Source organism: Frigidibacter albus (assembly GCF_009908165.1).
In the GTDB taxonomy this organism is placed as follows: domain Bacteria; phylum Pseudomonadota; class Alphaproteobacteria; order Rhodobacterales; family Rhodobacteraceae; genus Frigidibacter; species Frigidibacter albus.
In genome coordinates this window covers 1-56,572 of the sequence record NZ_JAAAUC010000002.1, presented here as the reverse complement: position 1 = coordinate 56,572, position 56,572 = coordinate 1, and the positions used below count along the sequence as shown (strand labels likewise).

Here is a 56,572-nt window from a genome sequence, read left to right as displayed (position 1 = left end):
ACGTCACCGGCGCGCAGGCCCTTTTCGAAGGCCGCGGCAGTCTCGTCGATCTCGCGCACCACAAGGCCAGAGGCATCGGCGGGCAGGCCGAGCTCCGAGGCCAACTCGCTGTCGAGCGGGCTGAGCGTCATGCCCAGCATCTCTTCTTGTGCAGGCGCTTGCGGGGTGTCGGCGGCGGCGGGGGTCGCCGTCGCCTCGGCCTCTTCGCGCCGGCCAAGCGTGACCAGCAGCGTTTCGGTGCGGCCCTCGCGCAGCACGATCACGCGCACGGCCTTGCCGACATCGGCATCGGCGACGCGGCGCACCAGATCGCGGGTGTCGGACACGTTGCCACCGTCAAAGCTGGTGATCACGTCGCCGGCCAGCATCCCGGCATCCATCGCCGGACCCTCTGGCACATCGGTAACCAGCGCGCCGGCGGCGGTCTCGATGCCGATGGCCTCGGCGACATCCGGGGTCACGTCCTGGATCTTGACGCCGAGCCAGCCGCGGCGGGTCTCGCCGAACTCCTGCAGCTGGGTCACGACCTTGCCAACGACATTCGAGGCCATCGAGAAGCCGATGCCGATCGATCCGCCATTGGGCGACAGGATCGCGGTGTTCACGCCGATGACCTGCCCTTCCATGTTGAAGAGCGGCCCGCCAGAGTTGCCGCGGTTGATGGCGGCGTCGGTCTGGATGAAGTCGTCATAGGTGCCGGCCAGCTCGCGGTTGCGGGCGGAGACGATCCCGGCGGACACCGAGAAACCCTGCCCCAGCGGGTTGCCCATCGCCATCACCCAGTCGCCGACGCGCATCACGTCGCTGTCGCCGAAGCTGACGAAGGGCAGCGGCGCATCGCTGGTGACCTTCAGCAGCGCGATATCGGTCTTGGGGTCGGTGCCGACCACTTCGGCGGGCAGGGTCTTGCCCGAGAAGAACTCGATCTCGATCTCGTCCGCGCCGTCGATGACGTGGTTGTTGGTGACGATGAACCCGTCCTCCGAGATCACGAATCCCGAGCCGAGCGCATCGGACCGGCGGGGCGTGGAGGGGCCCTGCCCTTCAGGATCCATGAACTCGCGGAAGAAATCCTCGAAGGGCGAGCCTTCGGGCAGCATCGGCCCGCGCGGCATCGCCGGGGCGGCCACGGTGGTCGAGGTGGTGATGTTGACCACGGCCGGGCTGACCTGCTGGGCGAGGTCGGCAAAGCTTTCCGGCGCCGCGCGGGCGGCGGACGGCACGGCCTGGCCGATGACCAGAGCGAGGCCGATGGCCGCGACCCACAGCATGTGCAGCGCGCTGCGTCCCCGCGGCGCGCGCCCGTCTTGCCGCAGCGTCTGGGACATGTCCCGAGTTGACATATTCTACTCCCCTTATCCTCATCGCCGGGTTCCCTGACGGGAACGGCTTACCCTGTTGTCGGGTTGCGCAGGCCGCATTGCAAGCCACAGCAGGTCGCGCCCCGTCACATGCGGGTGAGCGCCCTGAAACAGCCGCCCGGTTTCGTGGCCTCGATGGCCGCAGGTCAGGCCCCGAGGCTGCGCGCCAGCCAGATCAGCACCACCCCCACCGCCAGCGCCCCGAGGCCCAGCATCCGCCGCCGGTCAGCCGTCTGCGCGCGCAGCCAGTCCAGCGCCGCTTCGATACGCGAAGGGGCCAGTGCAAGCACCAGCCCCTCCACCGCAAGCACCAACCCGACCGCGAGGATCAGGAGGGCCATGATCTCAGTTCGCCGGAGCTGCCGGGGCCGCCTCTGCCGGGGCCTCTTCCGCCGGAGCGGCTTCGGCCGGGGCCGGGTCGGCAGGGGCCTCGACGTCTGCCGGAGCCTCTGCCGCAGGAGCCTCTGCTGCCGGGGCGATGGCCGGGCTCGCGGCAAGGGTGCCGGCGCCGGACTCGTTCAGGAAGGTGAAGAACTCGCTGTCGGGCGAGAGCACCAGCGTCGAGTTTCCGGGCTGCAACGCGGTGGTATAGGCGCTGAGCGAGCGGTAGAACTCGAAGAACTCCTCGTCGGCACCGAAGGCCTCGGCATAGATCGCGTTGCGCAGCGCATCGGCTTCACCGCGGATGATCTCGGCCTGGCGGCGCGCGTCGGAGACGGTTTCCACCACGGTCCGGTCGGCCTGCGCGCGAACCCGCTGCGCCGCCTCGTTACCGCGGGCGATCTCGTCGGCCGCCTCGCGTTCGCGTTCGGCCCGCATCCGGGCGAAGGTGGCCTCAAGGTTCTGCTCCGGCAGGTCGGTCCGGATCAGCCGCACGTCGATGATCTCGACCCCAAGGCCGGCGGCCTCGGTGCGGGCGCTGTCGCGAATCCGCGTGGTCAGTGCCGCCCGGTCCACCGACAGGATCGAGTCGGAGGTGACAGAACCCAGAACCTCGCGCAGACGCGAGCGCAGGATCAGGTCGATCCGGGCCTCGGCCGAGGCGGTACCGCCGACGCCGACGGCCTGGCGGAACTGCACCACATCGGTGATGCGGTAGCGCGCGAAGGCGTCGACCACGAGGCGGCGGTCATCCAGCGGCGTGACCTCGATCGGGTCGATGTCGCGCGACAGGATGCGGTCGTCGTAGCGCACGACTTCCTGGATCAGCGGGATCTTGAACGCCAGACCCGGCTCTTCCTTGACCGACTTGATCTGGCCGAACTGCAGGACCAGCGCCTTTTCGCGCTCGTCCACGATGAAGATCGAGGACAGGAGCCCGACCACGGCAACAACGGCAACGCCGAGAAGAATGGCTGTGCGGTTCATCAGTTGGTGCCTCCGGTCGTCGTGGCCTGGCCGCCGGTGGTGGCGGTGGCTGCTGCGGGCGCGCCGCGTCCCAGCTCGTTCAGCGGCAGGAACGGCACAACGCCTTGCGTGCCGACCGCGGCCGGGTCGATCACGATCTTGTCCACGCCGCCAAGCACGTCTTCCATGGTCTCGAGGTAAAGGCGCTTGCGCGTCACCTCGGGGGCCTTGGAATACTCGGTCAGAACCGCGCTGAAGCGGCTCGCCTCACCCTCGGCCTCGTTGACCACCTGCGCGCGGTAGCCCTCGGATTCCTCGACGATCTGCGCCGCGTCACCGCGGGCCTGGCCGAGCACGCGGTTGGCATAGCCGTCCGCCTCGTTCTGCAGGCGGGTGCGCTGCTGTTCGGCGGCCTGCACTTCGCGGAAGGCGTCGATGACTTCGGCCGGCGGGTCGGCGCGGTCGAAGTTCAGACGCACGACGTTGAGCCCGCTGCCATAGCTGTCAAGCGTGGTCTGGATCATCTCCTGCAGCCGTGCCGCGATCAGCCCGCGGTCGCGGTTCAGGATCGGGGCCAGCGGGCTTTGGGCGATGATCTCGCGCATCGCGGATTCCGACACCGCGCGCACCGTGGCTTCGGGGTCGCGCAGGTTGAAGAGGTAGCGCTCGGGGTCCGAGATGTTCCACACGACCTGGAAGTCGATGTCGACGATGTTCTCGTCACCCGTCAGCATCAGGCCGGCCTCGGCGATGCCGCTGCGCGACATGCCGATATCGACGGTCCGTTCCGGCGTGACCGGGATCACCGTGGCGGTGATCACCGGCCAAGGCGCGAAGTTCAGGCCGGGCTCCCCCAGGGACGAGAATTCACCGAGGAACAGCTCGACGGATTTTTCTTCGGGGCGCACCGTGTAGAACGACGCAAAGGCCCAGAGGCCGACCACGGCAAGCGCCGCGATGCCAAGGGTGCCGCGCGAAAAGGCCGGGCCCTTGGGGCCGCCGCTGCCGCCCGGTGGCTGCGGGCCACGCGGGCCGCGCCCGCCCATGAGCACCCGAAGCTGCTCCTGGCCCTTTTTCATGATCTCTTCGATTTCGGGGATCTGCGAGCCGCCTTCGCCCGGGCGTTTCTGCCCACGCTTGTCGTCGTCATTCCCGCCGCTGCCTCCGCCGCCCCCCCAGGGACCTCCATTCGCCATAAGCCCGTCTTCCCTTCAATTTCCGTTTACCGGTTGTCTTGCTAACTGGTCATCGCGCGGCCGAAATCAAGCTGTGCGCACCGGCTTTCGCATCGTGACCAGTTCTTCCGCCATCGTCGGATGCACCGCGCAGGTGCGGTCGAAATCCTCCTTGGTGGCGCCCATCTTCATCGCGATGCCGACCATCTGGATCATCTCGCCCGCCTCGGGTGCGACGATATGGCAGCCCAGAACGCGGCGCGTGTCCTTGCAGACCACGAGTTTCATCAGCACCCGGTCGGCCCGCCCGGCAAAGGCCGAGCGCATCGGCTTGAAGCTGGACACATAGACCTCGATCGGCCCCTTGGCCCGCGCCGCGTCTTCGGTCAGGCCCACGGTTGCCAGTTCCGGCGTGGTGAACACCGCCGAGGCGACGAGATCGTGATCGGGCTGGCGCGGGTCGGCGCCAAAGACGGTATCGGCAAAGGCATGGCCCTCGCGGATCGCCACCGGGGTCAGCTGGATACGGTCGGTCACATCGCCCACCGCATAGATCGAGGGCACGGCGGTCTGGCTCCAGCCATCGACCGGCACCTTGCCACCCTTGCCAAGCGCGACGCCTGCCGCCTCCAGCCCCAGGCTTTCGGTGTTGGGCACGCGGCCGGTGGCATAGATCACCTTGCCGAACACATCGCTGCGCCCATCCATGCAGGTCACGCGGAAGCCGCCCGCCTCGGGCTCGATGCCGGAGACCACGACCCCGCAATGCAGGTCGATGCCCTGGGCCTTCATGTCCTCGGCCACCAGATCGACGGCTTCCTCGTCGAACTCCTTCAGGATACGGGCGCTGCGCTGGAACTGCGTTACCTTCACGCCAAGCCCGGCAAGGATGCAGGCGAACTCGCAGGCGATATAGCCGCCGCCGACGATCAGCACGGAGGCAGGCAGCGCATCGAGCTTGAAGATGTCATTCGAGGTCAGCACATGCTCCGAGCCGGGGAAGTGCGGCACGAAGGGCCGGCCACCAACGGCCACAAGGATGTGCTTGGCCCGCACGGTCTTGCCGCCCGCCAGATGCACGGTATGGGCATCCACCACCGTCGCGCGGCAGTCATGCACCTCGACCCCGGCACTCGACAGCCCGCCGCGATAGGCCTTCTCCAGCCGGTCCAGCTCGCTATCCAGCCTGGCGCGGAACGCGCTCCAGTCGAGGCCGCCCACCGTCACCTGCCAGCCATAGGCCTGCGCATCGGCCATCGCCGTGGGGAAGCTGGAGGCGAAGACCATCAGCTTTTTCGGCACGCAGCCGCGGATCACGCAGGTGCCGCCCATGCGGTATTCCTCGGCAAGCCCGACTCGGGCGCCATGCTGGCCCGCCGCGATCCGCGCCGCGCGCACACCGCCCGAGCCGCCGCCGATGACGAAGAGGTCGTAGTCGAAATCCATAAGATCAGTCCCCGAGGTCGGCAAAGATGTTCTCGGCATCGACAAAGTCGATCCGGTCATGCTCGACCGTGCCGCGGTTGATGTCGCGCAATTCCACGCGCCCGTCACCCTGCCCGATGATCACCACATCGCAGATGTCGATGAAGAGGCCATTCTCGACCACGCCCGGGATCTGGTTGATGACCAGCGCGAGCTGCCGCGCATTGCCGATGCGGTTCAGGTGCAGGTCGACGATATAGTTGCCCTCGTCGGTGATGAAGGGCTGCTGCCCGTTCAACCGCAGCGAGGTGGACCGGCCAAGCACGTCGAGGCTGACCAGCGTCTCCTCGATCAGCGCTTTGGTGGTCTGCCAGCCGAAGGGCACCACCTCCACCGGCAGTGGGAAGGCCCCCAGCTGCGAGACTTCCTTGGCGGCATCGGCAATCACGATCATCTGGTCCGACGCCGTCGCCACGATCTTTTCCTGCAGCAACGCGCCGCCGCCGCCCTTGATCAGGTTCAGGTTGGCGTCGAATTCGTCGGTGCCGTCGATGGTCACGTCCAGCCATTTCGCCTCGTCGAGCCCGATGACGGTGATCCCCACCGACCGCGCCAGATCGGCGGTGCGGCTTGACGTGGGAACGCCGGTGATCCGCAACCCCTCCTCGCGCACCAGCTCGCCGAGGCAGCGCACCATCCAGGCGGCGGTGGACCCGGTGCCGAGCCCGACGCGCATACCGTCTTCCACGAAGTCCACGGCGCGCTTGGCGGCGGCGAACTTGGCCTTGTCGATCGGGGAAAGCTCTGCGGGCATCGGTCACTCCGGATCCAGTGTCGCCGTGGGTTATAGGCAAACTGACGCGCGCGTGCGAGGGGCAATTCGCCCCGGGACAGGCGCCTTCCGCCGCAGCGGGGCGCGGCAAGGTCGCTTTTCGGATGGCGCTTGGCGCGCGCAGGGGCCACCTTGAAGGGCGCGCAACAGGAAGCCCCCTCCCCCATGTTCCTTTCGGTCTTCGATATCTTCAAGCTGGGCGTCGGCCCGTCGTCTTCGCACACCATGGGCCCGATGGTGGCCGGGGCGCGGTTCCTCGAGATGATGCGCGCCTCGCCCTTCCGGTTTCACGGGCTGCGCGCCAGCCTGCACGGCTCGCTCGCCTTCACCGGCAAGGGCCATGCCACCGACCGCGCCACCATCCTCGGCCTCGCCGGGTTCGAGCCCGCGAGCTACGACCATGCCAAGGCCGAGGCCGCGCTGGAGGACATCGCCGCGCGCCATGTGATCGAGGCGCCGGGCCTGCCGCCCCTGGCCTTCCACCCCGAGCGCGACCTGATCTTCGACTACGGCGCCCCCTTGCCCGGCCATGCCAATGGCATGGTCCTGATGGCGACCGACGCGCAAGGCGACGTGATCCTGCGCGAGACCTTCTTCTCCATCGGCGGCGGCTTCGTCCTGACCGAGGCGGAACAGGCCGGCATCACCGATGCCGCCCTCACGGCCCCCGCCCCGGTGCCCTACCCGTTCCGCAGCGCCGCCGAGATGCTGGCGATGGCGGCCGCCTCGGGCCGCAGCATCGCGCAGATGAAGCGCGCGAACGAGGAGGTGTTCCGCAAACCGGCCGAGATCGACGCCGGCATCGCCCGGATCTGGGAGGTGATGACCGCCTGCATCGACCGCGGCCTTGCCACGGGCGGCATCCTGCCCGGCGGGCTGAACGTGCGGCGGCGGGCGAAGTCGATCCACGAGGCGCTGCTGGCCGAGCGCGGGCTGAACCTGACCGCCCCCCACGCGATCAACGACTGGATGAGCGCCTATGCCATGGCGGTGAACGAGGAAAACGCCGCCGGCGGCCAGGTGGTGACCGCCCCCACCAATGGCGCCTCGGGCGTGGTGCCCTCCGTGATGCGCTACTGGCTCGATCATGTGCCGGGCGCCAGCCGCGCCCGGATCGGGGAGTTCCTGCTGACCGCCGCCGCCGTGGGCGGCCTCGTCAAGACCAATGCCTCGATCTCTGGCGCGGAATGCGGCTGCCAGGCCGAGGTCGGCAGCGCCGCCGCGATGGCCGCGGCCGGGCTGGCGGCGGTTCTGGGCGGCACCCCGGAACAGGTGGAAAACGCCGCCGAAATCGCGCTGGAGCATCACCTCGGCATGACCTGCGACCCGATCCGCGGGCTGGTGCAGGTGCCCTGCATCGAGCGCAACGGGCTTGGCGCGATCAAGGCCGTCTCCGCCGCCTCCCTCAGCTTGCGCGGAGACGGCCAGCATCTGGTGCCGCTCGATGCCTGCATCGAGACGATGCGCCAGACCGGGCGCGACATGCATGAGAAATACAAGGAAACCTCGCTCGGCGGCCTCGCGGTGAACGTGCCGAACTGCTGACCCCCTCGGCCTTTGCCTTTTCCAAATATCCCCGCCGGAGGCACCCCGAGCCGCCGCCCTGCGGCGGCGAGCCAAAAGACCTGGCCCGCAGGGCCTCCGCTTGCTTCGCCCCGGGCATGTCGCTTTCAGGATGGACGCCCCAACCCGCCCCCGCTAGCCAAGGCCCCATGACCCACTCTCCCGACCGCATCCTGCCCGGCGTGGCGCTGATGATCGCGTTTTGCGTGATCGCGCCGCTGATCGACGTTTCCTCCAAGGCCGCCGCACAGGCGGTGCCGGTCGGTGTCGTCACGCTTGGCCGCTTCGTGGTGCAGGCGGCGCTGATGCTGCCGGTGGTGCTGGTGATGGGCCTCTCCTGGCGGATGACGCCGGTGGCGCTGCGGCTGCTGCTGGCGCGGGCGGTGGTCTCGATCCTCGCCACCTTCTGCTTCGTCGCCGCGGTACAGGTCATGCCCATCGCCGACGCGCTGGCCGTGGCCTTCGTCGAGCCGTTCATCATCCTCCTGATCGGCAAGCTGGTGCTGCACGAACAGGTCGGCCCGCGGCGGCTTGGCGCGGCGGCGGTGGGCTTTGGCGGCGCGCTGCTGGTGATCCAGCCCTCCTTCGCCATGTTCGGCGCGGTGGCGCTGTTCCCGCTTGGCACGGCCCTCTTCTTCGCGCTCTACATGCTGATCACCCGCCGGCTCAGCCGCGAGATGCATGCGGTGACCATGCAGCTGCACACCGCCATCGCGGCGGCGCTGATCTGCCTGCCGCTGCTGGCTCTGGGTCATCTCTCGGGCGTTCCGGCGCTGACCTTCGCCCTGCCGCCCTCGCTGCCGTTCTGGGGCTGGTGCTTCGGCGTTGGCCTTGCCGCCACGATCAGCCATATGGCGATCACCTATGCGCTGCAATTCGCGCCCTCCTCGACACTGGCGCCGCTGCATTACCTGGAAATCGTGACGGCCACGCTGTTCGGCTACCTGTTCTTCAAGGACTTCCCCGGCGGGATGACCTGGACGGGCATCGCCATCATCGTCGCCTCGGGGCTCTACGTCATCCACCGCGAGCGGGTGACGGCGCGGATCACCCGGCCAGGGAAATCGCCGGCAGCAACGCCCCAAGCGCGGGTCTGAGCCAGGCCCGCGGCAGCAGCACCAGCATCGGCCCGTCGATCTGCAGGTCCACCGGCCCGGTCGCCTCGTTCGAGGTGCCGATCCGGCCCGCAGGCGCGAAGTCCAGCCCGTCGATCGGCCAGCGCAGCCCGGAGGAGCGGCCCGTGGCCGGCCCCATCGGGAACAGCGACAGCCGCACCCCCGGCTCCAGCGGCAGCGTCAGGCGCGGCGGGCACAGGAAGATCACATCCTCGGGCCCGAGGATCAGGCAGCGCTGATGCGGATGGCTCGCCAGCGCCGTCATCACCGACAGCGTGTGGTCCAGCCGCAGCCCGGCAAAGCCGAGGCCAAGCAGGAACGGCGCCTCGACCAGCCGCAGGCATTTTTCGAAATCGGTGGAGTCCTGCTCGGGCACCTTATGCTGCCGGTCCAGCGGGATCGCGGCGCGTGCGGCGGCGCTGACCGAATCGAAATCACCGATCACCGCGCCCGGCATCCGCCCCGCCGCCAGCGCCCCGTCAGCCCCGCCATCGGCGGCCACCAGCAGCGGCGCAAGGGCCAGCGCCAGATCCAGATCCGCATGGGCGAAATCCCCGCCGCCAAGCAGGGTGACGCCGGTCTTTGATTGGACAAGGGCTTCCGTCATGCGGATACTGATCCCAATTAAGGCAGCGGAAGGCAACCTCGGCCGGATTCATTCCTTGGTTTTTCCTCATTCCGCCCATGGTAACGATCCGTTTGCCATGGATGGTCCATCCACGGAGTCCTGAAAGAGGCGAGAAATCATGGTCGGTGCGAGTAAAATCCTGACAGTGTCCTACGGCACGTTCTCGTGCACTCTGGAAGGATTTGACGATCCCTTCTCGACCATGAAGGCCATTGCCGAGTATTTCCGCGAGCTTGCCGCCGAGGACCGCTACTTTGGCGCCGAACCGCCCACCCCCGATGCCGAGATGCTGCACCGCATCGCCGAGCGCGAGATCCAGCGCCGGGTCGAGGCGAAGATCGGGGCGAATGGCGTGGTGCTGCGGCAAGAGGACAGCGCCGCCCCCGAGGCCCCGCCGCGGGTGACGATGGGCCAGCCGGTGGCGCCCTCGCCGGTGGTTGCCGAGGCAGCCCCGGTTGAGACCTCCGTGCTGCATGTTGCCGCGCAGGCTCCCGCCGCGCAGCCGCCCGCTGTTCAGCCGCCCGCTGTTCAGCCGCCCGCTGTTCAGCCGCCCGCTGTTCAGCCGCCCGCTGTTCAGCCGCCCGCTGTTCAGCCGATTGCCGAAGAGATCGAGGACGACGCCCCCACCCTGCGCCCCGCCGCCGAAGCCGGCAGCGCCGAGGCCGAAAGCGTTGCCGCCAAACTGATGCGCATCCGCGCCGCCGTCGCCGGCAGCCGCGCCGCGGAGCCTGCGATGGAAGCTGTGGAGGCTGTTGGACCGGAGACCGGGGCAGAGGCGCCGACGGCCGAGGTCGAAGCCGTCACAGGTGCCATGGCCGCAGCGTTCGATGCGCAAGCCGATGCCGAAGAAGCTGGGGTTTGGACGCCGGAGGACGTGGCAGAGGTCGCGTTCGAGGCGCCGGCCGCAGGTGAGGCCGAGGTTGCGGCCGAAGCGGATGACCCGTCGATGGTCGATGACCAGGCCGCGCTGCTGGACTCGCTGACCGCCGCCCTGGCGGAAGACGTGCCGGTCGCAGAGGCGGATGAGGGTGTCGCAGAAGAATTGGCCTTCGAGGACCTGGCCTTCGAAGAGGTGGTCTTCGCGGATCTGACCGGCGAGGCGCCGGCTGATGAAGTGCCGGCCAGCCAGGAGATCGTTGCCGAAGAGCCGGTTGCCGACGCGTGGCCCGGCGCGGAGTTCGTGGCTGCCCAGACCGCCGAAGCCGAGGATGCCGAGATCGTCGCACTGAGCGATCTGGTCCGCGACCTCGAGACGGAGGCGGCGGCGCCGGTGATGGCGGAAGCCGCCGAGAGCACCGATCTTGGCTTTGTCGCCGCAGGTGTCTGGCCGGATGCGACGATTGAGGATGACGCGGCGCACACTGACGCAGAGCAAGACGGCGCAGAGCAAGACGGCGCAGAGCAGGACGGCGCGCTGGACCTGGCGGACTGGGACGAGGGCGAGGACATCTCTGCCCCCGAGCACGCTGACCCGCATGGGCTGACGGACATGGCGCCCGACGCGCTGCCCGATGCCATCGCCGACATGCTCGCCGCCGAGACGCGGCTTGACGCCGAAGACGAGGGCACGGGTGCCGCCGAGGCCGACGCGCTTGTGGCAGACGCTGCAGGCGAGACCCGTGACGACGCTGGCTTCCTTGAGACGCAAGCCGAGGCGCAGCCCGAGCCGGAGGCCCGGCCGGAGCCGCAGCCCAACCCCCAAGCCGAGCCGCGCAGCGAGAACGCGCTGCAGCGCGCCCGGGCGCGGGTGATCAAGGTGCGGCGCATCGAGGTGGCCGAGGCGCAGGTTGCCCCGCAACCGGCGCCCGCCGCCGATCCGGTGCTGAGCGGGATCGAGGCGGCCCTGGGCGATACCGGGCTGTCGGCCGAGGATGAGGCGGACCTGCTGGCCGAACTGGCCGCCGTCGAGCGTGAGGCTCCTGGGGCCCGCGCTGCGAGTACCGCGCCGGCCGTTCAGATGCAGGATGCGGCGCCCGCGGCACCGCGGGTGTCCGAGATCGAGGATGCCGAGATCGTCGAGACCGAAACGGATGCCGGCGTTGCCGCCGACTCGGAAGTCGATTCGGGCGCCGACCGTCCGGTTCTGGGCCGCGGCCCGGCCGACGAGGCTGCGGTGTCGCGGCTGATCGAGACCGCCAACACCCGGCTGGAAGGCACCGAGACCCGTCGCCGCTTCTCGGCCATCGCCCATCTGAAGGCCGCCGTGGCCGCCACCGTCGCCGACCGCGCGCTGCAGACGCAGGCCGCGGGCACCGCCCTGGTGCAGGACAGCGAAGAAGCCATCGACCGCTACCGCGACGACCTGACCAAGGCCGTGCGCCCGCGCCGGCCCGGCGAGGCCAGCGCGCAAACTGCGCGCCCCGGCGCCGACCGTGCGCAGGCGCCGCTGGTGCTGGTGTCGGAACAGCGGGTGGACCGCCCGGCCGCGGCGCAGCCGCAAGAGGTGGGCGCCATCCGCCCGCGCCGGGTGACGACCAGCACGCTGCGGCTGACCGAGATGCTTGGGGCCGAGGACGAGGGGGAAGACGACGTGCCGGCCCCGACCCCCGAGGAAGCCCGCAGCTTTGCCGATTTCGCGGATCGCCTGGGGGCCAATGGCCTCGCCGACCTGCTGGAGGCTGCCGCCGCCTATACCGCCGCGGTCGAAGGGCGTCCGCATTTCTCGCGCCCGCAGATCATCAAGAAGGTGGCGCGGCTGGCCGATGAGGCCGATTACAGCCGCGAGGCGAGCCTGCGGTCCTTCGGGATGCTGCTGCGCGAGGGCAAGATCCAGAAGGTGAAGCGCGGGCAGTTCGCCATCTCGGACAACTCGCGCTTCATGTCGGAGGCGCGCCGCGCGGCACGCTGAAGTCACTCCGATAACGAAAAACGCCGAAGCGCCCCGGGGCTGCTTCGGCGTTTTGCTGTCTGGTCAGTCGTCCGAGGCGTCGCCGGAGCCGTCCGATGCCGAGTCCTGCGACGGGCGCCGTGCGGGCGGAATGGCAGCCGCCTCCGGATCTGGCTGCCCCACACCGCGGAACACCGCGCGGAAGGGCAGGATCCAGATGATCCCCAGCAGCACATAGACCACGAATTCCGCCGCGATCGGCAGGCGGCCGAAGCGCGCATCGAACCAGTTCACCAGCGTGACGGCGGCGATGATGTAAAGCGGCATCCCGACCAGCAGGATCAGCAGCGACAGCCGCCGGCGGGCGCGGTAGGACAGCGCCATTGGCTCAATCCTCGAAGGGATCGGTGACGAGGATGGTATCGTCACGCTCGGGGCTGGTGGACAGCATGGCGACGGGGCAATGGATCAGCTCCTCGATCCGCCGCACATACTTGATCGCCGCCGCCGGCAGTTCGGCCCAGGACCGCGCGCCTTGGGTGCTTTCGTGCCAGCCGTCCATTTCCTCGTAGATCGGCACGACGCGGGCCTGCAGCGCCGCGGCGGTGGGCAGGTAGTCGTATTTCACGCCGTCGATCTCATATCCCACGCAGATCTTCAGTGTGTCGAACCCGTCGAGCACGTCGAGCTTGGTCAGCGCGATGCCGTTGACGCCGGAGATGGCGCAGGTCTGGCGCACCAGCACCGCATCGAACCAGCCGCAGCGGCGCTTGCGCCCGGTGACGGTGCCGAATTCATGGCCGCGCTCTCCCAGCCGCTGGCCATCGGCATCGGTCAGTTCGGTCGGGAACGGGCCCTCGCCGACGCGGGTGGTGTAGGCCTTGACGATCCCCAGCACGAAGCCGATGGCCGAGGGGCCAAGCCCGGTGCCGGTGGCCGCCATGCCCGACATGGTGGTGGACGATGTGACGTAGGGATAGGTGCCGAAGTCGATATCCAGCAGGCTGCCCTGCGCGCCCTCGAACAGGATGCGCTTGCCGGCGCGGCGCATCTCACCCAGCACCTTCCACACCGGCTGTGCATATTGCAGCAGCTTCGGCGCGATCTCGGCCAGCTTGGCCTCCAGCGCGGCGCGGTCGATGGGGGTGGCGCCAAGGCCGGCGCGCAGCGGGTCATGGTGCGCCAGCAGCCGGTCGATGCGGGCGGTCAGCGTGTCGGGATCGGCCAGATCGGCGACGCGGATCACCCGGCGGCCGACCTTGTCCTCATAGGCCGGGCCGATGCCGCGGCCGGTGGTGCCGATCTTGGCCTTGCCGGCGGCATCCTCGCGCAGCTTGTCGAGATCCTGGTGCAGCGGCAGGATCAGCGGAGCGTTTTCCGCGATCATCAGGTTCTCGGGGCTGATCGCCACGCCCTGCGCCGCCAGCTTGTCGATCTCGGCGAACAGCGCCCAGGGGTCCAGCACCACGCCGTTGCCGATCACCGCCAGCTTGCCGGGGCGCACGATGCCCGAGGGCAGCAGCGACAGCTTGAACACCGTCTCGCCGATCACCAGCGTATGGCCGGCATTGTGCCCGCCCTGGAAGCGCGCGATCACGTCGGCCCGTTCCGACAGCCAATCGACGATCTTGCCTTTGCCTTCGTCACCCCACTGGGCCCCGACCACGACGACGTTTGCCATTGCGCATTGCTCCTCAGGCGTCAAACCCGGGCCGGTATAGCCGCGCGCGCCGCCGGGCGAAACCGCCTTTTTCGAAGGGGCGCGTCGTTAAGGCGATTGTTGTGGGGCACTGCCTGTTTCCGGCGCGATCAGGGGACTTGCCAGTGGCAGGTCCCCCGCGTCGGTTGCCCGGAGGCGCAAGCCGGAGGGCAAGGGGGTGACGCTTGGTCTGCCGGTTCCAAATTCTGATGCGACCGCCCCGGTGGGCACGCATGTGTCTGCCCCCCATTACGTTTCGTGGGGGGGCGGGCACAGCGGAATTTCGTCGACGGCCGAAATTCTGGTCAGAGACCTTGGCTGGCCGAGGCGCCGAGAGTTACAGCCCCTTCGACCGATACGACTTCGCCACGCGGTCGATGGCGACCACATAGGCGGCCATGCGCAGGTCGGTCACTTCGGGGCGGGTGTGCCAGACCTCGCGCATCGACTGATAGGCGATGCGCATCGTGTCATCGAGGCCCGAGCGCACCAGCTCCAGCTCATCCGCGCCGCGCAGGTACTTGTCCTTGAAGCCCGGCGACAGCGTCCAGCCAAGCCCCTTGTCCGAGGACAGCCGCTCCAGCTCATCCACCAGCAGCTTGTGGCGCGCCTCTTCCTGGCGGCGTTCCATGCGGCCGAAATGGATGTGGCTGAGGTTCTTGACCCATTCGAAATAGGACACCGTGACGCCACCGGCGTTGGCATACATGTCGGGGATCAGCACCGTGCCCTTGTCGCGCAGCACCGCGTCGGCGCCCGCCGTCACCGGGCCGTTCGCGGCCTCGACGATCAGCGGCGCCTTGATGCGCGCGGCGTTGGACAGGTTGATGACCGCCTCCATTGCCGCAGGGATCAGGATGTCGCAGTCGGTTTCCAGCATTGATGCGCCATCGGCGGTGAAGGTCGCGCCGGGGAAATCCTTGACGCCGCCGTTGAGGCGGATCCAGTCGCGCACCGCCTCGACCTCCAGCCCGGTGGCCGAGAAGATCGCGCCATCCCGCTCGATGATGCCGGTGATGATGGCGCCGTCTTCTTCCGACAGGAACTTGGCGGTGTGATAGCCCACGTTCCCCAGGCCCTGCACGATAACACGCTTGCCCTCGATCCCGCCGAAGAGGCCGGCCTTGGCCACATCTTCGGGATGGCGGAAGAACTCGCGCAGACCATATTGCAGGCCGCGCCCCGTCGCCTCGACCCGGCCGGCGATGCCGCCCTGATGCAGCGGCTTGCCGGTGACGCAGGCCATGGCGTTGATGTCGGTGGTGTTCATGCGCTGATACTGGTCGACGATCCAGGCCATCTCGCGCTCGGAGGTGCCCATGTCGGGGGCGGGGACGTTCTGGCTGGGGTTGATCAGGTCTCGCTTGATCAGCTCATAGGCGAAGCGGCGGGTGATGCGCTCCAGCTCATGCTCTTCCCATTCGCGCGGATCGATGCAAAGCCCGCCCTTCGATCCACCGAACGGCGCCTCGACCAGCGCGCATTTGTAGGTCATCAGCGCCGCCAGCGCCTCGACCTCGTCCTGGTTGACGCTCATCGCATAGCGGATGCCGCCCTTGACCGGCTCTTGGTGTTCGGAATGGACCGAGCGATAGCCGGTGAAGGTGTGGATGTCGCCACGCAGCCGCACCCCGAAGCGCACCGTATAGGTCGAGTTGCAGACCCGGATCTTCTCTTCCAGCCCCGGGGACAGGTCCATGACCGCCACCGCGCGGTTGAACATCAGATCGACGGATTCGCGGAAAGTCGGTTCTCCGGTAACGAACATTGCAGAATTCTCCCTTATACGCGGCCAGACGTGACAGCCTGCCGCAGCAGCCTAGGCGGGTTTGCCGGCAGAAGCACTACGCGAATCACCCGGCATGGCGAGGGTCCGCCCGGCCCGAAGGAAGCATGCCCGCCCCGCCAGTGCCGCATTCGCCCGGTCTCCGGCGGGCACACCCGTCCCATCGTAGCCCGGACGGCGACAATCCGGCATCCGGCCAAACTCCGTCCCGCAATGCCTTACGATCCCCCACTTTCCTCCGCGCGGACGCCGCAATTTTGCCCCAGGACATGGCATAGATGAACAATCGGGCCAGCCCCTCTTGGAACGCGGAGAAGCCGCGATGGGGGCTGGATGAGGGACGTGACATGACCAGTTTCGCAGGACCACGATTTCGTTCGGCCACAGCCCGCCCCGCAATGCGGGCGGTTGCCGCTGCCAACACCCGAACCCGGCGCTTCCGCCGTGACGAGGACGGATCGATCCTGGTGTTCGGTCTGCTGCTGTTTACCGCGATCCTGCTGCTGGTCGGCGTCTCGCTCGACATGATGCGCTTCGAGACAGAGCGCACCCGGGCCCAGTACACGCTGGACCGTGCCGTCCTGGCCGCCGCGGACATCAGCCAGACCGCCGATGCGCAGGTGGTGGTGGACGACTATTTCAAGAAGGCGGGCGTCGAGCATTTCGACCCGGTCGCAACTGCGACCAAGGGCACCTACAATGAATGGAAGAAGGTCGTCGGCACGCTGAACGTGTCCACCAACACCTGGTTCATGAACATGGTCGGGGTCAAGCAGCTCAAGGCCCCTGCCGCCGCCACGGCCGAGGAAAAAATCGGCAATGTCGAGATCTCGATGGTGCTCGACGTGTCGGGCTCGATGAACGACGAGGTTTACGACTCGCGGGGCCGCGGCGTCGGCACCAAGCTGGAGCTGCTGCGGCCCGCCGCGCAGGAATTCGTCACCACGATGTTCAAGAACGTCTCGGGCGCCGGCACCAAGGAGGGAAAGCTCTCGATCTCGCTGGTGCCCTATGCCGAACAGGTGAACCTCGGCAGCTCGTTCTCGGGCTATTTCAACCTGTCGAGCGAGCATTCGCGCGCCGCCTGTGTCGATTTCACCGGGTCCGATTTCAACTCGCTGGCGATCACGCCGACGCAGGCGCTGCCCCGCACCGCCTATGCCTATGTACGCTCCAACAGCTCGACCTTCCGGGAATGCACGGGCTACGACACGACCGCGATCGCATCGGTTCTGCCCTTCTCGACCGCGGAAGCCTCGATCAAGTCCGCGATCGGCGCATTGACCGCCGAGGGCGACACCGCGATCGACATCGGCGCGAAATGGGGGATGGCCCTGCTCGACCCGGCGGCGAAACCCGCGCTGGATGCGATGATCACGGCCAAAGCCGCCGATGCCTCGATCACCGGGCGGCCCTTCTCCTATACCTATCCAGACACGCTGAAGATCCTGGTCCTGATGACCGATGGCGAGAACACCAACACCTATCGCCTGATGGCCCCGTACCGTGCCGGCATCTCGCCGGTCTACAAGGACAGCAACAACAAGTATTACTATTATCGCCCTGACCGCGACAGCAGTGCCTATGACTTCTATTCCTACGACCGGACCCAGAGCATCCAGACCGGCACCGTGCGCCAGTGCGACTGGCGCGGGCGGAACTGCAAGGACGTTGCAGTCTATGAAACCACCTCGTGGTTCCGCGCCAGCGACATCAACGGTGAGGCTGCGATCACCTGGCCTCAGGTCTGGGAGGCGTTCACCGTCAACACCTTCTCCTCGCAGATGTATGCCAAGGCGATGGGCGTCGGATCCAGCGTCTTCTACAACGCCGCCGTGGATCACGCCAACAACGACACCAAGGATGATCGCCTGGACAGCATCTGCACGGCGGCAAAGAACAAGGACGTGCTGGTCTTCGCCATTGCCTACGATGCGTCGGATCGCGGCCAGAAGGCGCTGAAGGACTGCGTGTCGGCCAGCTCCTACTATTACGACGCGCAGGGCACGACCATCGCCGACGCCTTCGCCGGCATCGCCAACTCGATCAACATGCTGAGGCTGACGCAATGATCCGCGCCGCGCTCCGGGGCCTGCGGGGGCGGCTTGCCCACTTTCGGCAAGACACCTCGGGCACCTCGACCATCGAGTTCGTGATCGTGTTCCCGGTCTTCGCCTTCCTGCTGTGCTCGGCGACGGAATCCGGGATCCTGATGCTGCGGCAGGTGATGCTGGACCGCGCGGTGGATCTTGCGGTGCGCGACTTGCGCCTGCAGGAGTTTCCGGCGGTGACCCATACCCAGATCAAGACCCGGATCTGCAGCGAAGCGACGGTGATCCCCGACTGCACCAACGCGGTGCTGGTCGAGATGCGCCATGTGAACAAGGGTGCCACGCTGCCAAGCACGGCCGCGCCCTGCGTGGACCGTGCCGCCACGGTGCAATCGGCCACCACCTTCACCCAAGGCAAGGACAACCAGATGATGCTGATCCGGGCTTGCGCGGTGTTCGATCCGATCTTCCCCGGTGCCGGGCTTGGCCTCGATCTGGCCAAGGACGCCACCGGCGCCTATGCGCTGATCTCGACCAGCGCCTTCGTCGTCGAGCCAAGCTAGGAGGGGATGATGACCAGACGCCTTCCCCCGCTGCTGCGCCGCCTTCGCATCGCCGCCAGCCGCTTTTCCCGCGACAACCGCGGCTCGATCACCGTCGAGGCGATGCTGGTGCTGCCGCTGTGGATCTGGGGCTATACCATGTCCTACATGTTCTTCGACGCGTTCCGCGAACAGACCGTCAACCTGCGCGCGGCCTATACGATTTCCGACATGATCTCGCGCGAGGCGGATGCGATCGGGCCGAACTACATAGACGATCTGCATGACATGTTCGACTATCTGACCCGCACCAACCATCCGACCTGGATCCGCGTCAGCTCGGTCTATTACGACACCAGCGCCAAGGTCTACAAACGCCACTGGTCCTATTCCACCTCGACCGACCACAAGGCGCATACCGACACCACCATCAAGGCCGAGAAGGACCGGCTGCCCAACATGGTGATCGGCGAGACGGTGGTGCTGGTGGAAACCGGGATGATGTACGAGCCGGTGTTGAATGTCGGTCTTGCGGACATGTGGTACACCAACTTCATCCCGACCCGGCCGCGGTTTGCCTCCAAGGTGGATTACAGCAGCACGAAGTGACGCCGGCCCCGGCAGCGGCCCCGCGCAGCCCTGCACAGACCCTGCGCGGGGGCGGCGGCTAGGCAGGGAGGCGCCCGATCCCATATTCAGGGCCAGTATCCAAGCCTGCTACCCCGCAGCGCCGGAAAGGAGCCCGCCCATGTCGATCCGCCCCGCCTCGATCCGTCCCGTCACCGAAGCCCGCCTTGCCCAGCCGACGATGGAGGGCGCCGGCGTCAAGCTGCACCGCGCCTTCGGCTTTCACGATCCGTCCGAGCTGGACCCGTTCCTGCTGTTCGACGATTTCCGCAATGAACGCCCCGAGGATTTCCAGAACGGTTTCCCCTGGCACCCGCACCGCGGTATCGAGACCATCACCTATGTGCTGTCCGGCACCGTCGAGCATGGCGACAGCCTCGGCAATCGCGGGTTGCTGGGCGCGGGCGATGTGCAATGGATGACCGCGGGATCGGGGATCATGCATCAGGAGATGCCGAAGGGGAACGCCTCGGGCCAGATGCACGGCTTCCAGCTTTGGGCGAACCTGCCCGGGCACCTGAAGATGACCCAGCCGCGCTATCAGGACGTGAAGGGCGCCGACATCCCCGAGATCATCGACGATGACGGCACCATCGTTCGGGTGATCATCGGCGAGTTCTGGGGCCGCCGCGGCCCGGTCGAAGGCATCGCCGCCGATCCGCAATATCTCGACATCACCGTGCCCGCCGGGCTGCGCAAGACCTTCAAGGTGGATACCCGCCGCCGCGCCTTTGCCTATGTGTTCGACGGCACCGGCCGCTTGGCCGATGCCAGCCGGCCGCAAGGCGTGCTGCTGGAGAAAGAGGTGCAGGGCGCCGAGGTGAATATCCGCGACCTGTCGGGCGACCGCACCCTGATCCGCTTTGGCGCGGGGGACGAGGTGACGGTGCAGGCCGGGGAGCGCGGGCTGCGCTTCCTGCTGATCTCCGGCGCGCCGATCGAGGAGCCGGTGGCCTGGCACGGCCCGATCGTGATGAACACGGCAGACGAGATCCGCCAGGCGATGGCCGACCTGCGCAACGGCAGCTTCATCCGGCCGGCGCATTGAACGAGGCGGGGCGGCCCACGCCGCCCCTTGTCACGCCTGCACCGCGCGGCGCACCATGTCCTGATAGATCTGCTCCACCCGGTCCCGCGAGAGCCTCCCGCCCTCGCGGTACCAGGTGTTCACCCCGGTCAGCATGGCGATGATCGCCATCGTCGCCAGCTTGGTATCGGGCACGGCAAAGATGCCCGCCGCCTGCCCGTCCTCCAGGATCGCCTCCAGCTGATCCTCATAGGCGCGGCGCAGGGCCTCGATCTGGGCGAAATGCTCGGGTGTCAGGTTGCGCAGTTCCATATAGGACAGGAACACCGCCTCGGCCCGGGTCAGGCTGAAGCGGATGTGGAAGCGCACGAAGGCCTCCAGCGCCGCTTGCGGCCCTGTGCCCTTGGGCTCCGCCGCCCAATGGCTCAGCACGTCATCCATATGCGCCTTGAGCAGGTCGAACAGCAGCGCCTGCTTGTCGGGGGTGTAGAGATAGAGCGCGCCGGCCTGCACCCCCACCTCGGCCGCGATCTGCCGCATCGAGACGGCGGCAAAGCCGTCGCGCGCGAACAGCTGCAGCGCCGCGGCGCGGACCCGGGGGCCGGTGATGTCGGAATGGGAGCCGGTCTTGCGTGCCATCCGACTGTGGTATCTGCACGCGCGTTCAATTCCAAGACCCGGCAATGATGCCATTCTTGACCCGCACCGTCAGAGGGCAGCGCGCGTCCGCCGGGTGGGCGCTGCAACAGAGGTTCTAGGCGCTTTATGGTGCGGCCAACTTCCACCGAATTTCTAGGCGGAACCGTGGAGAAGCGCCCGCCCGAGGGGGCGGACGGGCGCTGCCCGGCGGCGCTGAAGCGCCTTGTTCCGGGCAAAGGCACGATCTCAAAGCACTCCCCCTTGCTGCCCCCGCCGCCCCCGGCCTATGGTCTGCGCGCATTCCCCCGGAGGTATCCGATGACCCGCCTTGCGCTCGCGCTCGCCCTTGGCCTGATCCCCGCCTGTTCGGCCGCGCCCGACCTGGGCGAGCCAAGCGCCACCCTGACCGCGCCGCCCGGCTGGCCCGAGCTGCTGCCGCTGGCCCCGGTGATCGCGCAGGCCGAGGCGGGCGCCGCGCTGCCCGACCCCACCGCGACCGAGCAGGCCCGCGCCGAGGCCCTGCGCGCCCGCGCCGCCGCGATGCAGGCGCAGGGCACGTAACCCCTCGCCGCGTTGCAAGCGCGCCGCGAACCGGCTAACAGACCTCCCGAACGCCCACCCAAAGGAGCCCGCCCCATGTCCGAACCGCTGCGCCTTGGCATCGCCGGTCTGGGGACCGTGGGCATCGGCATCGTCAAGATCGTCCAGCGCCATGCCGAGCTGATCGAGCGTCGCTGCGGCCGCAGGATCGCCATCACCGCCGTCTCTGCGCGCGACCGCAGCAAGACCCGCGATGCCGACCTGTCGAACTATGCCTGGGAGTCGGACCCGGTGGCACTGGCCCGCCGCCCGGATGTGGACATCTTCATCGAGGTGATGGGCGGATCGGAAGGCCCGGCGCAGGAGGCAACGCGCGCCGCGATTGACGCCGGCAAGGATGTCGTCACCGCCAACAAGGCCCTCTTGGCCCATCACGGCCAGGCGCTGGCCGAAGCGGCCGAGGCCCGCGGCCGGGTGATCCGCTTCGAGGCGGCGGTGGCGGGCGGCATCCCGGTGATCAAGGCGCTGACCGAGGGGCTGGCGGGCAATGCCATCACCCGCGTCATGGGCGTGATGAACGGCACCTGCAACTACATCCTGACGCGGATGGACAGCGCCGGCCTGCCCTATGACACGGTGTTCGAGGAGGCGCGCCAGCTTGGCTACCTCGAGGCCGACCCGAACCTCGATGTCGGCGGCATCGACGCCGGCCACAAGCTGAGCCTGCTGGCCGCCATCGCCTTCGGCACGCAAGTGAGCTTTGACGCTGTCGATCTGGAGGGGATCGGCCGCATCTCCATCGACGATATCCGCCGCGCCGGCGACATGGGCTTCAAGATCAAGCTGCTTGGCGTTGCGCAGATGACCGGGCGCGGGCTGGAACAGCGGATGTCGCCCTGCCTCGTGCCCGCCGACAGCCCGCTTGGCCAGTTGCAGGGCGGCACCAACATGGTGGTGCTGGAAGGCGACAGCGTCGGCCAGATCGTGCTGCGCGGTCCCGGCGCCGGCATGGGCCCGACCGCCAGCGCCGTGATGGCCGACGTGATCGAGATCGCCCGCGGCTGCCGCATCTCCACCTTTGGCCAGCCTGCCAGCACCCTTGCGGTGCCGGTCGCGGCCAAGGCCACCGCGCCCGCGCCCTATTACCTGCGGATGGAGCTGCAGGACAAACCCGGCGCGCTGGCCAAGATCGCCACGGTTCTGGGCGAGAACGGCATCTCCATCGACCGGATGCGGCAATACGGCCATGACGCCGGCACCGCCCCGGTGCTGATCGTCACCCACAAGACCACGCGCGACGCGATCGACCACGCCTTCCGCGGCTTTGCGGCCACCGGCGTCGTCACCGGCGTGCCGGTCGCCTTCCGCATCGAGGCGGTCTGAGTCCGGGTTGGGCGGAAAGCGGGCACGTTCGGCACCCCACCGCGCAGGAAGGCCCCGCGGGTGCCGCGGGGGCAGCACGTTAGCGCTGCCAGCCTTGCCCCTGTCACATTCCTCGGGTTAGGTGCGGTCAAAGCCGCATTTACCGCAGGATGATCCGATGACCCCTCCCCTCGATTTCAACGACCGTATGCTCTCGCTCGGCCTTGCCCGGGTCAGCGAGGCGGCGGCGCATGCCTCGGCACTCTGGATCGGCCGCGGCGACGAGAAGGCGGCCGATCAGGCCGCGGTCAACGCGATGCGCGACCAGCTGAACATGCTCGACATCACCGGCGTCGTGGTGATCGGCGAGGGCGAGCGCGACGAGGCCCCGATGCTGTTCATCGGCGAGGAAGTCGGCACCGGCAACGGCCCGGAAGTCGACATCGCGCTCGACCCGCTGGAAGGCACCACCCTCACCGCCAAGGACATGCCCAACGCCCTCACCGTGATCGCCATGGCCCCGCGCGGCACCCTGCTGCACGCGCCTGACGTGTACATGGACAAGCTGGCCATCGGCCCAGGCTATGCCAAGGACGTGGTCAGCCTCGAGATGACCCCGACCGAGCGCGTAGCCGCGCTCGCTGCTGCCAAGGGCTGCAAGATGTCGGACATCGCGCTGTGCGTGCTGGAACGCCCGCGGCATGAGGAGATGATCGCCGAGCTGCGCGAGACCGGCGCCTCGATCCGCCTGATCACCGATGGCGACGTGGCCGGCGTGATCCACTGCGCCGAAGCCGATATCACCGGCATCGACATGTACATGGGCTCGGGCGGGGCCCCCGAAGGGGTGCTGGCCGCCGCCGCGCTGAAATGCATGGGCGGGCAGATGTGGGGCAAGCTGATGTTCCGCAACGATGACGAGCGTGGCCGCGCCGCCAAGGCCGGCATCACCGACCTGAACCGCATCTATGCCCGCGATGAGCTGGTGACCGGCGACGTGATCTTTGCCGCGACCGGCGTCACCGACGGCTCCATCGTGCACGGCATCAAGCGCGAGCCCGGCTACCTGACCACCGAAACCATCCTGATGCGGTCGAAGACCGGATCGGTGCGGCGGATGATCTACCGCAACCCGGTGAAGTGATTTGTGCGGCGGGGTAGCTTTGCTGACGACCCCATAGGACCAACTGCGCTTTTGCCCGGAATCAAGGCGCTTTAGCGCCGCCGGGCAGCGCCCGTCCGCCCCCTCGGGCGGGCGCTCTTCAACGGCAGTGCCTAGAACGCCGGTGGAGGTAGGCCGCACCATAAAGCGCCTAGAACTGCGGTGGCTCGCCCACCCGGCGGACAGGCCCTGCCCTCCGCCTAAGCAACGCAAAGCGCCCCCTCCCCTTCCACTCTGGCCCTCGCGCCCGTTTTGCGCCATCACACCTGCATGACAGACCGCGCCTTTCTCGACGTCGAATGCTCCGCTACCGGCCGCCGCTGGATCGGCCCCTCGGCCGATGCCGACCGGCTGGCCGAGGCGATGGTGCAGGAGACCCGCCTGCCGCTGCCGCTGGCCCGGGTGCTGGTGTCGCGCGGGGTCGCCCCCGCCGATGTGCAGCGCTTCCTCGAACCTCAGCTGCGCGACCTGCTGCCCGACCCGCGCAGCCTGAAGGACATGGAAGCTGCCGCCGCCCGCTTCCTGCGCGCCCTGAAGGGCCGCGAGACGATCGCCGTCTTTGCCGATTACGATGTCGATGGCGGCGCCTCGGCCGCGCTGATCCTGATCTGGCTGCGCGCGATGGGCTGGCAGGCGACGCTGTATATCCCCGACCGCATCGACGAGGGCTATGGCCCCAACGTGCCCGCCATGCAGGAACTGGCGCGGGATCACCGGCTGATCCTCTGCGTCGATTGCGGCACGCTTTCGCATGAGCCCATCGCGGCGGCCGCGGCGGCCGATGTCGTGGTGCTGGACCATCACCTGGGCGCGGAAACGCTGCCCCCCGCGCTGGCGGTGGTGAACCCCAACCGGCAGGACGAAAGCGGCGATCTGGGGCATCTTTGCGCCGCCTCGGTGGTGTTCCTGATGCTGGTCGAGGCGAACCGGCAGCTGCGCGCCGACGGCATCGCCGGGCCCGACCTGCTGGCCCTCCTCGATCTGGTGGCGCTGGCGACAGTCGCCGATGTGGCGCCGCTGACCGGCGTCAACCGCGCGCTGGTGCGGCAGGGCCTGAAGGTGATGGCACGGCGCGAGCGGCCGGGGCTGGTGGCGCTGGCCGATATCGCCCGCATGGATACCGCCCCCGCCGCCTATCACCTCGGTTTCATCCTCGGCCCCCGCGTCAATGCAGGCGGCCGCATCGGCGCAGCCGATCTCGGCGCGCGGCTGCTGGCCACGGCCGACCCGCATGAGGCGGCGGCGCTGGCCGAACGGCTGGATGCGCTCAACACCGAACGCCGAGAGATCGAGCTGCGCGTGCGCGACGCCGCGCTGGCGCAGGCCGAGGCGCGGGGTTTCGATGCGCCGCTGGTCTGGGCGGCGGGCGAGGGCTGGCACCCCGGCGTCGTCGGCATCGTCGCGGCGCGGCTGAAGGAGGCGACGAACCGCCCTGCCGTGGTGATCGGCCTCGCCGGGGACGAGGGCAAGGGCTCGGGCCGCTCCGTCTCGGGTGTGGACCTTGGCGCTGCGATCCACCGCGTCGCCGCCGAGGGGCTGCTGCTGCGCGGCGGCGGGCACAAGATGGCCGCGGGCCTGACCGTGGCGCGCGGCCTGCTGGAGCCGGCGATGGACCGGCTGGCCGAATTGCTGGCCCGGCAGGGCGCCGGCGCGGGCGGCCCCGCCGACCTGCGGCTCGACGGCCTGCTGATGCCGGGCGCCGCCACGCCGGGGCTGGTGGAAGAGATCGACAAGGCCGGCCCCTTCGGCCAGGGCGCCCCTGCCCCGCGCTTTGCCTTTGCCGCAATGGCGATCACCCAGGCCCGCCGCATCGGCGAGACCCACCTGCGCGTGACCTTCGGCGACGAGACCGGCGCCCGGCTGGAGGCGGTGGCCTTCGGCGCCTTCGACGGCCCGCTTGGCCCGCTGCTGGAAGGCCATGCCAGCGCCCGCTTCCACATGGCCGGGCGGCTGGAAATCAACCACTGGCAGGGCCGCAGCAAGGTGCAACTGCGCCTGGAAGACGCCGCAAGAGCCTGAAAAGGCTTGTCTTTCAGGGCGTTGGGGGCTGGAGGCCAGAACTTTCACAAAAAACGCGAAAATCCGCTTGCGAGTCAACGCGCCCTGTCCTAAACACCGCCCACGCCAAGCGATGCGGCAACGCAAGCTTCGCCAAACGCCAGTGTGGCCCGTTCGTCTATCGGTTAGGACACCAGGTTTTCAACCTGGGAAGAGGGGTTCGACTCCCCTACGGGCTGCCACTGCGTCTTCTGAACCCCCTACTCAAGATGCCCTGAGGCGCGGCAATTTCGCCAAGCGTCCGGACGGGGGGGGCCGCCATCGCGATAGCGCCTCTTACCCGACCCCTCACTGCAACACGTTCCGGCTGCAGGTGAGTGGCCATTCCCCCCGCACAGGCCTTGTAGGTGTGTAGATCGGCCTTTCGATTGGTCTATCGGCCGCTTCGTCCGCTGCCTTAACGACGGGGCGGCAGTTTGCAATCATCGGGCAGTCCAGGACCGGGAAGCCCGATCCCGCCGCTCATCGGTTCGGGGTCCGGCCCGTCAATCAATATGTCGGGCGGACATGCCGCCCTCAGGCGCGCCAGATCGGTGATCGTCACCGTCTGGCCCTTGATGCTGACACCGTCCGCCTCGAGCCCCTTCAGAGCGCGCGACAGGTTTTCCGGGGTCATCCCCAGATAGGAGGCGACCAACCGCTTCTCGACCTTCAGGACAAAGCGGTCGACGCTGCCTGCAAGCTGCGACTGCTTCAGCAGGTAGCACGCTATCCTCTCTCGCGAGCTGCGCAGCTTTAGGTTCTTGGCGTGCCGCGCCATCTCGCGGAAGGCCCCCGCCAGTTCGCCGACGATCGATACGGCAAATTCCGGATCGGTGCGGAAGATCGCCCGCAGGTCCGAAGCCGGGACCAGCAGCAGCCGCGACGGTTCCAATGTGCGGGCCGACATGAGATAGGGCAGGTCGCGCACACAGGCCGCAAGAATGAAGGTGCCGACCGGCTGGACCACCGCCATGGTCGTGGTCCGGCCCTGCCAATCGGCGTGCAGCTCGACGCTGCCATCGACCACGACATGCAGAAAATCGGCGGGTGCGCCCTGCCGGATCAGCTCTCGCCCAGTGGCGAAACTCTGAGCGGAGGCTCCCTGCATCAGCGAGGTGAAGTTGGCCTGCCGCATGTTGCGGAAGAGTGGCAGCTGTCGAACTTCCGCAAGATCCTCGGGCTGCATGTCACTTCCTGTCTGGACGAGATGCATTGGAGCGCCGGGCCGATACTTGTCAAGCCGCCGCACCCGCGCAAGGCCATGCGCCGCCGCATCAAAGCAGGGTGCCCCCACTTGGCCGGCGACGGGCGGGCCGGTGACAAAACAGATGCTACTTGATCTATATCAAGACGCTGCGCTCCACGGTCGGGCAGACAGTCCAGCATGTACCGCATCGCCCACACCCTCTCTGGCGTGATTCTGGCCCTCGCCCTGGTCCTGACCGGATCTGGTGCGACCGGCCCGGCGCATGGGGCGACGATGCAGGTCATCTGTGGAAGCGACGGCACCAGCACCATCTGGCTGGACGGTGACGGAACCCCGGTCAATCCTGATGAAAACCACTCCAAGTGCTTGAACTGCTTGCCTTCTGCTGCAGTGATTCCCGAAGCGGCGGTCGTCCTCTCGACCCTGATCGCACAGCGCATTGCGGCCGGCCCTGTCCGTCCAAACGCGGCACTGCCCGGACCCGTCGCCCATCTTCGCCCCGATCCCCGCGGTTCTCCGGCATTGCCACCGGGCGACCCGAGCAACGGGGACCGGCCGACCAACGCCCGGCTCCCTCACCAGAGCGCTGCAAAGATTGATTTTTATCAATCCCATGCACGGACTTCGGTGACAGACCTCCGGGCGACCAGTCAGGACGCCCCAGCATGATCTTCCCACGCCTCCTCCTCCTCCTGTCGCTGATCATCGCCGCTCTGCCTGCCCTGGCAGAACCGGTGCTGCCGCAGTTTCTGGCCCAGATCCCGGCCGGAGACCTGGTCGCGGGGGCCGATGGTTACGGCCCGGTCCGGGCAGACCAGCCGGTGGCCCCGGTCATGAAGGATGGCGAAACCATCGCCTGGGCCTTCGTCACCAGCGATTTCGTCGCAACCACGGGCTATTCCGGCAAGCCGATCCACACCCTCGTCGCCGTCGACCCGGATGCCCGCGTCGCGGGTCTGAAGGTGGTCAAGCATTCCGAGCCCATCGTGCTGATCGGCATTCCCGAGGCCCGCATGTCCGCCACCGTCGCCGGCTATGTCGGCCTCGACCTCGTGGCCGAGGCAGAGGCGGGCGGCACTGCACATGACCTCGACATCATCTCGGGCGCGACCGTCACGGTAATGGTCATCGACGATTCCATCGTGCGCGCCGGCCTGAAGGTCGCAAGATCGCTGGGTCTGGGTGGCCTCGTCCCGAATGCCGCGGCGACAGGACCGGGGTTCGAGCTGGATCCTGACGCCCCTGCCGCGTCGGACTGGACGGAGCTGGAAGGCGACGGCACGCTGCGTCGGCTGTCGCTGGATGTGGGCCAGGTCAACGCCGCGTTTGCCGCCCTTGGCGACGACCGCGCGACCGCCCGCGCCCTGACCGAAGCGCCCGACACCACCTTCATCGAGATGCAGACCGCCCTGGTCTCGCAGCCCGCCATCGCCAGGGCGATCCTTGGCGAGGGCGAGGCCGCGAACCTGGCCCGCTGGCTGCAGCCCGGGGAACATGCCATCCTCATCGTTGGCCGGGGGCTCTACAGCTTCAAGGGGTCGGGCTATGTCCGGGGCGGCATCTTCGACCGGATCGTGCTGATCCAGGACGATGTCTCGGTCCGCTTCCGCGACAAGATGCACAAGCGCCTTGGATCTGTCGCGGCGGAGGGTGCGCCGGATTTCCTCGAGACCGACCTTTTCAAGATCCCGGCAGACCTGGGGTTCGATCCTACCAAGCCCTTCCGCCTGCAACTTCTGTTGCACCGCGAGGTCGGGCCGATCGAGAAGGTGTTCACGACCTTCGACCTTGGCTTCCAGCTGCCCCAGAAATATCTGCGCGCGCTCGCCCCGCCGCCCGTTGCCAATGCCGCGGCAGATGTCGCGGACCAGGGGGAAGCCGCCGCACACCGCGCGCTGTGGCAGCGGATCTGGGCCGACAAGCAACTGGAGATCGCCGTGACCGGGGCGATGCTGGCTGTGCTGACGCTGGTGTTCTTCTTCCAGAGCTTCGCCACCCGCAATGCCCGCGCCTTCTTCTGGTTCCGCATGGGGTTCCTGACCGTCACGCTGGTATTCCTTGGCTGGTATGCCAACGCACAGCTTTCCGTCGTCAACCTGATGGCCCTGTTCGGCGCGCTGGTTAGCGGGTTCAGCTGGCAGGCGTTCCTTCTGGACCCTCTGACCTTCATCTTGTGGTTCTCGGTTGCTGCCGCATTGCTGTTCTGGGGCCGCGGCGCCTATTGCGGCTGGCTGTGCCCCTTCGGCGCGCTGCAGGAAATCACCAACCGGATCGCCCGGGCGCTCCATGTGCCGCAATGGACTCTGCCCTGGGGCCTGCATGAACGCCTTTGGCCGATCAAGTACATGATCTTCCTGGGTCTCTTCGGCGCCAGTCTGATGAGCATCGAACAGGCCGAACGCTATGCCGAGGTCGAACCCTTCAAGACCGCGATCGTTCTTAAATTCGCCCGTGCCTGGCCCTTCGTGGCCTATGCGCTGGCGCTGCTGGCGGCGGGCCTCTTCGTCGAGCGCTTCTATTGCCGCTACCTTTGCCCGCTGGGTGCAGCGCTGGCGATCCCGGCGCGGATGCGGATGTTCGACTGGCTCAAGCGCTACAAGGAATGTGGCAACCCCTGCCAGTCCTGCGCCAACCAATGCCCCGTTCAGGCGATCCACCCGACGGGCGAGATCAACCCGAACGAATGCGTCAACTGCCTGCATTGCCAGGTGCTCTACCAGTCCCCGACGATCTGTCCGGTCGTGATCAAGAAGCTGAAACGGCGCGAAGCCGTGACCGCCTCGCCTGCGCGCGACGTTTCCGGGCACCCGAACCATCCCCAACCCCAACCTGCTGAATAGAAGGAGTTCCGACCATGACACAGGAACACAAGCCCGGGCTTTCCCGCCGTGCGCTGCTGGGCGCAACCGCTGGGGGCGCTGCCCTCGCCGGGGCCCTCGGCGGTGGACGCCTGGCCCTGACCGGCGGGGCTTTCGGCGGCGCGATGCTCGCCTCCACCGGCCTTGCCAATGCCGCTGGCGAAGGCGCCACCGTCGGGCCGGGCCAGCTCGACACCCATTACGGCTTCTGGTCCTCGGGCCAGTCGGGCGAGATGCGGATCCTCGGCGTCCCGTCGATGCGCGAACTGATGCGGGTGCCGGTCTTCAACCGTTGTTCGGCCACCGGCTGGGGATCGACCAATGAATCGATCCGCATCCATCAGCGGACGATGACCGACAAGACGAAGAAATACCTCGCGGCGAATGGCAAGAAGGTCCACGACCAGGGCGATCTTCACCACGTCCACATGTCCTTCGATCAGGGCAAGTATGACGGCAAGTTCCTGTTCATGAACGACAAGTCGAACACCCGTGTTGCCCGGGTCCGCACCGATGTGATGAAGTGCGACGCGATCCTGGAAATCCCGAACGCGAAGGCGATCCACGGCCTGCGCCCGCAGAAGTTCCCGAAATCCACCTATGTCTTCTGCAACGGCGAGGACGAGGCGCCGCTGGTCAACGACGGCACCACGATGGAGGACGTGTCGACCTATGTGAACATCTTCACTGCCGTCGACAGCGAAAGCTGGATGCCCGCCTGGCAGGTGATCGTCTCGGGCAACCTCGACAATTGCGATGCGGATTATGAAGGCAAGTGGGCCTTCTCGACCAGCTACAACAGCGAAATGGGCATGACGCTGGCCGACATGACTGCGGCCGAGATGGACCATGTTGTCGTCTTCAACATTGCCGAGATCGAGAAGGCCGTGGCGGCGGGCGAGGGGCAGGAGCTGAACGGCGTGCGCGTTCTGGATGGCCGGAAAGAGGCGGCCAGCCAGCTGACCCGCTATATCCCCATCGCCAACAACCCGCATGGCTGCAACATGGCGCCGGACCGCAAGCACCTTTGCATCGCCGGCAAGCTGTCGCCCACCGTGACGGTGCTGGACGTGACGAAGTTCGACACGCTGTTCGACAGCGATGTCGATCCGCGCAGCGTCGTCGTGGCGGAACCCGAGCTTGGCCTTGGCCCGCTGCACACTGCCTTTGACGGGCGGGGCAATGCCTATACCTCGCTGTTCCTGGACAGCCAGGTGGTCAAGTGGAACATCGAAGACGCGATCCGCGCCTATGCCGGTGAAGCGGTGGACCCGATCAAGGACAAGGTCGACGTCCACTACCAGCCCGGTCACCTCAAGACCGTGATGGGCGAGACGCTGGACGCTGAAAACAAGTGGCTGGTCTGCCTGTCCAAGTTCTCGAAGGACAGGTTCCTGAACGTGGGGCCGCTGAAGCCCGAAAACGACCAGTTGTTCGACATCTCGGGCGACAAGATGATCCTGGTGCATGACGGCCCGACCTTTGCCGAACCGCACGATGCCATCGCCGTCCCCGCCAGCTTGCTGAACCCGCTGAACGCCTGGGACCGGCAAGACCCGATGTGGGCCGAAACCCGCACCCAGGCCGAGGCGGACGGGGTGAATATCGACGACTGGGCCGACACGGTGATCCGCGACAAGGACGACCCGAGGAAGGTGCGGGTCTACATGACCAGCATGGCACCGGCGTTCAGCCTGGAAAGCTTCACGGTCAAGGAAGGCGACGAGGTCACGGTGATCTGCACCAACCTCGACGACATCGACGACCTGACCCACGGCTTCACACTCGGGAACCACGGCGTGGCGATGGAAGTGGCGCCGATGGCCACCGCGTCCATCACCTTCACCGCCGCCCAGCCTGGGGTCTACTGGTACTATTGCCAGTGGTTCTGCCACGCGCTGCACATGGAGATGCGCGGCCGGATGTTCGTGGAACCCGCAGGGGCCTGAAGACAGATGCGCGCCCTCGCCCTGCTGCTCTTGCTCCTCTCCACGCCGCTTGCGGCGGCGGAAGTGCATGTCATGCCGGGCGCGGGCACGCTTGGCGCAGCCATTGCCGCGGCCGAGCCCGGCGACGTGCTTGTGCTGTCGGGCGGGGCCTACATGGGCCCCGTCACCATCGACCGGACCCTTACCCTGACCGGCGACGGCACTGCCACGATCGACGGTCAGGGGAACGGCACCGTCATCACCATCGCCGCCGATGACGTGGCGCTGACCGGCCTGCACGTGACCGGATCGGGCGCCGACCACAGCCAAATCGACTCCGGCATCAAGATCGTCAAGGGTGCCGACCGCGCCAGGATCGAGGGCAACCGGCTGACCGACAATCTGCACGGTGTCGATGTGCATGGCGGGCTCGACGCCCTTGTCCGTGGCAACACCGTCGAAGGCCGCCAGAGCCACCGCATGAACGAGCGGGGCAACGGCTTCTATGTCTGGAACAGCCCCGGAACCGTGATCGAGGGCAACCGGGTGCGCTGGGGCCGCGACGGCATCTTCTCGAACGTGTCGAAGAAGGGCACCTACCGGGGAAACACCTTCCGCGACCTGCGCTTTGCCGTCCACTACATGTATACCCATGACAGCGAGGTCAGCGGCAACGTCTCGATCGGCAACCACCTCGGCTTTGCCATCATGTTCTCGGACCGCGTGGTGGTGAGGGACAACCTCTCGCTTGGCGACCGCGAACACGGCGTCATGCTGAACTTTGCCAACAGCGCCGATGTGGCCGGCAATCTGGTGCGGGGCGGCACGAAGAAATGTCTCTTCATCTACAATGCCCACAAGAACCTGATCTTCCGGAACCGCTTCGAAGGCTGCGGCATCGGCATCCACTTCACTGCCGGATCAGAGCGCAACATGCTGACGGAAAATACATTTCTGGGAAACAACGAGCAGGTCAAGTATGTCGGGACACGGCATATGGAGTGGAGCTTCGAAGGGCGGGGCAACTTCTGGTCCGACCATCCGGCCTTCGACCTGAACGGCGACGGCATCGCCGATGGCGTCTTCCGCCCCAATGACCTGATGGACCATATCCTGTGGTCGCAGCCCGCCGCCGCGCTTCTGACCGGGTCCCCTGCCGTGCAGCTGGTGCGCTGGTCACAATCCTCTTTCCCGGCCATCCTGCCCGGCGGCGTGACCGACAGCCACCCGCTGATGCAGCCCCATCTCATTCCCGTTCCCGACGACATCACGGCCATCGAGGCCGAGGTTTCGGGGCGCTGGACCAAAGGCACTCCCGATGACCTCGACCTTGACGATCTCGGCTCTCACTAAACACTTCGGGGAGCTGGTGGCCCTGACCGGGGTCAGCCTGTCTGTCGCTCCCGGCGAACGGGTTGCGCTTCTGGGCCACAATGGCGCGGGCAAATCGACGCTGATGAAGATCATCCTTGGCCTGATCCCGGCGACGGGCGGACAGATCACCATCTGCGACGCCGCGCCCGGCTCTGTCGCCGCTCGCCGCGCCGTCGCCTATCTGCCGGAAAACGTGGCCTTCCACCCGTCGCTGACCGGCGAGGAGCAGACCCGCCACTACCTTACCCTGCGCGGCGAAAGCCCCGGGCTGGCAATGGGCCTGCTGGAAAGGGTCGGCCTTGCCCATGCCGCCCGCCGCCGGATCGGCACCTATTCCAAGGGCATGCGCCAGCGTGTCGGCCTTGCCCAGGCGCTGATCGGGCAGCCGCGCCTATTGGTCCTGGACGAGCCGACCTCTGGCCTCGATCCCGTGTCCCGGCGCGAATTCTACGCGCTGCTCGACGACCTTGCCGCGCAGGGTGCTTCGATCCTCCTCTCCTCCCACGCCCTGACCGAGGTCGAGGCGCGAACCGACCGGATCGTGATCCTGTCCCAAGGCCGTCTGGTGGCCGAGGGCTCGCTGGCCGACCTCCGCCGCCGCGCGAGCCTGCCCGTGATGCTGCACATCACCGCCCGCAACGGCTTTGCAAACGCCATCGCACAAGAGCTGCCTGCCGCAATCATGGTAGACGGCGCGCTGCACCTGTCCTGCACCCAACCGGAAAAGCTGAAAACCCTGGGCCGTATCGCGGGCTTGGGCGACATGGTCGCCGATCTCGACGTGCTGCCCCCCAGCCTCGAGGATATCTACAGCCACTTCAGCCAGGGAGGCGCCCGATGAACCGGATCCTGTCCACCGCGGGCACCGAGTTCCGCATCGCCCTGCGCAACCGCTGGGTCGCCATCGCGCTGGTGCTGATGGCGGTCTTCTCGGTCGTCCTGGCGCTGGCAGGCTCTGCCCCCACCGGCGGGCTTGGGGTGGACCGGCTGTCCGTCACCGTGGCCTCGCTGACCTCGCTGTCGGTCTATCTGATCCCGCTGCTGGCGCTTCTCATGAGCTTCGACGCCATCGCGGGCGAGGCAGAGCGTGGCACCCTGCCCCTCCTGCTCGCCTACCCCATCGCCCGGGAGGAGGTGCTGATCGGCAAGCTGATGGCCCACCTCGCGATCCTCGCGCTCGCCGTCCTGCTGGGCCACGGGCTGGCCGCAGGCATGGCGATCTGGGGCGACGAGACTGCGCTTGCGGGCCTGCCCGCGCTCTGGCGGCTGTCCTGGTCCTCGGTCCTGCTGGGGGCAACGTTCCTTGGCGCAGGCTATGCCCTTTCGGCCCTGTCGCGCCGCCCCTCGGGGGCCGCGGGCCTGGCGGTCGGTCTCTGGCTCGGCCTTGTCGTGCTTTACGACCTCGCGCTTCTTGCTGCCATCGTCGCCGACAACGGCGGCTGGTTCACGACCAAGGCGTTTCCCGTCGCGCTTCTGGTGAACCCCGCCGACGCCTTCCGCCTCTTCAACCTCACAGCCTCTGGCGCAACCGCCGCCGCGTCCGGGGTCGGGAGTGCGGCGGATGCCATCCCGCTGTGGCAATCGCTGAGCTCGATCCTTCTGTGGCCACTGGCCGCCCTCGGCCTTGCCGCCGCCGCCTTCCGAAAGGTCACCCCATGAAACATGTGCTTCTCCTCGCCCTCGCCCTTGCCGCCTGCCAGGAAGAGGTTGCCCAGAACACCGACCCGCTGCCGCTGAACCCCGAAACCGTCGGCCATTTCTGCCAGATGAACCTGCTGGAGCATGAAGGCCCCAAGGGGCAGGTCCACCTTGAGGGCCTGCCGGGGACGCCGCTGTTCTTCAGCCAGGTCTCCGACACGGTGGCCTATCTGCGCCTGCCGGAACAAAGCCATCCGATCCTTGCCATCTGGGTCGCCGATATGGGCGCACCCGGCGCGACCTGGGCAGATCCGGGCGCGGACAACTGGATCGACGCCCGCACCGCAAGCTATGTCGTGGGCGCGGCAATCGAAGGCGGCATGGGCGCGCCAGAGGTCGTGCCCTTCGCCGACCCCGCGGCAGCCGAGGCGTTCGCGGCCAGGCACGGAGGAAACATCATGGGCCTCGACGCGATCCCCGACTCCGCCGTGCTCGCCCCGGTCACCGAGACGGCAGAGGGCGACGGCGATTATGGCCGCCGGCTTGAAGCCCTGTCCGACAGGGCGGGGGGCTGAGCCATGCTGACCCGCCGCCGTTTCATTGCGATCTCTGCCGCCCTTGTGCCCACGATGGCCTTGGGCAAGGCGCCCGACCTTCACACCGAAACCGGCATCGCCCTGGGCGCCCGGGTCACGCTTCGCATCCAGCACCCGGACGCCCCGCGTCTTGCCGCCCTGGCGATGGACGAGATCTGGCGGCTGGAGGGGATCTTCAGCCTCTACAAGCCCGACTCTTCCCTCAGCCGGCTGAACCGCGACGGGACCCTGCGCGCCCCGCCCTTCGAACTCCTCGAGTGCCTCAGCATCGCCGGATCGGTCCACCATGCCAGCGGCGGGCGGTTCGACCCGACGGTCCAGCCGCTCTGGTCCGCGCAGGCGATGGCGCTGGAACGCGGAACGCCGCTGACCGGGGCCGAGCGTGCCACGATCCTCGCGCGCATCGGCTGGCACCGCGTCAATCTTGACCCCGGGGCCATCACGCTCCAGCCCGGCACGGCGCTGACCCTGAACGGCATCGCCCAGGGCTACATTGCCGACCGGGTCGCCGCGCTGCTGGCCCGGAACGGCCTGACCCGCGCCCTGATCGACACCGGAGAGATGGCCGCCCTGCCCGGCGGCAGCTGGCCCGTCCGGCTGCCCTCCGGCGACACGCTCGCCCTGCAAGATCTCGCGCTGGCGACATCCTCTCCTTTGGGCATGACCTTCGGCGGCGACGGCGTGACCAGCCACATCCTGAACCCGTCCACAGGTCGCCCCGCCCTGCCCCACTGGGAGGCCGTCACGGTCTCGGCCCGCTCGGCGGCTCTGGCCGACGCGGTCTCGACAGCGGCCTGTCTTCTGGGCACAGAGGCGGAAGTCCGTGCCCTGTGCGACCGCGTCCCGGGCACGACGCTGGTCTCCGCCATCGCGCTATAGAAAGGACGCCCGATGATGCTGGCGATGAGCCGCAGCGGTGATCCCTCTGGGGCAGGTGCGGCGACCGTCGCCCCCAGTTCGGCGCAGGGGCGATTCAGCAAGAGCGGTGCCTCCAACCGGACCCGTCTGACATCGTCGCCCTTCCCCGGCTCTGTGTTCCGTGGCATGCAACGGCGCATGTGGACGCGGATCGCCTTCCCCTTGCTCGCCATCGCAGTTGCGATGCTGATTGCCGTGACCAGCGTCACCTCGGCCGGGATGATGGCGCCGGACCGGGGCGAGGTGGCGATCGAAGCCTTTGAACTGGCACATGGGACGAGCGTCGGTGATCTGTGCGGGGGCGAATTGCCGCATGATCACAGCTGCCCGCTCTGCCATGCGCTGCCTGACGCTCCGGGCGTAGGCCATGACAGTATCTCGTTTTTGCTGACCCCGCATGACGGGTGGCGGCGGCTGAGTGACCTGCACCGCGCCGCGCAGACCCGCAACCTGCACCATTCCCCAAGGGGGCCCCCGGTCACCGGCTGACGGCATCTTGCCGCGCCTGACCGTATCGCCGGCGGCCCGCCCGCCCGGCTCCCCTTGTTGCCCGGCCGCAAGACGGCGGGCCCACTGGACTGGACCCATGACTCACGCAAATCCCCGCGCCGCCAAGGCCGCGCTCTACAGTGCCATCTGGCGCTGGCACTTCATTGCTGGCCTCGTCGTCCTGCCCTTCATGTTGATCCTTGCCGTCACCGGCGGCATCTACCTGTTCAAGGATGAGATTAACGACGCCGCCTACAGCCGCCTGCGCTTCGTCGAGTCGGCGGCGAGCGCCCCGCTGCTGCCCTCGCAGATCACCGCTGCGGCGCTGGCGTCGAACCCGGGCACGCTCAAGGCCTATACCCCCGCGGCGGCTGCGGATCGCAGCGCCGAGGTGGATATTCTCGGCGCAGACGGGCTGAAGAACACCGTCTATGTCGATCCCTATACCGGCACCGTGCAGGGCAGCCTGTGGGATGCCGGCGCGTCCGGCAGCCCGGCGATGCATGTGGTGCGCAAGCTGCATTCGCTGGACTATGTCGGCTGGGTCGGCAACCGGCTGATAGAGGCGGCCGCGGGCTGGATGGTGCTGCTGGTCGCCACCGGCATCTACCTGTGGTGGCCGCGCGGCAAGAAGGTCGGCACCGTCAGCATCAAGGCGACGCGCGGACGGCCGTGGTGGCGCGATCTGCATGCGGTGACGGGGATCTATACCGCGTCCTTCATCGTGTTCCTGTCGATGACCGGGCTGCCCTGGTCGAGCGTCTGGGGCGGCAAGTTCTATGACTACGCCTATGCGCTCGGGCTCGGGATGCCCGATGGCTACTGGTCGGGCAAGCCGGCCTCGACGGTGCCGGTCTCCGCCGCCCTCGACCGCGCGCCCTGGATCATGGAGAACCAGCCGATGCCGCTCTCCACTGCGGCGGCGGGCGTGCCCCAGGCACTCGATACCGTCGTGGCCCGTGTCGAGGCGCTCGGGCTCGTGCCGGGCTATGCGGTGGTGATGCCGAACGGGCCGGAGGGGGTGTTCACCGCCTCGGTCTATCCCGATGACATCACCTATGAGCGGGTGATCCATCTCGACCAGTATAGCGGCGCAGTTCTCTATGACGCGGATCTTGCCGACCTTGGCACCCTCGGGCGGTGGGCCGAATGGGGGATCAGCGTGCACATGGGGCAGGAGTTCGGGCTGGTGAACCAGATCGTCCTGCTGCTGGCCTGCGCGGCGATGGTCATGCTCTGCGTATCCGCCGCCGCGATGTGGTGGAAGCGCCGCCCCGCCGGCGCGCTCGGGGTGCCGCAGGTGCCCGCGGACTGGCGGATCCCGCGCACGTTGCTGCTGATGGCGGTCGCGGCGGGCATCTTCTTCCCGCTGGTCGGCCTGTCGATGCTGCTGCTGGCGGCGGTGGAGCTTGGCGTGTTCCTTGCCGGCCGCCGCCTGCGCACCGCTTGAAACCCGGGCGCCCGGTCAGGGCCGGGTGCATTGTGCCGAAGGTTGCGGCGCCGCGGGGAGCACGAGATAGGCAATGACCTTGCCGGGGGCCCGCTGATCCCTGCCCGCGAGGGCCATGGATCCCGCAGCTTGGTCTCTCACACTTCTATTCCGCCGAGGAGCCGAACGGCAGCTATGGCTGGAGCGAGGTCGGCGTGATTATCGAGCCGGCGGAAGCGCGGGAAGATCATCCCGGTGACCTGCGTCTTCGCGTTCCGCGTCGCCACACTGTAGCGGCCGAGGACCAGAGACAAGCCGTCGGGTGCCCGTTCGGGTTCAGTGCGTTGCCCTTGCCCCCGTCAGGCCCCCTTGTTGAACGGCAGGAAGCGCGTGGCAGGCCCGTCGAGCCGCGTCGTCATCATCCCCTCGAAGTCGCTGACCGCGAAATGCACGAGGGTACCGCCGGGGAAGCCCAGAAGGGGTTCCGGAGGCTGTCCCTTGGGGCTGGGGTGCCGCTCGAAGCGATACTGGTCGACGGCGTCCTGGATGCCTTGGGTGAAGTCTGTCTTCAGTTCCGCCGTCGCCGGCAGCCCGTTCAGGAACAGCACGAGGTCGAGGCTGTTGCCGTTCGCCAGCGAGATCCCAGACGAAACATACCCCTCTCACAGACCACATATTCGCTTTTTCACAGACATCTACAACGACGCTCACCAATCGGCAGGTTCGGCAACAGGAGCTTGGGCGGCTTCCGCCGCTGCGTCCCCCCCGGGGAACCACCGGCCCCTTTCCACGTTCTCCCCGGCATCACACTCCAACCCCCCGGGAGACTGACCATGAAAGACAAGGACCTTGGATCGCTGTTCTACGACGGCCTGAAGGACATCTACTACGCCGAGCGCAAGATCCTGAAAGCGCTGCCGAAAATGGCCCGTGCGGCGCAGTCGGAGATGCTGCGTAACGCCTTCCTGAAGCACAAGGAAGAGACCGAGACACAGAAAGAGCGGCTCGACAAGGTGTTCGAGGCGCTTGGCAAGCGCGCGCAGGGCAAGACCTGCCCGGCGATCGACGGCATCCTCGAAGAGGGTGAGGAGATCATGGACGAGTACAAGGGCATGGCCTCGATCGACGCCGGCCTTGTGGCCGCGGCGCAGGCGGTCGAGCATTACGAGATGGCCCGCTACACCACGCTGTCGACCTGGGCCAAGCTTCTGGGCCATACCGACGCCGCCAACCTGCTGCTGGAAACGCTGGCCGAAGAGCAGGCGACCGACAAGGCGCTGATGCAGCTGGCCAAGACTGATGCCAACAAGGCGGCGATGGCGGCCTGACCCAAGGCCCCTGCCCTGCAATCAGCCCCGGCCCGCGCGGCCGGGGCTTTTTCAGGTCTCAGCTCGCGAACAGCCGCGCATGGTCCTGCCGCAGCAGGTTCTTTTGCACCTTGCCCATGGTGTTGCGCGGCAGGTCCGGCAGCACGATGATCTGCTTGGGCTGCTTGAACCGCGCCAGCGATTGTCCCAGCACGGCGGCAATGGCCACGGTGTCGATCCGGGCATCCTTTGCCGGCACCAGCACCGCTACCACCGCCTCGCCGAAATCGGGATGCGGCACGCCGATCACCGCGCTTTCCAGCACGCCGGGCTGGTCATCGAGGATCAGCTCGATCTCCTTGGGATAGACATTGTAGCCGCCGGTGATGATCAGGTCCTTCTGCCGCCCGACGATGCTGACATAGCCATCGCTGTCGATCACGCCGATATCGCCGGTGATGAAGAACCCGTCCTCGCGCAGCTCCTCGCGGGTCTTCTCCGGCATTTCCCAGTAGCCCTTGAAGACATTGGCCCCGCGCACCTCGATCATGCCGGGCTCGCCCTGCGGCAGGGTCTCGCCGGTGACCGGGTCGGTGATCTTCAGCTCCACCCCCGGCAGCGGCAGGCCGACGGTGCCCGCCCGCCGGTCGCCCGCGTAGGGGTTGGAGGTGTTCATGTTGGTTTCGGTCATGCCATAGCGTTCGAGGATGCGGTGCCCGGTCCGCTCTTCGAACTGCACATGGGTTTCCGCCAGCAGCGGGGCGGAGCCCGAGGTGAAGAGGCGCATATGGGCGACAAGATCGCGGTTGAAGCGCGGATCGTCCAGCAGGCGCGTGTAGAAGGTGGGCACGCCCATCATGGTGGTGGCGCGTGGCAGCCAGCCGATGACCTGATCTGCCTTGAAGCCGGGCAGGAAGATCATCGACGCGCCAGACAGCATCACCACGTTGCAGGCGACAAACAGGCCATGGGTGTGGAAGATCGGCAGCGCGTGCAGCAGCACGTCATCCGGGGTAAAGCGCCATTCGGCCGCCAGAACCTCGGCGTTGGACAGAAGGTTCTGCTGGGTCAGCATCGCGCCTTTCGAGCGCCCGGTGGTGCCCGAGGTATAGAGGATCGCCGCCAGATCGCCCGGCCCGCGCGAGACCGGGGCGAAGCCTTCCGGCGCCGCGGCGGCGAGGTCCGGCAGCGTGCCCTCGCCCGCATCGTCCATCGTCTGGAACTGGGCGCCATGCCGCGCCGCCACCGCCCCAAGCGCATCGGCGCGCGCCGGGCTGCCGACCAGCAGCGCGGCGCCGGCATTGCCGACGAAATACTCCACCTCATCCGCGGTGTAGGCGGTATTCAGCGGCAGGAACACCACGCCCGAGGCGAGCGCCGCGGCATAGAGCGCCAGCGCCTGCGGGGTCTTGTCGATCTGCACCGCCATGCGGTCGCCCGGGTGCAGCCCCAGCCCGTCCAGCGCGGCGGCGTAGCGCAGCGCGAGGGCGTGGAAGGCGGCGCCGGTCATCCGCGCGCCGGCGGCATCGGTCAGGAACGCGCTCTCGCGGGTTGCAAGCGGGGCGACCAGAGTGTCGAACAGCGGGTTGGTCATGGTTTTCTTCCTGTAGAGGCGCCCTGCGGCAGCAGGGCCTGGACGGATTTCGCCGCGGCGACGGTCTTGCCGGTGACGAAGTTTTCGTTGTTCCGCTCGACCTTTGCCAGATCGTAAAGGTAGTTCACCATCGCCGAGCAAGATTGCCGCAGCCCGTTGGCCGAGGTATCGGCCAGTGCATGCACGTCATGCAGCAGCGCGCCATTGCCAAGGTGGAAGCGCGCCACCGGGTCCGCGGGCATCCCGTCGGGGCGCTTGGCGGTCAGCAGGAACTCTGCCGTCAGCGATCTCAGCGCCGCAAGATGCGGGCCAAGCGCCTCGGGGTCGCCCGTTGCCGCCGCCGCCAGCAGCGCCGCCGCCTCGGGCCGGTCCTTGGCGATGGCCTTGAGGTGCCGCGACAGCCCCGGCACCGGCGACAGGGTGACGAAGGTCTTCACCTGCGGCAGGTCGCGGCGCAGCTCGTCCACCACCTGCTTGATCAGCGAGTTGCCGAAGGAAATGCCACGCAGCCCCTCCTGGCAGTTGGAGATGGAGTAGAACACCGCCGTGTCGATCTCGGCATCGGGCACCGGCTCGCGCCCCTCGGCCAGCAGGCGCTGCACCGATCCGGGGATGCCGTGGCAGAGCGCCACCTCGACGAAGATCAGCGGCTCCTCGGGCATGGCGGGGTGAAAGAAGGCAAAGCAGCGCCGGTCGGACGGGCGCAGGCGGCGCTGCAGGTCATCCCAGTCGTCGATGGCGTGGACGGCCTCATACTGGATGATCTTTTCGAGGATATTGGCCGGGGTCCGCCAGTCGATATGGCGCAACACCAGAAAGCCGCGGTTGAACCAGCTGCCGAAGAGATGCGCGAAATCGAGATCGATGCGCTGCAGGGCCGGAGAAGGCTCCATCTGCAGCAGGTCGAGCCGCATCTGCACCAGCTCTTCCGTGCCCCCCGGCGCCTGGTTCAGGCGCCGGAGCAGTTCCTGCCGCGGCGGCTCTGCCTCGCGGCTGAGCTCGCCATAGGACGCCGCATCTCGCTTGGCAGCATAGCGTTCGGCCGCGGCGATGACCTTGGCGCTGTCCACGTCCAGCGCCTCGGCCAGATGCTCGAAGAAGCCGCGCTTCTCGTCGGCGCTCATCGTGCGGTAGCGCTGCAAGATGTCGCGCGCCAGCCGCATCCCCGACACCTCACCCTGCGCCGACAGCAGCCCGTCGCAGAGCGCGGCCATCGGCGCCCGGCTGGGGGCAGCGGCCTTGCCGGGACGCCGCTCGAACAGCGTCCCCATGATATCGGCAAAGAAGGCGATCCTGCTCATCTTAGGTGCTCCTTCAGGACGGGCCCATCACCAGATCGGGCAGCCAGGTTGCGATTTCGGGCACGAAGCACAGGATCACGATGGCAAGGATCATGCAGCCGACGAAGGGTGCAGACCCCCACAGGATCGTCTTCAGCGAGATCTTGGGCGCAATCGAGTTGATGACGAAGAGGTTGAGCCCGACAGGCGGCGTGATCAGCCCGATTTCCATGTTGATCGTCAGGATCACCGCGAACCAGTAGGGATCGAACTGCGCGGCATCGAGGATCGGCAGCAGGATCGGCGCGGTCATCAGGATCACCGCGACCGGGGGCAGGAAGAAGCCCGCGACCAGCAGAAAGAGGTTGATGATCCCCATCAGCACCCAGCGGTTCACATCCAGCCCGGCGATCCATTGCGCGATGGTCTGGGTGATGAACAGCGAGGACATCATGTAGGCGAAGACCCCCGCCGCAGCCATGATGAACAGGATCATCACGCTCTCGCGGGTGCTGTCTCGCAGCACGGCCCAGATCGCCCGCGGGTTCCACATCTTGTAGATCACGATGGCCATGCCAAGGCACAGCACCGCCCCCACTGCCGCGGTTTCCGAGGTAGTGGCGATGCCGCCATACATCACGTAGAGGACGCCGAGGATGACCACGAGGAAGGGCACGATCCGCGGCAGGATCTCGAACTTCTCGCGCAAGGAGTAGTGGCGCGGCGACAGCACGGCGATGTTGCCCGACCGCCAGGTGGCATAGATCGCCCAGGCCATGAACAGCAGCATCAGCATGATCCCGGGCATCACGCCCGCCAGGAACAGCCGACCGATCGAGGTTTCGGTGGCGATGCCATAGACGATCATGGTGACCGAAGGCGGGATCAGGATCCCCAGCGTGCCGCCGGCCGCGATGGCCCCGGCCGCCACCCCGTCAGGGTAGCCGCGCTTCTGCATCTCGGGGATGCCCATCTTGCCGATGGCGGCGCAGGTGGCCGGGCTCGATCCCGACATCGCCGAGAAGAGCGCGCAAGCGCCGAGGTTTGAGACAACGAGGCCCCCCGGCACCCGCGTCAGCCAACGCTCCAGCGCCTCGAAGAGGTCAGCCCCGGCGCGGGTCGAGGCGATGGCCGCGCCCATGATGATGAACATCGGGATCGACAGGATGGTGAAGCTGTTGAGATCGGCAAAGAAGATCTCGGGCATCATCTCCAGCGAGCGGCTGCCATCGAAGATGAGCAGGAAGGCGGCGGCGACGATCAGCAGCCCAACGGCGACCGACACCCCCGAAAACAGAATGACAATGGTAGCGACGGCGACAAGGCCGCCCAGAACAAGCGGATCCATCACGCCTCCCCTGCGCCGAGCGGCGCTTCGATATCCCGTGCGCCGAAGGGCGCTTCATGTCCGGTGGCAAGCCCCACCAGATCGGCCAGAAGTTGCAGCACATAAAGGCCAAAGCCGATGGGCAGCGCCAGATAGGGCACCCAGAGCGGCGGCGCCCAGACGGTCGAGGATTTCCAGTTCCGATCAAAGGCTTCGGTCCAGATATGCAGCGAATGCCAGGCGAGCAGCATGATCACCGCCAGGGTGGCCAGCAGCGTGACATAGGCCAGCACCATCCGCGCCCGCGGCGGCAGCATCAGCGGGATCAGGTCCACGTTCACATGGCCGCGCAGCTTCTGCACATAGGGTAGCCCGATGGTGGTGGCCGCGATCATCAGGTAGATCACCGCCTCGGTCTGCCAGATTGTCGACTGGCCAAGGACAGCGCGCACAAAGATCATGTGGCAGGTGACGAACAGGGCGATGACGGTGAAGGCGGCAGCGATCCAGCCGCAGACGGTGGATACGGCGTGAACCGCACGGATGAAGCCAGCCCCTCTGCGGGGGGCGGCACTGGTAAGGCCGGGCATGGGATATCTCCGAAAAGGCGATGAGACGGGCCGGACGGCCGGGCGCGGGAGACCCCCGCGCCCGGCTGCGGGTCACTCGACCGACAGCGCCATGTCGAGCAGGCGCTGCCCGTCGGGCGCGTCCGCGACGAACTGCTTGTAGGACGATTCCTGCGCCAGGGCCTGCCAGGCGTCGAAATCTTCCTGCGTCATCTCGGCAATCTCGACGCCCGCCTCGCGGAACACCTCGACCGAGGCAGAGTCTTCCTTCTTGGCTTCTTCCAGGTAATAGGCCTCGGCCTTGGCCGCGCCCGCCATCAGCGCCGCCTGCTGCTCGGGGGTCAGCCCGTCAAAGGTGGTCTTGTTGATCAGCATCGGCTGATACATGAACCACAGCGCCACGTCGCTGGCCGGGGTGTAGCACTGCGCCAGTTCCTGCAGGCGGAACGACACGAAGGACGAGGACGAGGTGTTGAGCGCGTTCAGCACGTTCTGCTGCATCGCGTTGTAGGTTTCCGACGAGGGCATCGAGGCGATGGACGCGCCCGCGGCCTGCAGCATCTCCTCGAACCCCTTGCCCGCGGCGCGCACGGTCATGCCCTGCACATCCTCGGGGTTGGTGATGCACTCACCCATGCTGGCAAAGCCGCCGGCCAGATAGCCCTTCACCAGCGTCATCACGTCATCTTCGTTCAGCAGCGCCTCGATCTCGTCCATGAAGGGCGAGGCGTTGAGGCGCGCGGCGTGGTCGTGGTTCTTCACCAGCCCCGGCATCAGCGTCAGGTTGTATTCCGGGCGCTGGCCGCCGGCATAGGACAGCGGGAACACCGTCATGTCCAGCTGACCGCGGCTGAGCGGCACATATTGCTCGGTCGCCTTGAACAGCGACCCGGACGGGAAGATCTGGATGGTCAGATCGACATCCGCCGCCGCGACCTCTTCGGCCACGATCTCGGCGATACGGTGGCGCAGGTCACCCGGCGCGAACTGATGCGACAGCCGAAGCTGCTCGGCGCTTGCCGAGGTTGCCAGCAGCGCGAACGGGACCGCGGCACAGGCCGCAATCTTTGCATATTTCATGAAATCCTCCTCCCAAAGGCAGCTTTGCTTGCGTAAGCATGGTCCTCAGATTGTCGTTGCGGATATGCAATGTCAATCCTATTGTATGCAAGAAATGACATCGAGTATGACAGCCATGCAGGACATCCCCCTCGACCGCCGCACCGACCAGATCCGCGAAGCCCTGGAAGAGATGATCGTCGAGGGCCATTTCCCCGACGGTGCGCGGCTGGACGAGGTGCGTCTTGCCGAGCAGTTCCACGTCTCGCGCACGCCGCTGCGCGAGGCGTTCCAGTCCCTCGCCGCCTCGGGCCTGGTCGAGCTGCGGCTGCGGCGCGGGGCCTTCGTGAAATTCCCGGCGCTGGAAGACGTTATCGAGATGTTCGACGTGATGGCCGAGATCGAGGCGATGTGCGGCCGCTACGCCGCCCGCCGGATGACGCCCGAGGCCGAGGCCGAGATCGCCGCCGCGCTGGTCGGCTGCGAGACCGCCTTCGCCGCCGATGATTTCGACGGCTACTACCGCGCCAACCACGAGTTTCACGCGCTGATCTACCGCGCCTCGGGCAACCGTTTCCTGGCCGGCGAGGCCGAACGCCTGCACCGCCGCCTGAAGCCCTTCCGCCGCCTGCAACTGCGCCTGCGCGGCCGGATGCGCGAATCGCTGAAGGAACACCGCCTGATCTTCGACGCGCTGGTGGCCGGGGATGAGGCCGCGGTGACCGCCCAGATGCGCGCCCATATCGCCGTGCAGGGCGACCGCTTCAACGACCTCGCGGCGCAGTATCGGCGGTCGATTGGCGCGGCGGGGGCAAGGCAGAGGGATCGGGAAAGGGTGTGAGGGGGTAGCCAAGGGTTCCAAATCGAAATTGTTTCTGGGCTCCACGTCGCCTAGCTTGCCCTCTGCGTAGAGTTTCCGGGGGGAAGAAAGTGGCTGGCAAGCGGCAACACCATGTCTGGCAAATGATCCAAAAGGGGTTCTCATGGCAAGAGAACGGCGACCACCATGTTTGGGTGTATCGAAATGGAGTCGCTCCAGAACAGACTGTCACTCGGAAATTTGGGCGCTTAAACAGCTTCTACGGAAATGCAGGATCTGCGGCAGATACCAATATCACTGACTTTGAAAATTTGATCCAGGGATTTATACAAGAGACTAGGGCCAAGCCAGACGGATATGAGCTTGACACCAGACTCTCAGCCTCTCTGGTGTCTCACCTTGAGATGCGAAGCCTGTTTCTTCGGGACGAGATTTCGAGGTTAGGGGACCGCGTTGCAAAATTCATCTTAGACAAAATGTCGTCCAAGAAACACTACACAATGATGATGTCGAGCTATTTGACGAATCATCCCGAGTTGCTGGACCAGCAGATGGAGAAACACGGTATTGCAGCGGAACTGCGCCCAGCAGTCCGCGAGGCGTTCATGCTAGCCCTCCCGCAGAAGCTAAAGGAAAGTGCGAGCGATATGGCTGTCCTAGCGCAACAGCTTTATAGAATGATGTCAGAGTCTCTAGCCGAAACGGCCAAATCCTCACATAACAAGGCGCTTGAAGGTGATTTCTCTGAAATTGACAGAACGCGCAGTCACCTCCAGATGACATTTCGAGTTTTTCGAGCAACCGACGCAGAACTGATCCTTCCGGATACATCGCTTGCCTTTTTCAGGGAATCTGGCTGCGCACCGGTTTCCAACAAGGGGGATCGCGTAGAGGCCGTCGTTGTGCCCCTCGCAAAGAGAGTCGCAATCGTTGGCCGAAGGGATCCGAATTTTGTCAGAGACAGTAGCACTATTAGGAGGGCACTTGCCAGTTGTGCGCATGAAGCATTCCTATCGAATGTGACCTCCCCAGAACTGCAGGCCTTGTCGCGGCGCATCGGAAAAAATGCACGTTTGATAAGTGAGGCAGACCTCGCCAAGATAGTCCGGTTTGAGAGACTACTCAAAGTGTGAGCGTTGCCCACCGCAAGTTTCGGTGCCGCAACGGTTGACGCGTCCGAACCAACCGCCCTTGGGGCGACCACCCCCTACCACCTGAACCCCGAAAACGTCGCCGTCAGCCCCACCTCGTCATAGTCGAAGAACGCCACCGTCGAGTCGTTCCTTGCCACATCCACCCCCAGCGTCACACTGGGGCTGACCTGATAGACCAGCGCGGCGGCGTAGCGGCGGTCGGTGCGGTCCTGGCCGAGGAACTGGCCCCCCTCCGCCTCCTGATAGCTGAGGCTGAGGCCCATCGGGCGGCGGCCCTGACGCCAGCGGAGGCCGGCGCCCAAGGCGATACGCTGCACCGTCTCGCCGGGCACCTCCTCGCCAAGGCTCAGCGCCACGTCGGTCACCGCGCCGTTCCACAGGCTCTCCACCCCCAGCTCCAGCGCCATCTGGCGGGTGCTGCCGTCGCGCTGTTCCAGCCCGGTGGTCAGGGCGTGATAGCCGGCGCCGGTCTCGAACAGGTGCTCGGCGCTGATCTTGGTCAGGGCGGTTTCGCTGCGGTCCAGCTCGCGGTTCAGCACGGCTTCGGTGTGGCAGACATCGAGGAAGGTCCAGCCGGTCAGGTGGTTGTCCGAACAGACCCGCAGCTCGGCATAGCCGCGGCCGATGTCATGCGCGGGCGCCCAGACGGTCTCGGCCCGCAGCACTGCCGAAACATAGCGGCCCGAGTCCCAGGACAGCCGCGCCTCGCCCCCTGCCCCCACGCCCGCCACGATACCGGCCTTGGCGACGTAGTCGGGCGTCGTCTCGAAGGTGATCCCGTCAACGCTCAGCCGGTCGTTATAGGCGCCGCCGTTGATATTGCCGTCATAGCTCAGCACCGGCGCGGCCCAGGCCTCCAGCACGATCAGCGGGTTCTGCCCGGGCTCGTGGTAGAACCCCTGCCGGACCATGTCGCGCTTCATCCGGCCGACAAGCGCAGGTGGCAACGCCCCGGTCTCCAGCGCCTTGCCGAAGGCAAACAGCCGCAGCCGTTCCGACCCGGCCAGCGCGCTGGTAGCGACGCGGGCGGCCTCATCCGCCGCCGCCGGGCAACCGACAAGCGCAGCCCCGAGCAGCGCGCCCAGAAGCCGCCGCCCCAGGGTCATGGCGCGATCTGGTTGGGGTGCTGGCCGTAGAAGATGCCCGACGCCTCGATCCGGTCGCTTTCGGCGGTGTAGACGCCCGAGGTGGTCAGGTTCTCCCTCGACACGTCCGACAGGTCGCCGCCGATATTGCCGCGCAGCATCCCGTCTGCCTCCAGGATCTCATTGCCGGGCGCCCAGACCGACAGGGTGATCGGCCCACCATAGGCGCCCGAGGACACGTTGAACGGCATGTCGCTCGCCAGCATCTCGGTGCGCACGTCAGACCCGGCATCCACCCCGGTGCGCAGGTTGATGCTGGCCGTCTCGGCATCGAAGTCGATGACCATGTCCACCAGCCCGGTCTCGTCATAGCCGCTTTGGATCGGGGCCCCATCGACCGACACCCAGACATAGTTCTTGCCGCGGAAGTAGTATTTGCCGCTGGCCTCGGTGATGTTCTCCACCGGCGCCTGATCGGCGGTCAGCCGCAGGATCCGCGTCGGATCGCCATTGCCGTCGACCTCGGCGATCACCTCGATGGTCATGGTGTCGGTATAGGCCGCCTCCGCCTCGGCGATCAGGCTCTTGTAGCCGGCGGGCGAGGCGGGGTCGGCATCGTCGAACTGGGCGAGGATCGCGTCATCGGCCGGCCCTTCGGACTGGCTGCGCCGCACGCGGGCATAGCCGTTGTGCTGGGTCGTGTAGCTCTCCAGCCCCGGGGTCACGATTTCCGTCCCCGGATCGGGGGGCGTCACGCCACCGCCGCCAGAGCCGCCGCCCCCGCCGCCGCCGCATGCCGCCAGCAGCACGAGGCCTCCAGACGCCGCAGCGCAGCGCATCACGTCGAGCATCCGGCTCATCGGCGTCTCCTATTTGGGCAAGGTGTGGCATGAAAGCGTAGGCCCCGAGGGAACGAGGGGCCGGGAATCACTGATACGCTTGGAGAATCTGGCATGTCTGCCCTGATTATGCCATCACGTCTCGTTAGGTATTAACCAGTTCGCCCGACTCGTCCTCCTCCGGGCCCGCGTGGGTCAGACCAACAGAATCCCAAAAAGGATCATGCAGAACCGATGTGGAAGGCCCTCCCCCGCCTGCCGATGCTGCTTGCGCTCTGTGCAGCCGCTGCCTGTGATTTCGCCGCGCCGGAACTGCCCTTGCGGCTGGACCAGCGCGAGGAAACAACCGCGTTTCAGGTTGTCTCCGACAGCCAGCGTTGGGTGAACGCCCCCGCCGGGATGATGACCCTGCAGCGCGCGCTTGGCCCGCAGGCCGAACAGAAGATCGTGCTGGAAAACGCCACGACGTTCCGGGGCGAGAACGTTCTGCTGATGCGCGCGCGCGGGCAGGACCCGCGCTATGTGGGCCGGCTGCGGCTGGAGGAGTTCATGCGCCGCGTCGGTGGCGCGCCGGAACCCTTCACCGAGATCAGCGATTCCGGCCTGCAGTCGGGCGAGGACGCGCTTGGCCCCTATTTCTGGAGCGAATACAGCACCGGCACCTCGACACTCTGCGTGCTTGGCATCCGCCGGCTGGAGCCGGGGGCCTGGCTGCCGCCCGAGGGGCTGACGGTGCTCGATATCATGCTGCGCAACTGCGTCAGTGGCACGGCCGAAGAGGCGCTGGCCCCGATGGGCGCCGCCGCGATCACCGGCAACCGCCCCTTGGGGCAAAGCGGCGCCAGTGGCAGCCGGATGCTGTCGCCTCTTGCCGGACCGATGCAGTGACCCGTACCCAGTTGACCGCCCCCGAGAGGACCTGACCCTATGGCCGACCACCCCGCCTCGCGCAAATCAGGGTATCTCGGGACCTACGCGACGCTGCTGCTGTGGGTGATGCTGCTGGTGCCGATCCTGCTGCTGACCTCGGTCCCCACCTCCAATGCCGGACAGGCGCTGCTCAGCATCGTCGCGGTGCTGCTGGTGGTGATGCTCAAGCCCTTCACCGAACAGACGGCGGCCCGCTTCGCGCTGCTGGCCGTCGCCAGCGTGATCGTGCTGCGCTACATGGTCTGGCGGCTGCTGGAAACGCTGCCCCCCGCCGCCCCGACGCTGTCCTTCACCATCGCGGTGCTGCTGTTCGCGGTCGAGCTTTACTCCAACCTCGCCTTCTTCCTGAACGCCTTCGTCAACGCCGACCCCACCACCCGCAAGATGCCGCCGCAGGTGTCGCTGCGCGACCTGCCGACGGTGGATATCCTCGTGCCCTCGTATAACGAGCCGACCGAGATGCTGGCGATCACGCTCCTGGCCGCCAAGAACATGATCTACCCGGTGGACAAGCGCACCGTGGTGCTGTGCGACGATGGCGGCACCGACCAGCGCTGCAATTCCGACAACCCCGAGCTTGCCGCCGCCTCGCGCGCGCGGCGGGCCGAACTGCAGCAGCTTTGCGCCGATCTGGGCATCATGTATTCCACCCGCGCCCGCAACGAACATGCCAAGGCCGGCAACATGTCGGCGGCGCTGGAGCGGCTGAACGGCGATCTTGTGGTGGTGTTCGACGCCGACCACGTGCCCACCCGCGATTTCCTTGCCCGCACCGTCGGCTATTTCGTCGATGACCCCAAGCTGTTCCTGGTGCAGACGCCGCACTTCTTCATCAACGATGACCCGGTGCAGCGCAACCTCGGCTTCTCGCGCAAGGTGCCGACCGAGAACGAGATGTTCTACTCCAAGATCCACCGCGGCCTCGACCGCTGGGGCGGCGCCTTCTTCTGCGGCTCGGCCGCCGTTCTGCGCCGCGCCGCGCTCGACAGCGTCGGCGGCTTTTCGGGCGAGACCATCACCGAGGACGCCGAAACCGCGCTCGACATCCATTCGCGCGGCTGGAAGAGCCTTTACATCGACCGGGCGATGGTCGCCGGGCTGCAGCCCGAGACCTTCGCCTCGTTCATCCAGCAGCGCGGCCGCTGGGCGACGGGCATGATGCAGATGCTGATCCTGAAGAACCCGCTGTTCCGCCGCGGCCTGCGCCTGCCGCAGCGGCTGTGCTACATCAACTCGATGAGCTTCTGGCTGTTTCCGCTTATCCGCATGGCCTATCTCTTGGTGCCGCTGGTCTACCTGTTCTTCGGGGTGGAGATCTTCGTTGCCACCTATGACGAGGTCATGGCCTACATGCTGGGCTATCTGGCGGTCAGCTTCCTGGTGCAGAATGCCCTTTTCAGCCGCTACCGATGGCCGCTGGTGTCCGAGGTGTTCGAGATCGCGCAGGCGCCCTACCTTGCCGCCGCGATATTCCGCACCGTGCTGCGCCCCCGCGCCGCCAAGTTCAATGTCACCGCCAAGGACGAGATGCTGGTCGAGGATTACATCTCGCCGATCTACAAGCCGCTGCTGTTCCTGCTGCTGCTGATGCTGGCGGGCGTCGTCGCGCTGGCCGCGCGCTGGATCGCCTTTCCGGGGGACCGCGGGGTGCTGGCGATCGTCGGCGGTTGGGCGGTGTTCAACTTCCTGCTGGTCAGCCTTGCGCTGCGCGCCGTCTGCGAAAAGCAGCAAAGCCGCGCCAGCCCGCGCGTGGCGATGGATGTCCCGGCAACGCTGACCTGGGAAGGACAGACCGCCCCGCTACAGGCCACCATCGTCGATGCCTCGGTCCGCGGCGCGGGCCTCGTGTTCCAGATGCCCCGGGGCGAGGATGGCAGCGCCGGGCGGCCGCTCGCGCTGGAGGATATCGTGACCTTCCGGCCCCGTTTCCCCGATGCGCAGCATCTGGAAACCGATCTCGGCGCGCGGGTGCGCAACATCATCCGCACCGAAAAGGGCCTGCTGATCGGCCTTCGGATGCTGCCAGATCCGTCGATGGAGGCGCGCGCCGCCATCGCCTTCCTGACCTTCGGCGCCTCCGAGAACTGGCAGCGGGTGCGCGAGGCGACGCGGGCGCGCAAGGGCCTGGTGGCGGGCCTGTTCTACATGCTCGGCCTGTGCCTGACGAGCCTGCCCAAGACCATCGCGGACTTTGCCCGCGAACCCGCCCGCCGCCGCCGAGCCGCCGAACGCCCGCAAGAGCAGCGCCCGGTTCACCTCTTGGCCTTCACCGCCGACATCCTCGCCGCCGCGGCCCCGCGCAGCACCCAGCCCGTCGAGGGACTGTATCTGGAGGAGCGGCCATGACCGCCTCCTTCGCCGCACGCGCCGCCGCCGGACTGGCACTGGCGCTCTGGTCCGCCCCGGCGCCGGCACAAGAGGCGCCGCTGATCGAGGCCTTCCCCGAGGCGCTGGCCGAACCCGCCGAGGCGCCCTTGGGCGAGCAGGTGCTGCGTGACAGCGGCAGCGACGCCGCCGCCGACCCGGCGCAGGACTGGCTGCTGCCGCTTCGCCCCGCGTCGCCCGCCCTGCCCATGGATACCGCGATCCCCGGCGCCTTTCGCCTGACGGGTGAGCAGGCGGGCGCCGAGTTCCTGCTGTGGCTGCCGGAGGGCGCCACCGCCAGTGACCTGGTGCTGGCCTACCGCTCCAGCATCAACGTGCTGCCCGAACGCTCGCAGCTGTCGGTGCGCGTCAATGGCGAACCGGCGGGCGCCTTCCTGCTGACCAGCTTTGCCGAGTTCACCCCGGTCACGCTGCAAAGCGCGACCCTGCGGCCCGGCCTGAACCGGGTGCAGATCGACGTCGTCCACCATCACCGCATCTTCTGCGGACCCGAGGCCAGCTTTGCCGTCTGGACGGAACTGCTGCTGCCGCAAAGCGGCGTGCAGATGCAGGCCGCCCGCCTTGGCGCCGATGCCGCGGGCTTCCTGGCCGCCGCCTCGGCGCAGGTCGCCAGCGGCGCGCCGGTCGAGATCCGCGCCGAGGGCGGCCTCGATCCGCTGTTGCTGCGCAGCCTCGCCGGCCGCCTGACCGGCGCGCTGGCCGAGACCCCCGATTTCCGCGTGGTCTCGCCCTGGACCCCGCAGACCGGCGCGCCCCCCCGCGCGCGGATCACCGTGCTGCAGGGCGGCACCGGCCGCGCCAGCATCGAACAGGGCGGCGATGGCGCGCTGGTGCTGCTGCTGGACCCGGCCGCGGGCGTTGCCCTGCCGCTTGACGAGGTGCTGCCGGCGATGGCGCAGGTCGAGGGCGCGCAAGCCGGCGCCCTGCCGCTGCTGGAGCCGGGGCAGACCACCGCCTTTGCCGATCTGGGCCTGGGCGACACCACCGCCCGCGGCCATTACATCTTGCATGACATGACCTTCGGGATGCCCGACGACTGGCTGATCCTCGCCTCGCAAGAGGCGCGCTTTACCCTGCTCTACGGTTTTGCCGATGCCCTGCCGACCGGCGCGCTGATGCTGGTCAAGGTCAATGGCGAGACGGTGCGGCTGCTGCCACTCGACCGCAATGGCGGCAGGGTGCAGCCGCCGCTGGAAGTCGGCTTTGCGGCGAACCTGCTGCGCCCCGGTCCCAACCGCGTCAGCTTCGAGGCGATCCTGCCCGGCGATCCGCCCGACCTGCCCTGCGCGCCGCTGGAGGAGGAGACGCTGACCATCCTTGGCTCCTCGACCCTGTGGACGCCGCCCGCCCCGGCGATGGACCTGCCGGACATGGCCCGCCCGCTGGCGCGGCTGACGCCCGATGGCCTGCAACTGGGCACCGAGACGGCCGCCTCCGCCGCGGGAGAGGAGCTGCTGCTGCCCTTCGCCGCCCTCTACCAGCCGCCGGTCACGCGCCCCGACCGCGCCCCCGCGGTGCTGACCGTCGCGCGGATCGACGCGCCGGGCGCGCTGCCGCTCGCCCCCCTCGGCCTGACCCGGCGGATGCTGGAGGAGGCGGTGGCCCCCGTCCTCGCCAGCGCCGAAACCGATGCCCCCGCCAGCGTCCTGCAAGGCAGCTGGCTGCACCGCCGATGGACCGACCTCAAGCGCCTCGCGCTGCCCGGCGATCCGCCGCTGGACCGCTGGCTGGCAGACCGCCGCGGCATCGCCCTGCTGCTGCAACCCGACCCCGAGCTGCCGCAGAACCTGTGGCTGCTGCTGGGGCCGCAGGCCGACCCGGCCTTCGTCGCCGCGGCGCTGGAGACCGGGCGGCGGGCCTTCGACGGGCCGCGCGGGCAGGCCGCGCTGCTGGCCCCCGACGGGCGCTGGACCAGCTGGGCCGATCCCGCCCGCCCGCCGCGCCTGCAAGAGCCGCTGCGCCCCGGCAACCTGCGCTTCGTGCTTGGCAACTACGCCTCATGGTCCCCGATGCTGTTCACCGGCGTTCTGGTCCTGCTGGCGCTCATCTCGTCGCTTGTGGCGATGTCCTTCGTCACCGGCAGCCGAGGAGCCCGAAAATGACCCTGATCCCCAGACCCCTTCTGCGCCGGACCTTCCTGCAGCGCCTCGCCGCCACCGCCGCCCTCGCCAGCCTGCCCGGAGCCGCCGTGAACGCCCAACCCGCCCCCGCCGCCTCGATCCCCGAGGATCACCCGCTGCAGGCCGCCTGGCAGGCTTGGCGCAGCAGCTACATCGCGCCCGAGGGCCGGGTGGTGGACAGCTTCCAGCAAGGCGCCAGCCATTCCGAGGGCCAGGGCTACGGCATGGCGCTGGCGCTGTCCTTTGGCGACGGGGAAACCTTCCGGCGGCTCTACAGCTGGACCGAAACCAACCTCGCCCTGCGCCCCGATGCGCTGCTGGCCTGGCGCTGGCTGCCCGATGCGCTGCCCCATGTCGCCGACCGCAACAACGCCAGCGATGGCGACCTGTTCTACGCCTGGGCGCTGGCGCGCGCCGCGCGGCTGTTCGATGTGCCCGATTATGCCGCCCGCGCCCGCGCCATTGCCGCGGATCTGGTGGCGACCTGCGTGGTGACCATGCCGGATGGCAGCGCCGAGGTGATGCTGCCCGCCGCCGCCGGCTTCCTGACCGAGACGGGCTTCATCCTCAACCCGTCCTACTGGATGCCGCGGGCGATGCGCGACCTGGCGGCGGCGACCGACCAGCCGGCGCTGGCCCGCTGCGCCGATGGAGCAGAGCGGCTGATGTCGCAGATGGCGGCAAACGGGCTGGTCCCTGACTGGGTGGAGGTCACCGCGGATGGCATCACCCTCCCCCCCGCCCGCTTCTCAGCGAACAGCGGGTATGAGGCGCTGCGGGTGCCGCTGTTCCTGGTCTGGTCGCGCGCAAACACCCATCCCGCCGTGCGCGGCTTCACCGAGGCGCACCGGGCCGCCGAGACCGGCGATCTGCGCGCCCCGACGGTGTTCGAGCGCGGCACCGGGCGGGTGCTGGAATACAGCACCCATGCCGGGTATCGTGCCGTCGCGGCCCTGACCGCCTGCGCCGGCGCGCAGCGGGCCGGATCGGCGATCCCGCCCTTCGACACCGCCCAACCCTATTACCCCGCGACGCTGCATCTGATGACACTGGTCGCCCAGATCGAAGGATATCCCAGATGCGTACCGCTCTGACCCGCCGTGCCCTGACCCGCCCTGCCCTGACGCTCGCCCTGCTGCTGGCGCTTGCCGCCCCGGGGTTGGCGCAAGCCCCCACCGATCAGGATCTGGAAGCCCTGCGCTTCTACACCGGCCAAGGCGACGAGGTCTCGGCCGAGGCCGAGCTGCGCCGCCTGCGCAGCCAGTTCCCCGGCTGGACACCGCCCGAGAACCTGGCGGCCCAGCAAGCCAGCCAACCCTCGACCGAGATCGACCTGATCTACCGCCGCATTGCCGATGGCGACGTGGCCGGTGCGCAGCGCACCATTGCCGAGACGCGCAAGTCCTTCCCCGGCTGGGCCCCGCCGACCGAGATGGAGCAGCTTCTGTCGATCACCGAGGCGCAGCAGGGCTTCGACGCCGCCGTCGCCGCCGGGCAGGCGCAACAGGCCATCGCCATCGTCCGCGGCACGCCGGCGCTGCTGCGCTGCGACCGGGTGAACAACGCCTGGAAAACCGCCGAGATGCAGGTGGCGCTGGCCGATAGCGGCGGGGCGCTCGCCACTTATCGCGGCGTCCTGTCTGCCTGCACCGGCTTTGCCGAGATCGTGGCGACGCTGGAAAAGGCCTCGGCCATCGCCACGCCTGCGCAGATGCAAGAGCTGTTCGCGCTGGTGCGCCCGCGTTTCGCCAGCAATGCCGCGGCGCTGGACACGCTCGAGGCGCGGCTTCTAGGCACAGCGCCAGCCGCAGCCGCCAGCGCAGCCCCGCCCCCGCGGCGCGCGGCTGCCGCGGCACCCGCCGCACCGGCGCCCCGCGCGGCCGCACCGGCGGCGAGCGGCGGCGCCCTGCCCCGCCAG

At 67.6% G+C, this 56,572-nt stretch carries 48 protein-coding genes, 1 tRNA gene and 1 pseudogene (1 of these 50 cut by a window edge); 30 read left to right on the top strand and 20 right to left on the bottom strand.

Going from position 1 to position 56,572, the window contains the following annotated elements; translation table 11 throughout:
* The 6 genes from GVY41_RS02785 to rpiA form a co-directional block, all read right to left on the bottom strand.
* A protein-coding gene (locus GVY41_RS02785; protein WP_161343901.1) for a Do family serine endopeptidase crosses the window boundary here: on the bottom strand, window positions 1-1,343 show its 5' portion. Its footprint begins 148 nt before the window's first position; only the first 1,343 of its 1,491 coding nucleotides appear in the window; the start codon lies at window positions 1,341-1,343; the stop codon falls past the left edge of the window.
* Window positions 1,344-1,507: 164 nt separating this feature from the next.
* Complete coding sequence (locus GVY41_RS02780) at window positions 1,508-1,702, bottom strand: DUF2065 domain-containing protein (RefSeq protein ID WP_161343903.1); 195 nt, start codon at window positions 1,700-1,702, stop codon at window positions 1,508-1,510.
* Between the two features lie 4 nt (window positions 1,703-1,706).
* Entirely contained in the window at window positions 1,707-2,729 is a 1,023-nt protein-coding gene (gene hflC, locus GVY41_RS02775) for a protease modulator HflC (protein ID WP_161343905.1), read from the bottom strand.
* Window positions 2,729-3,904: an FtsH protease activity modulator HflK gene (gene hflK, locus GVY41_RS02770; protein ID WP_161343907.1), complete on the bottom strand. Its 1,176-nt coding sequence runs from the start codon at window positions 3,902-3,904 to the stop codon at window positions 2,729-2,731. The genes hflC and hflK overlap by 1 nt, the downstream gene beginning before the upstream one ends.
* Window positions 3,905-3,970: 66 nt before the next feature.
* Window positions 3,971-5,329 (bottom strand): glutathione-disulfide reductase, encoded by a 1,359-nt coding sequence (gene gorA, locus GVY41_RS02765; protein ID WP_161343909.1) that lies wholly within the window; start codon window positions 5,327-5,329, stop codon window positions 3,971-3,973.
* Between the two features lie 4 nt (window positions 5,330-5,333).
* Window positions 5,334-6,122, bottom strand: a complete 789-nt coding sequence (gene rpiA / locus GVY41_RS02760; RefSeq protein WP_161343911.1) for a ribose-5-phosphate isomerase RpiA — start codon at window positions 6,120-6,122, stop codon at window positions 5,334-5,336.
* Between the two features lie 183 nt (window positions 6,123-6,305).
* Here rpiA and GVY41_RS02755 point away from each other — a divergent pair, with 183 nt between their 5' ends.
* Together GVY41_RS02755 and GVY41_RS02750 are read left to right on the top strand one after the other, a co-directional pair.
* The gene (locus tag GVY41_RS02755) at window positions 6,306-7,685 is read left to right on the top strand and encodes an L-serine ammonia-lyase (RefSeq protein WP_161343913.1); all 1,380 of its coding nucleotides are present in this window, start codon (window positions 6,306-6,308) and stop codon (window positions 7,683-7,685) included.
* 167 nt (window positions 7,686-7,852) lie between these two features.
* Entirely contained in the window at window positions 7,853-8,800 is a 948-nt protein-coding gene (locus GVY41_RS02750; RefSeq protein ID WP_161343915.1) for a DMT family transporter, read from the top strand.
* Here the strand turns inward: GVY41_RS02750 and GVY41_RS02745 are convergent.
* Entirely contained in the window at window positions 8,751-9,425 is a 675-nt protein-coding gene (locus tag GVY41_RS02745) for a thiamine diphosphokinase (RefSeq protein WP_161343917.1), read from the bottom strand. The two genes, GVY41_RS02750 and GVY41_RS02745, sit on opposite strands and share 50 nt — an antisense overlap.
* Before the next feature lie 139 nt (window positions 9,426-9,564).
* On the opposite strand from GVY41_RS02745, the gene GVY41_RS02740 reads away from it, so the two are divergent.
* On the top strand, window positions 9,565-12,294 hold the full coding sequence (locus GVY41_RS02740; RefSeq protein WP_161343919.1) for a hypothetical protein: 2,730 nt from the start codon (window positions 9,565-9,567) through the stop codon (window positions 12,292-12,294).
* A 63-nt stretch (window positions 12,295-12,357) separates the two neighbouring features.
* On the opposite strand, the gene GVY41_RS02735 is transcribed toward GVY41_RS02740, so the two are convergent.
* From GVY41_RS02735 to GVY41_RS02725, 3 genes are all read right to left on the bottom strand, one after another.
* Window positions 12,358-12,657: a DUF2842 domain-containing protein gene (locus GVY41_RS02735; RefSeq protein ID WP_161343921.1), complete on the bottom strand. Its 300-nt coding sequence runs from the start codon at window positions 12,655-12,657 to the stop codon at window positions 12,358-12,360.
* 4 nt (window positions 12,658-12,661) lie between these two features.
* Window positions 12,662-13,954 (bottom strand): adenylosuccinate synthase, encoded by a 1,293-nt coding sequence (locus GVY41_RS02730; RefSeq protein ID WP_161343923.1) that lies wholly within the window; start codon window positions 13,952-13,954, stop codon window positions 12,662-12,664.
* A gap of 355 nt (window positions 13,955-14,309) precedes the next feature.
* Complete coding sequence (locus GVY41_RS02725) at window positions 14,310-15,740, bottom strand: Glu/Leu/Phe/Val family dehydrogenase (protein WP_161343925.1); 1,431 nt, start codon at window positions 15,738-15,740, stop codon at window positions 14,310-14,312.
* A gap of 365 nt (window positions 15,741-16,105) precedes the next feature.
* Here GVY41_RS02725 and GVY41_RS02720 point away from each other — a divergent pair, with 365 nt between their 5' ends.
* From GVY41_RS02720 to GVY41_RS02705, 4 genes are all read left to right on the top strand, one after another.
* Window positions 16,106-17,830 carry a pilus assembly protein TadG-related protein gene (locus GVY41_RS02720; RefSeq protein WP_161343927.1) on the top strand — a complete coding sequence of 575 codons (1,725 nt, stop codon included), beginning with the start codon at window positions 16,106-16,108 and terminating at the stop codon, window positions 17,828-17,830.
* The gene (locus GVY41_RS02715; RefSeq protein WP_161343929.1) at window positions 17,827-18,372 is read left to right on the top strand and encodes a TadE/TadG family type IV pilus assembly protein; all 546 of its coding nucleotides are present in this window, start codon (window positions 17,827-17,829) and stop codon (window positions 18,370-18,372) included. The genes GVY41_RS02720 and GVY41_RS02715 overlap by 4 nt, the downstream gene beginning before the upstream one ends.
* 9 nt (window positions 18,373-18,381) lie before the next feature.
* A complete protein-coding gene (locus GVY41_RS02710; RefSeq protein WP_161343931.1) occupies window positions 18,382-18,960 on the top strand; it encodes a TadE/TadG family type IV pilus assembly protein in 579 nt (192 codons plus the stop codon).
* 139 nt (window positions 18,961-19,099) lie between these two features.
* Window positions 19,100-20,026 (top strand): pirin family protein, encoded by a 927-nt coding sequence (locus GVY41_RS02705; RefSeq protein ID WP_161343933.1) that lies wholly within the window; start codon window positions 19,100-19,102, stop codon window positions 20,024-20,026.
* A gap of 30 nt (window positions 20,027-20,056) precedes the next feature.
* Here GVY41_RS02705 and GVY41_RS02700 read toward each other — a convergent pair whose 3' ends face one another.
* Entirely contained in the window at window positions 20,057-20,644 is a 588-nt protein-coding gene (locus tag GVY41_RS02700; RefSeq protein ID WP_161343936.1) for a TetR/AcrR family transcriptional regulator, read from the bottom strand.
* A gap of 318 nt (window positions 20,645-20,962) precedes the next feature.
* On the opposite strand from GVY41_RS02700, the gene GVY41_RS02695 reads away from it, so the two are divergent.
* The 5 genes from GVY41_RS02695 to GVY41_RS02675 all read left to right on the top strand — a co-directional run bounded on the left by GVY41_RS02695 (window position 20,963) and on the right by GVY41_RS02675 (window position 25,948).
* Complete coding sequence (locus tag GVY41_RS02695; RefSeq protein ID WP_161343938.1) at window positions 20,963-21,205, top strand: hypothetical protein; 243 nt, start codon at window positions 20,963-20,965, stop codon at window positions 21,203-21,205.
* 75 nt (window positions 21,206-21,280) lie between these two features.
* Entirely contained in the window at window positions 21,281-22,567 is a 1,287-nt protein-coding gene (locus GVY41_RS02690) for a homoserine dehydrogenase (protein ID WP_161343939.1), read from the top strand.
* A 157-nt stretch (window positions 22,568-22,724) separates the two neighbouring features.
* Window positions 22,725-23,690, top strand: a complete 966-nt coding sequence (glpX, locus tag GVY41_RS02685) for a class II fructose-bisphosphatase (protein WP_161343941.1) — start codon at window positions 22,725-22,727, stop codon at window positions 23,688-23,690.
* Window positions 23,691-23,978: 288 nt separating this feature from the next.
* Window positions 23,979-25,727 (top strand): single-stranded-DNA-specific exonuclease RecJ, encoded by a 1,749-nt coding sequence (gene recJ / locus GVY41_RS02680; RefSeq protein ID WP_161343943.1) that lies wholly within the window; start codon window positions 23,979-23,981, stop codon window positions 25,725-25,727.
* Between the two features lie 146 nt (window positions 25,728-25,873).
* Window positions 25,874-25,948: transfer RNA gene (locus tag GVY41_RS02675), tRNA-Glu, on the top strand.
* Between the two features lie 215 nt (window positions 25,949-26,163).
* Here GVY41_RS02675 and GVY41_RS02670 read toward each other — a convergent pair.
* On the bottom strand, window positions 26,164-26,934 hold the full coding sequence (locus GVY41_RS02670; RefSeq protein WP_161343945.1) for a cyclic nucleotide-binding domain-containing protein: 771 nt from the start codon (window positions 26,932-26,934) through the stop codon (window positions 26,164-26,166).
* Between the two features lie 198 nt (window positions 26,935-27,132).
* Here GVY41_RS02670 and GVY41_RS02665 point away from each other — a divergent pair, with 198 nt between their 5' ends.
* The 10 genes from GVY41_RS02665 to GVY41_RS02620 all read left to right on the top strand — a co-directional run bounded on the left by GVY41_RS02665 (window position 27,133) and on the right by GVY41_RS02620 (window position 38,206).
* Window positions 27,133-27,624 (top strand): hypothetical protein, encoded by a 492-nt coding sequence (locus GVY41_RS02665; protein WP_161343947.1) that lies wholly within the window; start codon window positions 27,133-27,135, stop codon window positions 27,622-27,624.
* Window positions 27,621-29,795: a NosR/NirI family protein gene (locus GVY41_RS02660; protein ID WP_161343949.1), complete on the top strand. Its 2,175-nt coding sequence runs from the start codon at window positions 27,621-27,623 to the stop codon at window positions 29,793-29,795. The genes GVY41_RS02665 and GVY41_RS02660 overlap by 4 nt, the downstream gene beginning before the upstream one ends.
* A 14-nt stretch (window positions 29,796-29,809) precedes the next feature.
* Complete coding sequence (gene nosZ / locus GVY41_RS02655; protein WP_161343951.1) at window positions 29,810-31,762, top strand: TAT-dependent nitrous-oxide reductase; 1,953 nt, start codon at window positions 29,810-29,812, stop codon at window positions 31,760-31,762.
* Between the two features lie 6 nt (window positions 31,763-31,768).
* Window positions 31,769-33,094 (top strand): nitrous oxide reductase family maturation protein NosD, encoded by a 1,326-nt coding sequence (locus GVY41_RS02650; protein ID WP_161343954.1) that lies wholly within the window; start codon window positions 31,769-31,771, stop codon window positions 33,092-33,094.
* Window positions 33,060-33,956 carry an ABC transporter ATP-binding protein gene (locus GVY41_RS02645; RefSeq protein WP_161343956.1) on the top strand — a complete coding sequence of 299 codons (897 nt, stop codon included), beginning with the start codon at window positions 33,060-33,062 and terminating at the stop codon, window positions 33,954-33,956. Before GVY41_RS02650 ends, GVY41_RS02645 begins: the two co-directional genes overlap by 35 nt.
* A complete protein-coding gene (locus tag GVY41_RS02640; RefSeq protein ID WP_161343958.1) occupies window positions 33,953-34,774 on the top strand; it encodes an ABC transporter permease in 822 nt (273 codons plus the stop codon). Before GVY41_RS02645 ends, GVY41_RS02640 begins: the two co-directional genes overlap by 4 nt.
* Window positions 34,771-35,328 carry a nitrous oxide reductase accessory protein NosL gene (locus GVY41_RS02635; protein WP_161343960.1) on the top strand — a complete coding sequence of 186 codons (558 nt, stop codon included), beginning with the start codon at window positions 34,771-34,773 and terminating at the stop codon, window positions 35,326-35,328. The genes GVY41_RS02640 and GVY41_RS02635 overlap by 4 nt, the downstream gene beginning before the upstream one ends.
* Window positions 35,329-35,331: 3 nt before the next feature.
* Entirely contained in the window at window positions 35,332-36,228 is an 897-nt protein-coding gene (locus GVY41_RS02630) for an FAD:protein FMN transferase (protein WP_161343961.1), read from the top strand.
* A gap of 177 nt (window positions 36,229-36,405) precedes the next feature.
* Window positions 36,406-36,756 (top strand): hypothetical protein, encoded by a 351-nt coding sequence (locus GVY41_RS02625; RefSeq protein ID WP_161343963.1) that lies wholly within the window; start codon window positions 36,406-36,408, stop codon window positions 36,754-36,756.
* A 97-nt stretch (window positions 36,757-36,853) separates the two neighbouring features.
* Window positions 36,854-38,206 (top strand): PepSY-associated TM helix domain-containing protein, encoded by a 1,353-nt coding sequence (locus GVY41_RS02620; RefSeq protein WP_161343965.1) that lies wholly within the window; start codon window positions 36,854-36,856, stop codon window positions 38,204-38,206.
* A 338-nt stretch (window positions 38,207-38,544) separates the two neighbouring features.
* Here the strand turns inward: GVY41_RS02620 and GVY41_RS20260 are convergent, their stop codons facing one another.
* Window positions 38,545-38,793, bottom strand: coding sequence for a hypothetical protein (locus GVY41_RS20260; RefSeq protein ID WP_229725918.1), 249 nt, complete (start codon window positions 38,791-38,793; stop codon window positions 38,545-38,547).
* Window positions 38,794-39,018: 225 nt separating this feature from the next.
* On the opposite strand from GVY41_RS20260, the gene GVY41_RS02610 reads away from it, so the two are divergent.
* Entirely contained in the window at window positions 39,019-39,513 is a 495-nt protein-coding gene (locus GVY41_RS02610) for a YciE/YciF ferroxidase family protein (protein ID WP_161343967.1), read from the top strand.
* Window positions 39,514-39,571: 58 nt separating this feature from the next.
* Here GVY41_RS02610 and GVY41_RS02605 read toward each other — a convergent pair whose 3' ends face one another.
* The 5 genes from GVY41_RS02605 to dctP all read right to left on the bottom strand — a co-directional run bounded on the left by GVY41_RS02605 (window position 39,572) and on the right by dctP (window position 45,342).
* Window positions 39,572-41,086 (bottom strand): malonate--CoA ligase, encoded by a 1,515-nt coding sequence (locus tag GVY41_RS02605; RefSeq protein ID WP_161343969.1) that lies wholly within the window; start codon window positions 41,084-41,086, stop codon window positions 39,572-39,574.
* Complete coding sequence (locus GVY41_RS02600; protein ID WP_161344075.1) at window positions 41,083-42,378, bottom strand: malonyl-CoA decarboxylase; 1,296 nt, start codon at window positions 42,376-42,378, stop codon at window positions 41,083-41,085. Before GVY41_RS02600 ends, GVY41_RS02605 begins: the two co-directional genes overlap by 4 nt.
* A gap of 22 nt (window positions 42,379-42,400) precedes the next feature.
* On the bottom strand, window positions 42,401-43,714 hold the full coding sequence (locus GVY41_RS02595) for a TRAP transporter large permease (protein WP_161343971.1): 1,314 nt from the start codon (window positions 43,712-43,714) through the stop codon (window positions 42,401-42,403).
* Complete coding sequence (locus tag GVY41_RS02590) at window positions 43,714-44,283, bottom strand: TRAP transporter small permease subunit (RefSeq protein ID WP_161343973.1); 570 nt, start codon at window positions 44,281-44,283, stop codon at window positions 43,714-43,716. Before GVY41_RS02590 ends, GVY41_RS02595 begins: the two co-directional genes overlap by 1 nt.
* Before the next feature lie 72 nt (window positions 44,284-44,355).
* The gene (gene dctP / locus GVY41_RS02585) at window positions 44,356-45,342 is read right to left on the bottom strand and encodes a TRAP transporter substrate-binding protein DctP (protein WP_161343975.1); all 987 of its coding nucleotides are present in this window, start codon (window positions 45,340-45,342) and stop codon (window positions 44,356-44,358) included.
* Window positions 45,343-45,448: 106 nt separating this feature from the next.
* On the opposite strand from dctP, the gene GVY41_RS02580 reads away from it, so the two are divergent.
* On the top strand, window positions 45,449-46,162 hold the full coding sequence (locus tag GVY41_RS02580; protein WP_161343977.1) for a GntR family transcriptional regulator: 714 nt from the start codon (window positions 45,449-45,451) through the stop codon (window positions 46,160-46,162).
* A gap of 122 nt (window positions 46,163-46,284) precedes the next feature.
* Window positions 46,285-47,274: a hypothetical protein gene (locus GVY41_RS02575; RefSeq protein ID WP_161343979.1), complete on the top strand. Its 990-nt coding sequence runs from the start codon at window positions 46,285-46,287 to the stop codon at window positions 47,272-47,274.
* A 74-nt stretch (window positions 47,275-47,348) separates the two neighbouring features.
* On the opposite strand, the gene GVY41_RS02570 is transcribed toward GVY41_RS02575, so the two are convergent.
* Complete coding sequence (locus GVY41_RS02570; protein ID WP_161343981.1) at window positions 47,349-48,401, bottom strand: hypothetical protein; 1,053 nt, start codon at window positions 48,399-48,401, stop codon at window positions 47,349-47,351.
* The gene (locus GVY41_RS02565; RefSeq protein WP_229725917.1) at window positions 48,398-49,240 is read right to left on the bottom strand and encodes a viral aspartic protease; all 843 of its coding nucleotides are present in this window, start codon (window positions 49,238-49,240) and stop codon (window positions 48,398-48,400) included. Before GVY41_RS02565 ends, GVY41_RS02570 begins: the two co-directional genes overlap by 4 nt.
* 213 nt (window positions 49,241-49,453) lie before the next feature.
* Between GVY41_RS02565 and GVY41_RS02560 the strand changes: the two genes are divergently transcribed.
* The 5 genes and pseudogenes from GVY41_RS02560 to GVY41_RS02540 all read left to right on the top strand — a co-directional run.
* Window positions 49,454-50,107 (top strand): hypothetical protein, encoded by a 654-nt coding sequence (locus GVY41_RS02560; protein ID WP_161343983.1) that lies wholly within the window; start codon window positions 49,454-49,456, stop codon window positions 50,105-50,107.
* A 39-nt stretch (window positions 50,108-50,146) separates the two neighbouring features.
* Window positions 50,147-52,495, top strand: coding sequence for a UDP-forming cellulose synthase catalytic subunit (bcsA, locus tag GVY41_RS02555; RefSeq protein ID WP_161343985.1), 2,349 nt, complete (start codon window positions 50,147-50,149; stop codon window positions 52,493-52,495).
* Window positions 52,492-54,636, top strand: coding sequence for a cellulose biosynthesis cyclic di-GMP-binding regulatory protein BcsB (locus GVY41_RS02550; protein WP_161343987.1), 2,145 nt, complete (start codon window positions 52,492-52,494; stop codon window positions 54,634-54,636). Before bcsA ends, GVY41_RS02550 begins: the two co-directional genes overlap by 4 nt.
* A complete protein-coding gene (locus GVY41_RS02545; RefSeq protein ID WP_161343989.1) occupies window positions 54,633-55,748 on the top strand; it encodes a family 8 glycosyl hydrolase in 1,116 nt (371 codons plus the stop codon). The genes GVY41_RS02550 and GVY41_RS02545 overlap by 4 nt, the downstream gene beginning before the upstream one ends.
* Window positions 55,733-56,572, top strand: a pseudogene (locus GVY41_RS02540) (hypothetical protein); the annotation flags it as partial. The gene GVY41_RS02545 and the pseudogene GVY41_RS02540, both read left to right, overlap by 16 nt.

What these genes read in the sequence shown, in the direction of transcription:
- GVY41_RS02780 (WP_161343903.1), bottom strand. Translation starts at nt 1,702, where the DNA reads ATGGCCCTCCTGATCCTCGCGGTCGGGTTGGTGCTTGCGGTGGAGGGG.
- hflC (WP_161343905.1), bottom strand. Translation starts at nt 2,729, where the DNA reads ATGAACCGCACAGCCATTCTTCTCGGCGTTGCCGTTGTTGCCGTGGTC.
- hflK (WP_161343907.1), bottom strand. Translation starts at nt 3,904, where the DNA reads ATGGCGAATGGAGGTCCCTGGGGGGGCGGCGGAGGCAGCGGCGGGAAT.
- gorA (WP_161343909.1), bottom strand. Translation starts at nt 5,329, where the DNA reads ATGGATTTCGACTACGACCTCTTCGTCATCGGCGGCGGCTCGGGCGGT.
- rpiA (WP_161343911.1), bottom strand. Translation starts at nt 6,122, where the DNA reads ATGCCCGCAGAGCTTTCCCCGATCGACAAGGCCAAGTTCGCCGCCGCC.
- GVY41_RS02755 (WP_161343913.1), top strand. Translation starts at nt 6,306, where the DNA reads ATGTTCCTTTCGGTCTTCGATATCTTCAAGCTGGGCGTCGGCCCGTCG.
- GVY41_RS02750 (WP_161343915.1), top strand. Translation starts at nt 7,853, where the DNA reads ATGACCCACTCTCCCGACCGCATCCTGCCCGGCGTGGCGCTGATGATC.
- GVY41_RS02745 (WP_161343917.1), bottom strand. Translation starts at nt 9,425, where the DNA reads ATGACGGAAGCCCTTGTCCAATCAAAGACCGGCGTCACCCTGCTTGGC.
- GVY41_RS02740 (WP_161343919.1), top strand. Translation starts at nt 9,565, where the DNA reads ATGGTCGGTGCGAGTAAAATCCTGACAGTGTCCTACGGCACGTTCTCG.
- GVY41_RS02735 (WP_161343921.1), bottom strand. Translation starts at nt 12,657, where the DNA reads ATGGCGCTGTCCTACCGCGCCCGCCGGCGGCTGTCGCTGCTGATCCTG.
- GVY41_RS02730 (WP_161343923.1), bottom strand. Translation starts at nt 13,954, where the DNA reads ATGGCAAACGTCGTCGTGGTCGGGGCCCAGTGGGGTGACGAAGGCAAA.
- GVY41_RS02725 (WP_161343925.1), bottom strand. Translation starts at nt 15,740, where the DNA reads ATGTTCGTTACCGGAGAACCGACTTTCCGCGAATCCGTCGATCTGATG.
- GVY41_RS02720 (WP_161343927.1), top strand. Translation starts at nt 16,106, where the DNA reads ATGACCAGTTTCGCAGGACCACGATTTCGTTCGGCCACAGCCCGCCCC.
- GVY41_RS02715 (WP_161343929.1), top strand. Translation starts at nt 17,827, where the DNA reads ATGATCCGCGCCGCGCTCCGGGGCCTGCGGGGGCGGCTTGCCCACTTT.
- GVY41_RS02710 (WP_161343931.1), top strand. Translation starts at nt 18,382, where the DNA reads ATGACCAGACGCCTTCCCCCGCTGCTGCGCCGCCTTCGCATCGCCGCC.
- GVY41_RS02705 (WP_161343933.1), top strand. Translation starts at nt 19,100, where the DNA reads ATGTCGATCCGCCCCGCCTCGATCCGTCCCGTCACCGAAGCCCGCCTT.
- GVY41_RS02700 (WP_161343936.1), bottom strand. Translation starts at nt 20,644, where the DNA reads ATGGCACGCAAGACCGGCTCCCATTCCGACATCACCGGCCCCCGGGTC.
- GVY41_RS02695 (WP_161343938.1), top strand. Translation starts at nt 20,963, where the DNA reads ATGACCCGCCTTGCGCTCGCGCTCGCCCTTGGCCTGATCCCCGCCTGT.
- GVY41_RS02690 (WP_161343939.1), top strand. Translation starts at nt 21,281, where the DNA reads ATGTCCGAACCGCTGCGCCTTGGCATCGCCGGTCTGGGGACCGTGGGC.
- glpX (WP_161343941.1), top strand. Translation starts at nt 22,725, where the DNA reads ATGACCCCTCCCCTCGATTTCAACGACCGTATGCTCTCGCTCGGCCTT.
- recJ (WP_161343943.1), top strand. Translation starts at nt 23,979, where the DNA reads ATGACAGACCGCGCCTTTCTCGACGTCGAATGCTCCGCTACCGGCCGC.
- GVY41_RS02670 (WP_161343945.1), bottom strand. Translation starts at nt 26,934, where the DNA reads ATGCAGCCCGAGGATCTTGCGGAAGTTCGACAGCTGCCACTCTTCCGC.
- GVY41_RS02665 (WP_161343947.1), top strand. Translation starts at nt 27,133, where the DNA reads ATGTACCGCATCGCCCACACCCTCTCTGGCGTGATTCTGGCCCTCGCC.
- GVY41_RS02660 (WP_161343949.1), top strand. Translation starts at nt 27,621, where the DNA reads ATGATCTTCCCACGCCTCCTCCTCCTCCTGTCGCTGATCATCGCCGCT.
- nosZ (WP_161343951.1), top strand. Translation starts at nt 29,810, where the DNA reads ATGACACAGGAACACAAGCCCGGGCTTTCCCGCCGTGCGCTGCTGGGC.
- GVY41_RS02650 (WP_161343954.1), top strand. Translation starts at nt 31,769, where the DNA reads ATGCGCGCCCTCGCCCTGCTGCTCTTGCTCCTCTCCACGCCGCTTGCG.
- GVY41_RS02645 (WP_161343956.1), top strand. Translation starts at nt 33,060, where the DNA reads ATGACCTCGACCTTGACGATCTCGGCTCTCACTAAACACTTCGGGGAG.
- GVY41_RS02640 (WP_161343958.1), top strand. Translation starts at nt 33,953, where the DNA reads ATGAACCGGATCCTGTCCACCGCGGGCACCGAGTTCCGCATCGCCCTG.
- GVY41_RS02635 (WP_161343960.1), top strand. Translation starts at nt 34,771, where the DNA reads ATGAAACATGTGCTTCTCCTCGCCCTCGCCCTTGCCGCCTGCCAGGAA.
- GVY41_RS02630 (WP_161343961.1), top strand. Translation starts at nt 35,332, where the DNA reads ATGCTGACCCGCCGCCGTTTCATTGCGATCTCTGCCGCCCTTGTGCCC.
- GVY41_RS02625 (WP_161343963.1), top strand. Translation starts at nt 36,406, where the DNA reads ATGTGGACGCGGATCGCCTTCCCCTTGCTCGCCATCGCAGTTGCGATG.
- GVY41_RS02620 (WP_161343965.1), top strand. Translation starts at nt 36,854, where the DNA reads ATGACTCACGCAAATCCCCGCGCCGCCAAGGCCGCGCTCTACAGTGCC.
- GVY41_RS02610 (WP_161343967.1), top strand. Translation starts at nt 39,019, where the DNA reads ATGAAAGACAAGGACCTTGGATCGCTGTTCTACGACGGCCTGAAGGAC.
- GVY41_RS02605 (WP_161343969.1), bottom strand. Translation starts at nt 41,086, where the DNA reads ATGACCAACCCGCTGTTCGACACTCTGGTCGCCCCGCTTGCAACCCGC.
- GVY41_RS02595 (WP_161343971.1), bottom strand. Translation starts at nt 43,714, where the DNA reads ATGGATCCGCTTGTTCTGGGCGGCCTTGTCGCCGTCGCTACCATTGTC.
- GVY41_RS02590 (WP_161343973.1), bottom strand. Translation starts at nt 44,283, where the DNA reads ATGCCCGGCCTTACCAGTGCCGCCCCCCGCAGAGGGGCTGGCTTCATC.
- dctP (WP_161343975.1), bottom strand. Translation starts at nt 45,342, where the DNA reads ATGAAATATGCAAAGATTGCGGCCTGTGCCGCGGTCCCGTTCGCGCTG.
- GVY41_RS02580 (WP_161343977.1), top strand. Translation starts at nt 45,449, where the DNA reads ATGACAGCCATGCAGGACATCCCCCTCGACCGCCGCACCGACCAGATC.
- GVY41_RS02575 (WP_161343979.1), top strand. Translation starts at nt 46,285, where the DNA reads ATGATCCAAAAGGGGTTCTCATGGCAAGAGAACGGCGACCACCATGTT.
- GVY41_RS02570 (WP_161343981.1), bottom strand. Translation starts at nt 48,401, where the DNA reads ATGACCCTGGGGCGGCGGCTTCTGGGCGCGCTGCTCGGGGCTGCGCTT.
- GVY41_RS02565 (WP_229725917.1), bottom strand. Translation starts at nt 49,240, where the DNA reads ATGAGCCGGATGCTCGACGTGATGCGCTGCGCTGCGGCGTCTGGAGGC.
- GVY41_RS02560 (WP_161343983.1), top strand. Translation starts at nt 49,454, where the DNA reads ATGTGGAAGGCCCTCCCCCGCCTGCCGATGCTGCTTGCGCTCTGTGCA.
- bcsA (WP_161343985.1), top strand. Translation starts at nt 50,147, where the DNA reads ATGGCCGACCACCCCGCCTCGCGCAAATCAGGGTATCTCGGGACCTAC.
- GVY41_RS02550 (WP_161343987.1), top strand. Translation starts at nt 52,492, where the DNA reads ATGACCGCCTCCTTCGCCGCACGCGCCGCCGCCGGACTGGCACTGGCG.
- GVY41_RS02545 (WP_161343989.1), top strand. Translation starts at nt 54,633, where the DNA reads ATGACCCTGATCCCCAGACCCCTTCTGCGCCGGACCTTCCTGCAGCGC.